General features: G+C 58.0%; 63 protein-coding genes (2 of these 63 only partly in view). 30 read left to right on the forward strand and 33 right to left on the reverse strand.

What is annotated here, in order from left to right:
- Positions 1-709: the final stretch of a helicase HerA-like domain-containing protein gene (locus tag PHT20_RS03225; protein ID WP_301019403.1), read on the forward strand. 809 nt of this gene lie to the left of the window's left edge; only the last 709 of its 1,518 coding nucleotides appear in the window; the start codon falls outside the window, past its left edge; its stop codon occupies positions 707-709.
- A gap of 352 nt (positions 710-1,061) precedes the next feature.
- Here the strand turns inward: PHT20_RS03225 and PHT20_RS03230 are convergent, their stop codons facing one another.
- Positions 1,062-1,640, reverse strand: a complete 579-nt coding sequence (locus PHT20_RS03230; protein WP_301019404.1) for an MOSC domain-containing protein — start codon at positions 1,638-1,640, stop codon at positions 1,062-1,064.
- Positions 1,641-1,807: 167 nt separating this feature from the next.
- Here PHT20_RS03230 and PHT20_RS03235 point away from each other — a divergent pair, with 167 nt between their 5' ends.
- The 5 genes from PHT20_RS03235 (at position 1,808) to PHT20_RS03255 (ending at position 8,466) form a co-directional block, all read left to right on the forward strand.
- Entirely contained in the window at positions 1,808-2,719 is a 912-nt protein-coding gene (locus tag PHT20_RS03235) for an alpha/beta fold hydrolase (protein ID WP_301019405.1), read from the forward strand.
- A 79-nt stretch (positions 2,720-2,798) separates the two neighbouring features.
- Positions 2,799-3,422: a chromate transporter gene (locus PHT20_RS03240; protein ID WP_301019406.1), complete on the forward strand. Its 624-nt coding sequence runs from the start codon at positions 2,799-2,801 to the stop codon at positions 3,420-3,422.
- On the forward strand, positions 3,419-4,027 hold the full coding sequence (locus PHT20_RS03245) for a chromate transporter (RefSeq protein WP_301019407.1): 609 nt from the start codon (positions 3,419-3,421) through the stop codon (positions 4,025-4,027). Before PHT20_RS03240 ends, PHT20_RS03245 begins: the two co-directional genes overlap by 4 nt.
- Positions 4,028-4,050: 23 nt before the next feature.
- Positions 4,051-4,845, forward strand: coding sequence for a substrate-binding domain-containing protein (locus PHT20_RS03250; RefSeq protein WP_301019408.1), 795 nt, complete (start codon positions 4,051-4,053; stop codon positions 4,843-4,845).
- Between the two features lie 24 nt (positions 4,846-4,869).
- On the forward strand, positions 4,870-8,466 hold the full coding sequence (locus PHT20_RS03255; protein WP_300088127.1) for a PAS domain S-box protein: 3,597 nt from the start codon (positions 4,870-4,872) through the stop codon (positions 8,464-8,466).
- Here PHT20_RS03255 and PHT20_RS03260 read toward each other — a convergent pair.
- The gene (locus tag PHT20_RS03260) at positions 8,418-8,870 is read right to left on the reverse strand and encodes a rhodanese-like domain-containing protein (protein ID WP_300088125.1); all 453 of its coding nucleotides are present in this window, start codon (positions 8,868-8,870) and stop codon (positions 8,418-8,420) included. The two genes, PHT20_RS03255 and PHT20_RS03260, sit on opposite strands and share 49 nt — an antisense overlap.
- A gap of 163 nt (positions 8,871-9,033) precedes the next feature.
- Here PHT20_RS03260 and PHT20_RS03265 point away from each other — a divergent pair, with 163 nt between their 5' ends.
- The 8 genes from PHT20_RS03265 to PHT20_RS03300 all read left to right on the forward strand — a co-directional run bounded on the left by PHT20_RS03265 (position 9,034) and on the right by PHT20_RS03300 (position 17,219).
- Positions 9,034-9,825, forward strand: coding sequence for a sulfite exporter TauE/SafE family protein (locus tag PHT20_RS03265; protein ID WP_300088123.1), 792 nt, complete (start codon positions 9,034-9,036; stop codon positions 9,823-9,825).
- 11 nt (positions 9,826-9,836) lie between these two features.
- Complete coding sequence (locus tag PHT20_RS03270) at positions 9,837-11,654, forward strand: nitrite/sulfite reductase (RefSeq protein WP_301019409.1); 1,818 nt, start codon at positions 9,837-9,839, stop codon at positions 11,652-11,654.
- A 12-nt stretch (positions 11,655-11,666) separates the two neighbouring features.
- Positions 11,667-12,068, forward strand: coding sequence for a DUF934 domain-containing protein (locus PHT20_RS03275; protein WP_301019410.1), 402 nt, complete (start codon positions 11,667-11,669; stop codon positions 12,066-12,068).
- The gene (locus PHT20_RS03280; RefSeq protein WP_301019411.1) at positions 12,065-12,844 is read left to right on the forward strand and encodes a phosphoadenylyl-sulfate reductase; all 780 of its coding nucleotides are present in this window, start codon (positions 12,065-12,067) and stop codon (positions 12,842-12,844) included. Before PHT20_RS03275 ends, PHT20_RS03280 begins: the two co-directional genes overlap by 4 nt.
- Positions 12,841-13,809 (forward strand): sulfate adenylyltransferase subunit CysD, encoded by a 969-nt coding sequence (cysD, locus tag PHT20_RS03285; RefSeq protein WP_301019412.1) that lies wholly within the window; start codon positions 12,841-12,843, stop codon positions 13,807-13,809. The genes PHT20_RS03280 and cysD overlap by 4 nt, the downstream gene beginning before the upstream one ends.
- A gap of 422 nt (positions 13,810-14,231) precedes the next feature.
- The gene (locus PHT20_RS03290) at positions 14,232-15,620 is read left to right on the forward strand and encodes a GTP-binding protein (RefSeq protein ID WP_301019413.1); all 1,389 of its coding nucleotides are present in this window, start codon (positions 14,232-14,234) and stop codon (positions 15,618-15,620) included.
- 111 nt (positions 15,621-15,731) lie between these two features.
- Entirely contained in the window at positions 15,732-16,061 is a 330-nt protein-coding gene (fdxA, locus tag PHT20_RS03295; RefSeq protein WP_301019414.1) for a ferredoxin FdxA, read from the forward strand.
- 93 nt (positions 16,062-16,154) lie between these two features.
- Complete coding sequence (locus PHT20_RS03300) at positions 16,155-17,219, forward strand: NAD(P)/FAD-dependent oxidoreductase (RefSeq protein ID WP_301019415.1); 1,065 nt, start codon at positions 16,155-16,157, stop codon at positions 17,217-17,219.
- Between the two features lie 2 nt (positions 17,220-17,221).
- On the opposite strand, the gene PHT20_RS03305 is transcribed toward PHT20_RS03300, so the two are convergent.
- A complete protein-coding gene (locus PHT20_RS03305) occupies positions 17,222-17,437 on the reverse strand; it encodes a DUF3820 family protein (RefSeq protein WP_300087861.1) in 216 nt (71 codons plus the stop codon).
- Positions 17,438-17,445: 8 nt separating this feature from the next.
- Positions 17,446-17,808: a translation initiation factor Sui1 gene (locus PHT20_RS03310; protein WP_300087860.1), complete on the reverse strand. Its 363-nt coding sequence runs from the start codon at positions 17,806-17,808 to the stop codon at positions 17,446-17,448.
- A 102-nt stretch (positions 17,809-17,910) separates the two neighbouring features.
- Here PHT20_RS03310 and PHT20_RS03315 point away from each other — a divergent pair, with 102 nt between their 5' ends.
- The gene (locus tag PHT20_RS03315) at positions 17,911-18,138 is read left to right on the forward strand and encodes a hypothetical protein (protein WP_300087858.1); all 228 of its coding nucleotides are present in this window, start codon (positions 17,911-17,913) and stop codon (positions 18,136-18,138) included.
- 14 nt (positions 18,139-18,152) lie between these two features.
- On the opposite strand, the gene nagZ is transcribed toward PHT20_RS03315, so the two are convergent.
- The 25 genes from nagZ to PHT20_RS03440 all read right to left on the reverse strand — a co-directional run bounded on the left by nagZ (position 18,153) and on the right by PHT20_RS03440 (position 39,600).
- Positions 18,153-19,271 (reverse strand): beta-N-acetylhexosaminidase, encoded by a 1,119-nt coding sequence (gene nagZ, locus PHT20_RS03320; RefSeq protein WP_301019416.1) that lies wholly within the window; start codon positions 19,269-19,271, stop codon positions 18,153-18,155.
- A 45-nt stretch (positions 19,272-19,316) separates the two neighbouring features.
- A complete protein-coding gene (gene acpS / locus PHT20_RS03325) occupies positions 19,317-19,724 on the reverse strand; it encodes a holo-ACP synthase (RefSeq protein WP_300087852.1) in 408 nt (135 codons plus the stop codon).
- A 14-nt stretch (positions 19,725-19,738) separates the two neighbouring features.
- Complete coding sequence (locus tag PHT20_RS03330; protein WP_300087851.1) at positions 19,739-20,533, reverse strand: pyridoxine 5'-phosphate synthase; 795 nt, start codon at positions 20,531-20,533, stop codon at positions 19,739-19,741.
- 60 nt (positions 20,534-20,593) lie between these two features.
- The gene (gene recO / locus PHT20_RS03335) at positions 20,594-21,343 is read right to left on the reverse strand and encodes a DNA repair protein RecO (protein ID WP_301019417.1); all 750 of its coding nucleotides are present in this window, start codon (positions 21,341-21,343) and stop codon (positions 20,594-20,596) included.
- Between the two features lie 121 nt (positions 21,344-21,464).
- Positions 21,465-21,797 (reverse strand): transcriptional regulator, encoded by a 333-nt coding sequence (locus PHT20_RS03340; RefSeq protein ID WP_300087847.1) that lies wholly within the window; start codon positions 21,795-21,797, stop codon positions 21,465-21,467.
- A 12-nt stretch (positions 21,798-21,809) separates the two neighbouring features.
- Positions 21,810-21,938: a type II toxin-antitoxin system RelE/ParE family toxin gene (locus PHT20_RS03345; RefSeq protein ID WP_301019418.1), complete on the reverse strand. Its 129-nt coding sequence runs from the start codon at positions 21,936-21,938 to the stop codon at positions 21,810-21,812.
- 738 nt (positions 21,939-22,676) lie between these two features.
- Complete coding sequence (gene era, locus PHT20_RS03350) at positions 22,677-23,624, reverse strand: GTPase Era (RefSeq protein WP_301019452.1); 948 nt, start codon at positions 23,622-23,624, stop codon at positions 22,677-22,679.
- 80 nt (positions 23,625-23,704) lie between these two features.
- Positions 23,705-24,391, reverse strand: a complete 687-nt coding sequence (rnc, locus tag PHT20_RS03355; protein ID WP_301019419.1) for a ribonuclease III — start codon at positions 24,389-24,391, stop codon at positions 23,705-23,707.
- Positions 24,392-24,403: 12 nt separating this feature from the next.
- A complete protein-coding gene (locus PHT20_RS03360) occupies positions 24,404-24,757 on the reverse strand; it encodes a DUF4845 domain-containing protein (RefSeq protein WP_301019420.1) in 354 nt (117 codons plus the stop codon).
- 18 nt (positions 24,758-24,775) lie between these two features.
- Positions 24,776-25,741, reverse strand: a complete 966-nt coding sequence (gene lepB / locus PHT20_RS03365; protein ID WP_301019453.1) for a signal peptidase I — start codon at positions 25,739-25,741, stop codon at positions 24,776-24,778.
- Positions 25,741-27,552 carry a translation elongation factor 4 gene (lepA, locus tag PHT20_RS03370; protein WP_301019421.1) on the reverse strand — a complete coding sequence of 604 codons (1,812 nt, stop codon included), beginning with the start codon at positions 27,550-27,552 and terminating at the stop codon, positions 25,741-25,743. Before lepA ends, lepB begins: the two co-directional genes overlap by 1 nt.
- Before the next feature lie 122 nt (positions 27,553-27,674).
- On the reverse strand, positions 27,675-29,165 hold the full coding sequence (locus PHT20_RS03375) for a DegQ family serine endoprotease (protein WP_301019422.1): 1,491 nt from the start codon (positions 29,163-29,165) through the stop codon (positions 27,675-27,677).
- 44 nt (positions 29,166-29,209) lie between these two features.
- Positions 29,210-30,244, reverse strand: a complete 1,035-nt coding sequence (locus PHT20_RS03380) for a MucB/RseB C-terminal domain-containing protein (protein WP_301019423.1) — start codon at positions 30,242-30,244, stop codon at positions 29,210-29,212.
- Positions 30,244-30,873 (reverse strand): sigma-E factor negative regulatory protein, encoded by a 630-nt coding sequence (locus tag PHT20_RS03385; protein WP_301019424.1) that lies wholly within the window; start codon positions 30,871-30,873, stop codon positions 30,244-30,246. The genes PHT20_RS03380 and PHT20_RS03385 overlap by 1 nt, the downstream gene beginning before the upstream one ends.
- 98 nt (positions 30,874-30,971) lie before the next feature.
- Positions 30,972-31,613, reverse strand: a complete 642-nt coding sequence (gene rpoE, locus PHT20_RS03390) for an RNA polymerase sigma factor RpoE (RefSeq protein ID WP_301019425.1) — start codon at positions 31,611-31,613, stop codon at positions 30,972-30,974.
- A complete protein-coding gene (locus tag PHT20_RS03395) occupies positions 31,610-32,086 on the reverse strand; it encodes a hypothetical protein (RefSeq protein ID WP_301019426.1) in 477 nt (158 codons plus the stop codon). Before PHT20_RS03395 ends, rpoE begins: the two co-directional genes overlap by 4 nt.
- A gap of 69 nt (positions 32,087-32,155) precedes the next feature.
- A complete protein-coding gene (gene fabF, locus PHT20_RS03400; protein WP_301019427.1) occupies positions 32,156-33,403 on the reverse strand; it encodes a beta-ketoacyl-ACP synthase II in 1,248 nt (415 codons plus the stop codon).
- 148 nt (positions 33,404-33,551) lie between these two features.
- Positions 33,552-33,791, reverse strand: coding sequence for an acyl carrier protein (acpP, locus tag PHT20_RS03405; protein ID WP_300087285.1), 240 nt, complete (start codon positions 33,789-33,791; stop codon positions 33,552-33,554).
- 109 nt (positions 33,792-33,900) lie between these two features.
- Positions 33,901-34,647 carry a 3-oxoacyl-ACP reductase FabG gene (gene fabG, locus PHT20_RS03410; protein ID WP_301019428.1) on the reverse strand — a complete coding sequence of 249 codons (747 nt, stop codon included), beginning with the start codon at positions 34,645-34,647 and terminating at the stop codon, positions 33,901-33,903.
- A gap of 4 nt (positions 34,648-34,651) precedes the next feature.
- On the reverse strand, positions 34,652-35,608 hold the full coding sequence (gene fabD / locus PHT20_RS03415; RefSeq protein ID WP_301019429.1) for an ACP S-malonyltransferase: 957 nt from the start codon (positions 35,606-35,608) through the stop codon (positions 34,652-34,654).
- Between the two features lie 55 nt (positions 35,609-35,663).
- On the reverse strand, positions 35,664-36,641 hold the full coding sequence (locus PHT20_RS03420; RefSeq protein ID WP_301019430.1) for a beta-ketoacyl-ACP synthase III: 978 nt from the start codon (positions 36,639-36,641) through the stop codon (positions 35,664-35,666).
- Positions 36,642-36,644: 3 nt separating this feature from the next.
- Positions 36,645-37,688, reverse strand: a complete 1,044-nt coding sequence (gene plsX / locus PHT20_RS03425; protein ID WP_301019431.1) for a phosphate acyltransferase PlsX — start codon at positions 37,686-37,688, stop codon at positions 36,645-36,647.
- Between the two features lie 126 nt (positions 37,689-37,814).
- Positions 37,815-37,997, reverse strand: coding sequence for a 50S ribosomal protein L32 (gene rpmF, locus PHT20_RS03430; protein WP_301019432.1), 183 nt, complete (start codon positions 37,995-37,997; stop codon positions 37,815-37,817).
- Positions 37,998-38,117: 120 nt separating this feature from the next.
- A complete protein-coding gene (locus PHT20_RS03435) occupies positions 38,118-38,663 on the reverse strand; it encodes a YceD family protein (RefSeq protein ID WP_301019433.1) in 546 nt (181 codons plus the stop codon).
- A gap of 340 nt (positions 38,664-39,003) precedes the next feature.
- Entirely contained in the window at positions 39,004-39,600 is a 597-nt protein-coding gene (locus PHT20_RS03440; RefSeq protein WP_301019434.1) for a helix-turn-helix transcriptional regulator, read from the reverse strand.
- An 88-nt stretch (positions 39,601-39,688) separates the two neighbouring features.
- On the opposite strand from PHT20_RS03440, the gene PHT20_RS03445 reads away from it, so the two are divergent.
- From PHT20_RS03445 to groL, 11 genes are all read left to right on the forward strand, one after another.
- Positions 39,689-39,895 (forward strand): DNA-binding protein, encoded by a 207-nt coding sequence (locus PHT20_RS03445; protein ID WP_301019435.1) that lies wholly within the window; start codon positions 39,689-39,691, stop codon positions 39,893-39,895.
- A 6-nt stretch (positions 39,896-39,901) separates the two neighbouring features.
- On the forward strand, positions 39,902-40,123 hold the full coding sequence (locus PHT20_RS03450; protein ID WP_301019436.1) for a hypothetical protein: 222 nt from the start codon (positions 39,902-39,904) through the stop codon (positions 40,121-40,123).
- On the forward strand, positions 40,120-41,355 hold the full coding sequence (locus tag PHT20_RS03455) for a DNA-binding domain-containing protein (RefSeq protein ID WP_301019437.1): 1,236 nt from the start codon (positions 40,120-40,122) through the stop codon (positions 41,353-41,355). Before PHT20_RS03450 ends, PHT20_RS03455 begins: the two co-directional genes overlap by 4 nt.
- A gap of 18 nt (positions 41,356-41,373) precedes the next feature.
- Positions 41,374-42,429: an AAA family ATPase gene (locus PHT20_RS03460; RefSeq protein ID WP_301019438.1), complete on the forward strand. Its 1,056-nt coding sequence runs from the start codon at positions 41,374-41,376 to the stop codon at positions 42,427-42,429.
- A gap of 2 nt (positions 42,430-42,431) precedes the next feature.
- A complete protein-coding gene (locus tag PHT20_RS03465; protein ID WP_301019439.1) occupies positions 42,432-42,863 on the forward strand; it encodes a phage protein GemA/Gp16 family protein in 432 nt (143 codons plus the stop codon).
- Positions 42,860-43,318, forward strand: a complete 459-nt coding sequence (locus PHT20_RS03470; protein ID WP_301019440.1) for a hypothetical protein — start codon at positions 42,860-42,862, stop codon at positions 43,316-43,318. The genes PHT20_RS03465 and PHT20_RS03470 overlap by 4 nt, the downstream gene beginning before the upstream one ends.
- A 398-nt stretch (positions 43,319-43,716) precedes the next feature.
- Complete coding sequence (locus tag PHT20_RS03475; RefSeq protein WP_301019441.1) at positions 43,717-44,160, forward strand: Mor transcription activator family protein; 444 nt, start codon at positions 43,717-43,719, stop codon at positions 44,158-44,160.
- A gap of 38 nt (positions 44,161-44,198) precedes the next feature.
- A complete protein-coding gene (locus tag PHT20_RS03480; RefSeq protein ID WP_301019442.1) occupies positions 44,199-44,915 on the forward strand; it encodes a hypothetical protein in 717 nt (238 codons plus the stop codon).
- Between the two features lie 90 nt (positions 44,916-45,005).
- Positions 45,006-45,314: a hypothetical protein gene (locus tag PHT20_RS03485; RefSeq protein WP_301019443.1), complete on the forward strand. Its 309-nt coding sequence runs from the start codon at positions 45,006-45,008 to the stop codon at positions 45,312-45,314.
- Positions 45,315-45,572: 258 nt separating this feature from the next.
- A complete protein-coding gene (groES, locus tag PHT20_RS03490) occupies positions 45,573-45,863 on the forward strand; it encodes a co-chaperone GroES (protein ID WP_296159662.1) in 291 nt (96 codons plus the stop codon).
- An 87-nt stretch (positions 45,864-45,950) separates the two neighbouring features.
- A complete protein-coding gene (gene groL, locus PHT20_RS03495) occupies positions 45,951-47,609 on the forward strand; it encodes a chaperonin GroEL (protein WP_301019444.1) in 1,659 nt (552 codons plus the stop codon).
- Between the two features lie 231 nt (positions 47,610-47,840).
- Here groL and PHT20_RS03500 read toward each other — a convergent pair whose 3' ends face one another.
- Positions 47,841-48,344 (reverse strand): hypothetical protein, encoded by a 504-nt coding sequence (locus PHT20_RS03500; protein WP_301019445.1) that lies wholly within the window; start codon positions 48,342-48,344, stop codon positions 47,841-47,843.
- Between the two features lie 49 nt (positions 48,345-48,393).
- Between PHT20_RS03500 and PHT20_RS03505 the strand changes: the two genes are divergently transcribed.
- Entirely contained in the window at positions 48,394-49,287 is an 894-nt protein-coding gene (locus tag PHT20_RS03505; protein WP_301019454.1) for an alpha/beta fold hydrolase, read from the forward strand.
- Here the strand turns inward: PHT20_RS03505 and PHT20_RS03510 are convergent.
- The 3 genes from PHT20_RS03510 to tal are packed head-to-tail and all read right to left on the reverse strand — an operon-like array spanning position 49,194 to position 52,462.
- Complete coding sequence (locus PHT20_RS03510; RefSeq protein ID WP_301019446.1) at positions 49,194-49,913, reverse strand: HAD family phosphatase; 720 nt, start codon at positions 49,911-49,913, stop codon at positions 49,194-49,196. The genes PHT20_RS03505 and PHT20_RS03510 overlap by 94 nt on opposite strands.
- Positions 49,876-51,477 carry a glucose-6-phosphate isomerase gene (pgi, locus tag PHT20_RS03515; RefSeq protein ID WP_301019447.1) on the reverse strand — a complete coding sequence of 534 codons (1,602 nt, stop codon included), beginning with the start codon at positions 51,475-51,477 and terminating at the stop codon, positions 49,876-49,878. The genes PHT20_RS03510 and pgi overlap by 38 nt, the downstream gene beginning before the upstream one ends.
- Before the next feature lie 37 nt (positions 51,478-51,514).
- Positions 51,515-52,462, reverse strand: a complete 948-nt coding sequence (gene tal, locus PHT20_RS03520; protein ID WP_301019455.1) for a transaldolase — start codon at positions 52,460-52,462, stop codon at positions 51,515-51,517.
- Positions 52,463-52,637: 175 nt separating this feature from the next.
- Between tal and zwf the strand changes: the two genes are divergently transcribed.
- The 3 genes from zwf to PHT20_RS03535 form a co-directional block, all read left to right on the forward strand.
- On the forward strand, positions 52,638-54,092 hold the full coding sequence (zwf, locus tag PHT20_RS03525) for a glucose-6-phosphate dehydrogenase (protein ID WP_301019448.1): 1,455 nt from the start codon (positions 52,638-52,640) through the stop codon (positions 54,090-54,092).
- A 48-nt stretch (positions 54,093-54,140) separates the two neighbouring features.
- Positions 54,141-54,989, forward strand: coding sequence for an SIS domain-containing protein (locus tag PHT20_RS03530; RefSeq protein ID WP_301019449.1), 849 nt, complete (start codon positions 54,141-54,143; stop codon positions 54,987-54,989).
- A 305-nt stretch (positions 54,990-55,294) separates the two neighbouring features.
- Positions 55,295-55,768 carry part of the coding region annotated (locus PHT20_RS03535; protein ID WP_301019456.1) for an NDP-sugar synthase on the forward strand (this coding region is incomplete at its 3' end). 452 nt of the annotated region lie beyond the right edge of the window, so 474 of the 926 annotated nt are shown.

Below are 55,768 nucleotides of genomic sequence, written 5' to 3' on the forward strand. Positions count from 1 at the left end.
GTTGTTTGCCGATGCCCCCAAAGTACTGGTTGAGCGCATTGAGCTGGTGGTGCGGCTGGTGCGCTCCAAAGGCGTGGGCGTGTATTTTGTGACGCAAAACCCGCTTGACATCCCCGACACGGTGCTGGCGCAGTTGGGCAACCGGGTGCAGCACGCCCTGCGCGCCTTCACGCCGCGTGACCAAAAAGCCGTGAAAAGCGCCGCCGATACCATGCGCCCCAACCCTGGGCTGGACGTGGGTGCAGCCATCACCGAACTGGCCGTGGGCGAAGCGTTGGTGAGTTTTCTGGACGAAAAAGGTCGTCCCAGCCCGACCGAGCGGGTTTACGTGCTGCCACCGGCAGGGCAAATTGGCCCGATCAGCGCGGCGCAGCGCCAAACCCTGCTGACCGAGTCGATCGTGGCTGGGGTTTATGAGAAAACGCTAGACCGTGAGTCGGCCTATGAAAAAATCAAAGGCCGCACAGCCACCGCCACGGCACCAGCCAACCAGCCCGGCGTGGCCAGCCGTGACGCAGCCCCGGCAGACTCGGGCGGCTTGCTCGACAGCCTGGGTGCCGGGCTGGGCAACTTGCTGGGCGGGGGCAGTGGCAGGCGCACCAGCGCCGGTGAGCAGTTGTTCAAAAGTGCCGCCAGCTCGATTGGCCGAGAAGTAGGTCGCCAGATCATTCGCGGCGTGTTGGGTGGTATTTTTGGCGGAAAACGCTAGTCCAGTCTGCGTCAGTTGCTCTCAAAAGTAAAGCTAACACCGCTCTAGGAAAAGCTGAGAAATCCGTCTTTTTTACCAAAATTCATAGCTGCTAACGCTTATTTAACCTGGGCTACAGGCTGTTTTCTTATAAATCATCGAGTCCAAACCATGTGAGGCAGGGTGATTGGGTCAGGGGACCGGGCTTTGGGGTGAAATGCGCGCGAAAGAGGTTTTCGCTAACTGAACCGCTAGCCCCGCGCGTGCTTTCACCCCAAAACCGCACGCCCCTGACCCAGTCGCCCTGCTGGGTTCCACCTCAAGCACCCCGACTGAACACACCATCCAAAGCGCTTTGTCTAAACCCAAGTGCTCAGCGCAAGTGTTTGAACATCTTGGCTTTGAAGCTCTCGGGCACACCCAAGCGCCGCTGGCCGGGGATCAGCTCAAACGTCTCACCAGCCTGCAGCGTGCCAGGCTCGTCTACCGCCAGGTAAAAACCACAACACCCCTGCAGCGCCATCAGCTTGGCAGCCAGGCCAAAGCCCATGGCCGCATTGAATTTGTAGCAGGGCTCGCGCGGCTGCGTGACGCGCAAGGCGCAATGGGCAAAACGCAGCACGTCGCCCACCCAGACATCGGTTTCCAACACGCCTGCCAGGCTCAGGTTTTCACCCATGCTGCCCCAAGGCAATGCGTCGTCGATGTCGCCAAGCCCCGCTTTTGCCCGCGCCTCACGCCAAAAAGGGTAGTGCTCGCTGGGGTAGGCATACACCGCCTTGTCCAGCCCGCCATGCACCGACAAATCGGCCTGCTCGTCGCCCATCAGCCCCAGCGGCAACACCGGCACGGGGTCGGCCACGGCCTGTTTGTGGATGGCGGTGAGCACGCTGCGGCCATGAATCATGGCGCGGCGTGCGGGAGCGGTTTGCAGGCTGAGCAGGTGTGGCATGGTGATCAACTCCCAAAGAAAAGGACAAGAAAAAAATGAGGCGACCCTCTTGTACTTAAAACGTCATCGGATCAATCCGTCAAAAAAACAACCCGTCCAGATTGTCCACGCACCACCGCCTCAAGGCCAAGGCATACTTGATTCCCTGACGCCGAAGGAAACCCGCCATGCTTGCCCGCTTTTTACGCTTTGCCTACCTGTTCCAGTTCTTGACCGGCACACTTCTGGGCACGTGGGGTGCCATGAATTTGGCTGCCGACTGGGGGGGCTGGGCTTTGGCCCTGGTGCTGTTGGGTGGCGTGGGTTGGATTTTGGTATGGCAAGCGCTGGGGATTGGCTGGACCATGTGGAGAGCGCGGGTGCATGGGGCTGGCTGGCTGAACGCGGTGTGGGGCGAATTTGTCGCGGCGGTGCAAGTTTTTGCCCTGCGCCAGCCCTGGGTCACGCGCAACCCTGGCCTTTTGCTGCCCACCAAGCCGCCTGCGCCGGGTCAAGCCGCGCTGCCCGTGCTGCTGGTGCACGGTTTCATTTGCAACCACCGGTTGTGGGACAAAGTGGCGCCCGCGCTGCGCCAGGCCGGACACCCGGTGTTGGCGGTGGATCTGGAGCCACTGTTCACCTCGATTGACGATTACGCCCCCTTGATTGAGCACGCGGGGCAACAGCTGCGCCAGCAAACCGGCGCCCACCAAGTGGTGCTGGTGGGGCACAGCATGGGTGGCTTGGTGCTGCGCGCCTGGCTGCGCACCTATGGCGCCAACCACGTGGCACGCTTGATCACCCTGGGCACCCCGCACCAGGGTACGCAAACGCCGCAATGGGTCAGCACCCCCAATGGCCAACAAATGGCCTGGCACAGCCCCTGGCTGGCACAGCTTGCCGCCAGCGAAACACCGGCCAAGCGCCAACTCATGCGCCTAGCCTACACGCAGCACGACAACGTAGTCTTTCCCCAGCAAGCCCAACTGCTCGATGGCGCGCCTGTCACCGTTTTTCAAGGCATGGGGCATGTGCAAATGTGTCTGGACGACAGCGTGATCCGCTGGCTGCTGCAACAAGCCCGTGACGCTAATCAGTAAGTTTCATGGACATGGCGCCCCCTCCGGCATGACGCTTACGCTGTGGGCACAACGTGTGGGCTGCCCTCCATAATGGCGCATGGCTTCAACCCCTGCTGAACTTACCCCAGTGACACCCCCACCCCAACCTCGCCCGCACAGCTTGCCCGAGCTGTTTTGGGCTTTCACAGCACTCGCCTTGCAGGGCTTTGGCGGCGTACTGGCCATCACCCAGCGCGAGTTGGTGGACAAGCGGCAATGGCTCACACCGGCGCAGTTCATTGAAGACTGGGCCGTTGCACAGGTACTGCCCGGCCCCAATGTGGTGAATTTGGCGCTGATGGTGGGCGACCGCTACTTTGGCGTGCGCGGCGGCATGGTGGCGCTGGCCGGCATGTTGGGCTTTCCGCTGCTGATGGTGCTGGCGCTGGCAGCGCTGTTTGCCAGCGTGGCGGACTCGCCTCAGGTGCAGGGTGCATTGCGCGGCATGGGTGCGGTAGCCGCCGGCATGATTGTGGCCACGGGTCTGAAACTGTTTGCAGCTTTAAAACAAAATGTGCTTGGAGTGCTTGTATGTAATGCGCTGGCAGCTATAACTTTCATATCAATTGCGGTCTTGCGCTGGCCGCTGCCCTGGGTCTTGCTGGGGCTGGGTAGCCTGGGCAGTGTGTGGGCTTACCGCCAGCTGGGGCAGCTTGACCGCCGGGCGAAAGGCGCGCCATGACTGCCGCATGGGGTGCGCTGTGGCAGGCGCTGGACTGGCTGGCGCTACTGGGGCAGTTTTTGCTGCTCTCGCTGTTGTCGGTGGGTGGTGCCATCACCACCGTGCCCGACATGCACCGCACGCTGGTCAACCAGCACCAGTGGCTGACCGATGCCCAGTTCAATGCCTCGATTGCCCTGGCGCAAGCCGCACCGGGTCCCAACGTGCTGTTTGTGGCGCTGCTGGGCTGGCACATTGGCTTGAACGCGGCCGCCGGGCTGGGCTCGGCTGGTTTGAGCGGGGTCAGCGCGCTGCTGGGGGTGGCGGTCACGATGTTGGGCATTTTGCTGCCCAGCACCACACTGACCTTTGTGGCTTCGCGCTGGTGTCATCAAAACCGGGAACGGCGCGGCGTGCGCGCCTTCAAACAAGGCCTGGCGCCGGTGGTGGTGGCGCTGATGCTGGCCACCGGCTGGATTTTGACCGCAGCCCAGGGCAGCCAGCTGCGCCACTGGCCGCTGTGGCTGCTGACCGGGGTAGCCGCGCTGCTGGTGTGGCAAACCCGTGTGCATTTGTTGTGGCTGCTCAGTGCCGGCGCGCTGCTGGGGTGGTTTAATTTGATCTGATTTTTCTTTCTGAGCACTTCACCATGAATTTCCCGCTTTTGAGCCGACTTTTCATCACTTTGGGGCTGCTGCTGGCCACGCCCCTGCTGACCTGGGCACAAGCCAGCCCGCCCGAGCTGCTGCTGCACTGCGGCATCACCATGGTGCGCCCCATGACCGAGATTGCCAAACAGTTTGAGGCGCAAGAAAACGTCGTCATTCGCATCGTCCAGGGGGGCTCTGAAGACCTGTACCAGGGTGCCAAACTCAGCGGCCAAGGCGACTGGTATTTGCCTGGCGAGCCTTCTTACCATGCCAAGCACCTCAAAGAGGGCCTGTTCGGCAACTTTGTCACCGTGGGTTACAACCAAATGGCATTGATCGTACAAAAAGGCAACCCTAAAAAACTCAAAGCCGACCCGCGTGAGCTGCTGCGCAAAGACTTGACCGTGATTTTGGGCAACGCCGAGTCCGGCAGCGTGGGCCAAGAAGCCAAAACCGTGCTGGACGGTTTGGGCATTTACCCCAAGGTGGTGAAATCCGCCGCCTTTTTGTCACCCGACTCGCGTGGCCTGATGAACGCCATGAAAAAAGGTGATGCCGATGCCACCTTGAGCTGGCGCGCCACCGGCTTGTTTGCCGACAACGCCGTCAAACTTGACGTGATTGACCTCAGCGCCCAGTTTGCCAAGCCGCAAGCGCTGCTGCTGATCCAGCTCAAAAGCAGCCAACACCCCGAACTGGCCACCAAATTCATGCAGTGGGCAGCGGGTGCGCAAGGGCAAGCCATTTTTGTCAAGCATGGCTTTTTGGACAACACCACTCCAGTCACCCGCTGAGATGCATGGCCTCATGAGCGCACCATGATTTCACCTTCTCTCCCCGACCCACCACGCAAGTCCGCCAGTCTGTCGCTGAGGCGGCTGGATCGGCCACTGGAGTGGCTTTTTGGCATTTTCTTGCTGTGCCTGGTGCTGGTGTTTGCGCTGCGCGGCTACTTCAACAGCCAAGAGGCCACCATCAACCAACTCGGCGCCAATGAGCGTGCGCGGCTGTTTGTGGGTGAAGAAGTGGTGCGCAGCATTGGGCTGCTGGAAAAAGACATTTACAGCATGGCGCTGACCCAAAACCCGCGCAGTTTTGAGCGGGTGAACCAATCCATTGCGAACCATCTGAGCAAGCTTCAAAATGACCTGGATGTGTTGCAAATGGGTGGGGTGTCGCGCCGTCAGTTGCAGCTCAATCTGGATGGCAAAGAGCAAATGGTGCGCGAAGCCAGCTACCTGCCGCCCCCAGACGAAACCGGCGTGGTGCTGGAGCTGGTTGAAATTGCCCCGCAGCTTGCAACCATCCGGCGCAAAGCAGATGACCTGAACCAACTGCTGCAACAGCGCTGGGCCAGCGTGGCGCAAGAGGATGCCAAGGCCTTCTACCTGTCTTCAGAAGCCTTGGCGCTGCAGCTTAAAACCATTCCGCCGCTGTTTGAGCGACTCAACGAAAACGCCAATCGGCTTTTTCTGGAAGGTGACCAGCGCCTCAAACTGAAAGAGGCCGAGCTGCAAGGCAAAAGCCAAGAACTCAAGCACATTGAAACCGGCCTGATCTCGCTGGTGGTGCTGTTGGGGGGCTTGTCTGGGGTGCTGTTCATGCGTCGCCTCACCGCCGCGCTGCGCGCTGCCGAGGTGGCACAAAAAGACACCGAGCAACAACGTGCCCAAAATGTCACCATGCTCAACACCTTGGGCGATGGCGTGTACGCCACCGACATGCAGGGCAAGGTGACCTTTCTCAACACCTCGGGCGAGCGCATCTTGGGCTGGTCGGCCGAGCAGCTGCTCGGGCAATCGGCACATGTGGCCGTGCACCACACCCGCCCAGATGGCAGTGCCTTCCCAATGGAACACTGCCCGTTGCTCAAAGTGTTCACCGAAAGCCTGTCCATTGAGGGCGAAGAGCATTTTGTCGCCCGCAATGGCCGTTTTGTGCCGGTGTCTTACCGCTCCAGCCCGCTGCTCGATGGCGGCGTGGCGGTGGGCTCGCTGGTGTCTTTCACTGACATCAGTGAACGCATCGAGAGTGAAGCCCGCATTCGCCTGCAACAGGCCGCGCTGGACGCAGCGGCCAACATGATCGTCATCACCAACCACGACGGCATCATTGAATATGTCAACCCGGCGTTTTGCAGCATCACCGGCTACGCCGCCCATGAAGTGGTGGGGCAGCACACCCGCAAACTCAGCTCAGGCCTGCACGACGAAGGCTTTTACCAAAAGATGTGGCAAGCCCTGCTGGCTGGTCAATCCTGGGAGGGCGAGCTCTCTAACCGGCGCAAAAATGGCGAGGTCTACACCGAGCAAATGACCATCACGCCCATCATCGAGGGCCGCGATATTGCCCACTTTGTGGCCATCAAACGCGACATTTCTGAAGAAATACGCACCCGCACCCAGCTCAAGCTGATCGAAGCCGCCATCCAGGACACCAACCAGGGCATTCACATCATGGAGGCCGCACCACACGCGCAAGGCCCCATCATCCAGTACATCAACGCCGGTTTTACCCGTATCACCGGTTACAGCGCGCCCGAGGTGCTGGGCCGGCGCGCCGGTTTCATGCGCGGGCCAGACACCGACCCCGCCAAACTGGCGCTGATTCAAGACACCATGCGTGACGGTGGCAGCCTGACGGTAGAAATGAGTTACCAGCGCAAAGACGGCACACCGTTTGTGGGCGAGTTGCACCTGTCGCCGGTACACACTGACAGTGGCCAGGTCAGCCACTATGTGGGGCTGTTGTCAGACATTGAACTGCGCAAACAAGCCGAGGCTGCACTGCGCGATGCGCGCGACCAGGCGCTGGAAAACTCGCGCCTGAAGTCTGAGTTTTTGTCCACCATGAGCCATGAAATTCGCACGCCCATGAACGGCATCATTGGCATGACCGACCTGCTGCTTGACACCCGGCTGGACGCGCAGCAGCAAGACTTTGCCAACATCGTGCGCGAGTCAGCCCATGCGCTGCTGGTGATCATCAACGACATTCTGGATTTCTCCAAAATTGAAGCTGGCAAGCTTGACATTGACATCACCGACTACGCCATCACGCAGCTGGTGCAAGGCAGCATGGAACTGCTGGGCGCGCGTGCCAAAGAAAAATCGCTTCAGTTCCAAAGCTGGGTAGACCCCAGCCTGCCAGCGCTGCTGCGCGGCGACCCCACCCGGGTGCGCCAGGTGCTGCTGAACCTGCTCACCAACGCCATCAAGTTCACAGCGCAAGGCCAAGTCGATTTGAAGGTTTCGCGCGTGCCTGGCAACCCAGAGATGATGCGGTTTGAGGTGCGCGACACCGGCATTGGCATCACCCCAGCCACACAAGCCCGGTTGTTTCAGTCTTTCACCCAGGCCGACAGCTCCACCACCCGCAAATTTGGCGGCACTGGGCTGGGGCTGGCCATTTGCAAGCGCTTGGTCGAGTTGATGGGAGGTGACATTGGCATCCTCAGCGCCGAGGGCGAAGGCTCTACCTTCTGGTTCACTCTGCCATTAGAAGCCAGCGAACACGCCGTGCCGTCCACCTTGCCCAACGCCCAAGCGTCTGGCACCAACAACATTCCTCACGAAGCACGCCCGGTCGAGCCTGTAGCCGCCCCGGCCAGCGCAGCCGCCAGCGCCACGCGGGGCTTGATCTTGCTGGCTGAGGACAACCTGATCAACCAAAAAGTAGCGCAACTCCAGGTGACCAAAATGGGCTATGCGCTGCACATTGTCAACAACGGCCATGAAGCCGTGCAAGCAGTTGAGGCTGCCCTGGCCGGACGTGCCCCAAGTTACGCCGCTGTGCTGATGGACTGCCAGATGCCGGTGCTCGACGGCTTTGAAGCCACCGCCCTGATTCGCGAAGCCGAGCACCAAGGCGCCCGCGCCCGCCTGCCCATCATTGCCATGACGGCCAACGCCATGCAAGGCGACCGTGAACGCTGCCTGGCGTCCGGCATGGACGACTATCTGAGCAAACCGATTCAACCTGATGAACTGCGACGCCTGCTCACGCAATGGGCACTCATGCCCACCGATGCGCCTGCCGCTGTTGTCAGCGTGGTGACCGAGCTGGTGCAGCCTGAAGCCTTCGCGCTGATCAACATGCCCCACCTCAACGACATTTTTGGCGATGACCCAGAATCACTCCAACGCCTGCTGACGCTGTTCAAACATTCCACCAAGGCAGCACTGAAAAAGCTTCAGTCTGCGGTGGCGCAAAACAATGCCACCGAGGTGGCCAGCCTGTCGCACGAGCTCAAAGGCTCTTGCGGCAACATGGGCATGGCACGCATGGCGCATCTGGCCAGCGCGCTAGAGCAAGCGGCCACGCAAAGCAACTGGGCAGAAGCCGCCAGCTTGAACCAGCTGCTGGTTCAGGCTTTTTCCGACACGCTGGCGGCCTGCAGCTTTTTCCAGGCCTGAAACCCCCCCGCCACTGAAAGCGCCTTGGGGTAACCCAGTGACCGCAACAGGGCGGCAGCGGTCAAGCTGCGTTTGCCGCTGTTGCACACGCACAGCAACAGGTGGTCGCGGTCGTTATGCAACTGATTGATGAGGGTGAAAAACGTTTTGGCGTCCATTTCTTTGGGCTGACCGGCGTCCAGAATGTCTTGCTCATCTTCGGTCAGGGCATGCCCCAGCATCACTTTGACCTCAAACAGCGGAATGTGCAGAGTGCCCGGAATGGCACCTTTCATCTCAAGCTCAAAGGTCTGCCGAATGTCAATCAAGGTGGCCAACCCCAAGCGGGCAAGCTCCAGCGCGGTGGGCAGCGTCATTTCAAGCAAGGCTGGGTCTTCTGGCAGGTTTTCGGGGGCAGTGGTCATGGGGCAATCTCAATCCAAAAGGTTTCAAAAAAGGTCTCATACGTGAGGTGTTGAGCAGGATTATCTGTGGAGACTGAGAGCGCCTTCATATGCATTTTTAAACATAAAGTAATCACAAAAAAGTAGTTTGATATCTAACGCATGGGCTTTACAGTCCCCATCCATGCATGACATCGCTTTCATTTTTGCTGGTTTTTTTGTAGGCACCGTGGTCGGTCTGACCGGCGTTGGCGGTGGTTCGCTGATGACGCCGATCCTGATCTTCGTGTTTGGCGTGAAGCCCTACATGGCAGTCGGCACCGACCTGCTGTTTGCCGCCTTCACCAAGCTTGGCGGCACGGTGAAGATGGCGCGCTCAGGCCTGGTGCCGTGGCGCGTGGTGTTGCAATTGAGCGCCGGCAGCATTCCGGCCGCACTCATCACCCTGTGGATTCTTAAAACCGTCGGCCCGGCCGATGCCGCCATCGGGCACCTGATGACCACCACCCTGGGTGTGGCCCTGCTGCTGACTGCGGCGGCCACCCTGTACAAGGCGCTGCGCGGCAAAGCCGCCCCCACACGCATTGCCGTCGGGCAAGAGGCGCAGGCGTTGACCCCGCGCCACTGGAGCCTGCCGCTGCTGTTTGGCGCGCTGATTGGCACGCTGGTGTCACTCACCTCGGTGGGTGCCGGGGCCATTGGTGTCACGGTGCTGATGGTGTTGTTTCCGCTGCTGCCGCTGCCGCGCATCATTGCCGCCGACATTGCTTACGCCGTGCCCTTGACCTTGGTCGCCGGGGCCGGGCACGCCACGCTGGGCTCGGTCAACTGGTCGATGTTGAGCTTGTTGCTTGCCGGGTCGCTCCCCGGCATCTGGCTGGGCTCCCACTTCATGACCCGCGTGCCTGAGCGCGTGATTCGCTCCCTGTTGTCGCTGCTGCTGGCTTATGCCGGTACCAAATTGATTGCCATTTGAAAAGAACCGCCATGTACCAATACACCGACTTTGACCGCCAATTCATCCAAAGCCGCGCCGCCCAATACCGCGACCAGCTGGAACGCAACTTGAGCGGTGAGCTCAAAGACGACGAATTCCGCCCGTTGCGCCTGCAAAACGGCTGGTACGTGCAGCGCTACGCCCCGATGCTGCGCGTGGCCGTGCCCTACGGTGAGTTGTCCAGCCGCCAACTGCGCGTGTTGTCCAAAATTGCCCGCGACTTCGACCAGCCCAGTGCAGCGGTGTACCACCACGCCAGCGCCACCCAGGCCGAGCTTGGCACACCCCACCTGCCAGTGGGCTACGGCCACTTCAGCACCCGGCAAAACGTGCAGTTCAACTGGATTCCCCTGGATAAAAGCGCCGACGTGATGGACTTGCTGGCCAAGGTGGACATGCACGGCATCCAGACCAGCGGCAACTGCATTCGCAACATCACCAGCGACGCGCTGGCCGGTATTGCGCCTGACGAGTCCATCGACCCGCGCCCCTATGCCGAAATCATGCGCCAGTGGAGCACGCTGCACCCCGAGTTTGCGCACCTGCCGCGCAAATTCAAGATTGCCATCACCGGCGCCGCTGAGGACCGCGCCGCCACCGCCTGGCACGACGTGGGCCTGCACCTGCGCCGCAATGCGCTCGGTCACATTGGCTTCAAGGTGCTGGTGGGCGGTGGCATGGGCCGCACCCCGGTGATTGCCAGCACCTTGCGCGAATTCTTGCCTTGGGATCAGATCCTGAACTATCTGGAGGCCGTGGTGCGCGTCTACAACCGCTTTGGCCGCCGCGACAACCTGTACAAGGCACGCATCAAGATTTTGGTCAAAGCCGAAGGCCAGCGCTTCGTCGATGAAGTCGAGGCCGAATACGCCGACATCCTCAGCCACGACGGCGCCGCGCACACCATCCCGCCAGCCGAGCTGCACCGGGTTTCCAAGCATTTTGAGCCTCCAGCCCTTATAGAACAATCGCAGGAAGCTACTCATAAAATAGCATCAGATTTCACCCCCAAAGAAGCCGCCGAGTACCAACGCTGGCTGGCGCAAAACGTACGTGCGCACAAAAACCCGGCCCTGCGCGCCGTCACCCTGTCGTTCAAGCGCCTGGGCCATGCACCAGGGGACGCCACCGCCGACCAGCTGTGCGCCGCCGCTGACCTGGCTGACGCTTTTAGCGCGGGCGAGGTGCGCGTGATGCACGAACAAAACCTGCTGCTGCCCTGGGTGCAAGCCGTTGACCTGCCCGCCTTGTGGCTGGCTGCCCGCAACCTGGGTGTGGCCAAAGCCAATATTGGCTTGCTCACCGACATGATCACCTGCCCCGGTGGTGACCTGTGCGCGCTGGCCAACGCCCGCTCCTTGCCGCTGGCGGCCGCCATTGCCGAGCGCTATCAGGACCTGGACGAGCTGTTTGACATTGGTCCGATTGACCTGCACATCAGCGGCTGCATGAACTCCTGCGGCCACCACCACACCGGCCACATCGGTGTGCTGGGCGTCGACAAAGACGGGCGCGAGTGGTACCAGGTGTCGCTCGGTGGCTCGGACGGCAGCCTGCTCAGTGGTGACGCCGTGCCGGGCAAAGTGATCGGCCCGTCGTTTGCGGCCAGTGAAGTCAGCGACGTGGTCGAAGCTTTGCTCGACACCTACCGCGCCCAGCGCCAGCCCGGCGAAACGTTCATTGCCAGCGTGCGCCGCCTGGGGCTGACGCCTTTCAAAGATGCTGCCAACGCGGTGCGCCACGAAACCCGTGACGGCGGCAAAACGCTGCATGTGCACCTGGCCAGCGCTGAAGCAGCCACCGATTGAGACCCTCCCACCATGACAAACACAATTAATTTAATAGCGGAAAGTGCTTATTCCATAAGCGCTACAGGTCAAAAAACCTTAAAAATTGCGAACGATGCCGATGTCAGCACCGTGGCTTGGCAAGGTGTGGATTGCATTGAATTGCAGTTTCCCAAATTCACCGATGGCCGCGCCTACAGCCAGGCCTACTTGCTGCGCCGCCGCCTGGGATTCAAGGGCGACATTCGCGCCACCGGCGATGTGCTGGTAGACCAGGTGCTGCAGATGCAGCGCAGTGGTTTCAGCTCTGCGGTACTGCGCGGTGACCAAAGCCTGGCCCATGCGCAACGCCAACTGACCCAATTTGACCATTTTTATCAAGGCGACGCCGCCCACCCGCAACCCCTGTTCACCCCTGAAGGAGCCGCCGCATGAGCGCCATTGACCTGAACGCCCGCGCCTCTGTTGATTTTGCGCAAAAACTGGCCCAAACCCAAGCCCTGCTGCAACAAGCCGCGCTGAACTACGCGCCGCTCAAGCCCAATGACGAACCCCGCATCACCCTGGCCTGCAGCCTGGGCGCTGAAGACATGGTGCTGGCCCACCTGATCAACAGCCTGCAACTCAACATCGGCATTTTTGTGCTGGAAACCGGGCAACTGCACGCCGAAACCCTGGCCTTACTAGACCGGCTCAAAGCCACCTCAAGCGCCAAAGTGGCGGTGTTCAAGCCGGTCGAGCAAGCCACGATCCAATTTGTGGCGCGCGAGGGTGCAGACGCCATGTACAAGAGCATTGAACTGCGCAAAGCCTGCTGCCAGATTCGCAAGATGGAGCCGCTGGGCCGCGCACTCAAGGGCAAGGATGCCTGGGTCACCGGCCTGCGCCGCGAGCAATCCGGCGCACGCGCCGAGGTGCCGTTGATCGACACCAGCGACGCCAGCCGCGTCAAGCTCAACCCCCTGGCCAACTGGACCTGGGGCGACGTGTGGCACTACATTGCCCAAAACCAGGTCGACTACAACCCGCTGCACGACCAGTTCTACCCCAGCATTGGCTGCGCCCCCTGCACCCGTGCCATCAGCCTGGGCGAAGACTTCCGCGCCGGACGCTGGTGGTGGGAAGACGAAGCCGCCAAGGAATGCGGCCTGCACGTCAAAGCCAGCGCCCTGCCCAGCGCACAACACAACCCTACCGAGGCTACCGCATGAACGCCCCTATTCACTCCAACCTGCTGCACCCCATGACACACCACCGCCCTGACCACTTAAGCAACGCCCACCTGGACGCGCTGGAAGAAGAAACCATCTTCATCCTGCGCGAAGTGGCCGCCGCCTTTGAGCGCCCGACCCTGCTGTTCTCGGGCGGCAAAGACTCGCTGGTGATGCTCAAATGCGCCGAAAAGGCCTTTGGCACGCCAGCCACTGGCGGCAAAATCCCCTACCCGCTGCTGATGATCGACACCGGCCACAACTTCCACGAGGTCACTGATTTCCGCGACTCGCGCGCCAAAGAACTGGGTGCCGAGCTGATCGTGCGCAGCGTCGAAGACTCCATGGCCCGCGGCACCGTGCGCCTGGCGCACCCCGGCGAGAGTCGCAACGTGCACCAGTCGGTGACGCTGCTGGAAGCGATTGAAGAATTCCGCTTTGACGCACTGATTGGCGGCGCCCGCCGCGACGAGGAAAAGGCCCGCGCCAAAGAGCGCATCTTCAGCCACCGCGACAGTTTTGGCCAGTGGCAACCCAAAGACCAGCGCCCTGAGCTGTGGAATTTGTTCAACACCAAGCTGCAACCGGGTGAACACTTTCGCGTGTTTCCCATCAGCAACTGGACCGAGCTGGACGTGTGGCAATACATTGCCCGCGAACACATCGCCCTGCCCTCGCTTTACTACAGCCACAAACGCGAAGTGGTGGAGCGCAAAGGCCTGCTGGTGCCGGTGACCCCACTGACCCCGTTGAAGTCGGGCGAAGTGGCTGAACTGCGCGACGTGCGTTTTCGTACTGTGGGCGACATCACCTGCACCTGCCCGGTGGAGAGCCTGGCCGCCACCGCCGATGCCATCGTGCTGGAGACCCTTGCCGCAGACGTGTCTGAGCGCGGGGCCACCCGCATGGACGACAAAACCTCTGAGGCTTCGATGGAGAAGCGCAAGAAAGACGGGTATTTTTGATGAAACCGGCGCAGCCTTGCTTTGAAGTTGGCGAAGTGATGGGTTTGACCCGGCGCGGCGACTGGGGCATGTGCATGCGGTTTTGGGGTGAAAGCACGCGCGAGACGGAGCGCACAGCACGCCACCAGCCATTTACGCGCGCCTTCCACCCCAAAGCCCGGTCACATGCCCCAATCACCACGCCTAGCGCTATCGGTGAAATGCACTCAACGCGAACGCCAAAAACGTCCAGCAGCGTGCGTTGGGTATCTGACGTAGCGGAATCAAGGAGGAGGATTGGGCAGTGCCCAATCCGGGGGACATCCGCGTAGTCAGATACCCAGCGCGCGCTGCGGGTCAAAACCACATCACCCCCAGTCCCAATAAGTCCACACCAAAAACACAAGACATTCAAAGTCAAACCAAACACCAGGCCAAACACCATGAGCACCACAGAAACCATAGCTAGTCACGCAACAACCACAAGCGCTACAAGCCAATTTGACACAAAATCTGCACTCAAATTCATCACCTGCGGTAGCGTGGACGACGGCAAGAGCACCCTCATCGGCCGCCTGCTCATCGACAGCCGCAGCGTGCTGCAAGACCAGCTGGCCAACGTCTCCAAAAGCGGCGAAGCTGATCTGGCCCAGTTCACTGACGGCCTCAGCGCCGAACGCGAACAAGGCATCACCATCGACGTGGCCTACCGCTACTTCAACACCGCCGAGCGCAAATTCATCATTGGCGACGCCCCCGGCCACGAGCAATACACCCGCAACATGGTCACCGCCGCCAGCAGCGCAGATGCCGCTGTGGTGCTGGTCGATGCCACCAAACTGCAATGGCAAGACCCGACTTTGAGCCTGCTGCCGCAAACCCGCCGCCACAGCCTGCTGTGCCACCTGCTGCGCGTGCCCAGCATCGTGTTTGCCGTCAACAAGCTCGACGCCCTGGGCGAGGATGCCAGCACCGCGTTTGCCCACATCGAAGGCGCACTCACACAGTTTGCCCAAGCCGCAGGCATTGAAGTGGCCGCCATCGTGCCCATTTCTGCGCTCAAAGGCCACAACGTGGTCGAGTCCGTGGCGAACTGGTGCGGCTATACGGGTCCGAGCCTGCTCGACATTTTGGAAAACTTGCCAGTGACTCCGGCAGACACCGCGCTACCACTGGGTTTTCCGGTGCAATGGGTGGAAAAATTTTCATCCAGCAGCGACACCACCCAAGGGCGGCGCATCTTCTGGGGGCGCGTGGCTGCTGGCGTGGCCCAGGTCGGGCAACGCATCAAAGTGCTGCCCAGTGGCCAAACCGCTACCGTGGCGCAAGTGCTCAACACCACGCGCCTGCCAGGCACGGTACCAGCCGGACACAGCGCGGGGATCATCCTTGACAGAGAAGTCGATGTATCTCGGGGCGATTGGCTGCTAGCCCTTGACCCACTTGCACCAAGCGCTCCTGTTTCTGATGATGACTTCAGCGACACACCCAGCCCCAGCAGCCTGGCCGCCAGCCGCGAAATCAGCGCCACGGTGGCCTGGATGGACGACGAACCGCTGGTGGCCGGACGGGTCTACTGGGCGCTACACGGCCACCGCTGGGTCAAAGCGCGGGTCAAACGCGTGGTGCACCGGCTCGACATCAACACCCTGGCCGAAGAAACCGCCGACACCCTGCCCGCCAACAGCATTGGCCACATTGAGCTGCTGCTGCAAGACGGCATTGCCGCGCTGCCGTTTGCCCAGTCACGGGTGCAAGGCGCGCTGGTGCTGGTAGACACCGCCAGCCACCGTACCGCCGGTGCGGTGATGATCCACGCAGGCGCACAGTGAACCACCGTTGACGCAAATCAAGGCCTTTTTAGAGGCATCTGGCTATGCTGTAGGGTTGTTGACCAGAGCCTTTAAAATCACCTTTTTGCACCTAACCTAAGAGACATCACCATGACCCATACCGTCACCGAAGCCTGTATCAAATGCAAGTACACCGACTGTGTCGATGTTTGCCCGGTGGACTGTTTCCGCGAAGGCCCCAACTTTTTGACCATCGACCCCGATGAATGCATTGACTGCGCAGTCTGCATCCCAGAGTGCCCGGTGAACGCCATTTATGCCGAAGAAGATGTACCAAAAAACCAGCGCCACATGACCAAGCTCAATGCCGAGTTGGCCAAGCTGCCTACCTGGAAAAGCATCACCAAGCGCAAAGCCCCGCTGCCCGAAGCTGAAGAGTGGAAAGACAAAACCGGCAAGCTCTCTGAGCTGATCCGCTGATTGACATACAACATCCAACCTGGCGCTTGCCGTACCTACCTTGTGCGGCAACCCAGGTTTTTTTGCGCCCCATGAGCGCCTGGAGTCTGCCCCATGAACACTGCCCCTATACAGACTGACGCCCTGGTCATTGGCGCAGGCCCAGTGGGCTTGTACACGGTGTTTCAGCTCGGGCTGCAAGGCGTGGCGGCGCAGGTGGTGGACGTGTTGCCACAAGCTGGTGGCCAGTGCATTGAGCTCTACCCCGACAAACCCATTTTTGACATCCCTGGCATCCCACGCTGCAGCGGGCGCGAACTGGCGCAGCGCTTGCTGGCGCAGGTGGCACCCTTCAAGCCCCACTTTCACTTCAACCGCCAAGTCAGCAGCCTGGCGCTGCAAGCCGATGGGCGCTGGCTGGTCAGCACGGCCAGCGGCATCGCCCCGGCAGCACATTTCATGGCGCGCACGGTCTTCATTGCGGCGGGGGTTGGTGCGTTTGTGCCCAAAGAACTCAAGCTTGAAGGGTTGGCCACGTGGTTGGGCAGCCAGCTGTTTTACCGCCAAGCACCAGCACCAGCCACGCAGGGGCAACGGGTGCTGGTGGTGGGCGGCGAAGACGAAGCTGTGGCCAGCGCCGTGGCGCTGGCGCAAGGCGGCGCGCAGAGTGTGACGCTGGTGCACCGCCGCGACGTGCTGCAAGCCCCGCCCGCGACACTGGCGCAGTTCAACACACTGCGTGCCGCCGGAAAAATCAAGTTCCTGACCGGCCAGCTCACAGGCTTGAGCGCGTCTGCTGAGCGCTTGCAACAGGTGCAGCTGACCACGCCCGAAGACCACACCGTGGCCGTGCCACTCGACACCTTGGTGGTGTGCCAGGGCGTCAGCCCCAAGCTGGGCCCGATGGCCGATTGGGGCTTGGACATGGCGCGCAAGCAACTGCGCGTGAGCACCGAAACCTTTGCCACCAGCGCGCCCGGCATTTACGCCGTGGGCGACGTCATCACCTACCCCGGCAAGAAAAAACTCATCGTGTGCGGTTTTCACGAAGCCACGCTGGCGGTGTTTGCCGCCGCCCAAACCCTGTGCCCTGACGCCTCGGGCGTGCTGCAATACACCACCAGCAGCGCGCTGCTGCAGCAACGGCTGGGCGTGGCTGGCACGCCAGCGCGCTGCTGAATTTATTTCGGCGCGCGCAAGGGCTTGAGCAGGTCGCTCAGGCCGTTGTGGTCAATCTCGTGCATCAGGGCAATCAAGCGCCCCAACTCGCCTTTGGGCACGCCTTCACGCACAAACCAACGCAAATAGTCGCCCGGCAAGTCGGCAATCAAACGGCCTTTGTGTTTGCCAAAGGGCATGGCCAGCGTGACCAGGCGTTGCAAGTCTTCAGGGTTCATGGTTATACCTAGCCGCCAGCGCGCTTGGCATGAATGCCTTGCGTGGCCAGCAGCGCCAGCACGCGCTCGCAGTGGTCGCCTTGCACTTCGATCGCGCCATCTTTCACCGTGCCGCCCGAGCCACAGGCGGTTTTGAGTTGCTTGCCCAACGTGGCAAGCGCAGCCGCATCCAGCGCCAGGCCTTTGACCAGCGTGACCCCTTTGCCGGCGCGGCCTTTGGTCTCGCGCCAGACCCGCACCACACCATCGCCCACCGCAGCGGGCTTGGCCTGGCGGCAGGTGCAGGCACTGCTGGGCTGGCGACAATCAGGGCAGATGCGGCCAAGGTCGGTGCTGTACACCAAGCCGCTGCTGAGAAGTTTAGATTTCATGCGCTAGGGTCTCTGAAATGCTCTATTTTTAATAGCTGTTTGCGCTTATTTGATGGGCGCTGTATGCCAAAATACCTGAAAATTTTTGAACAAAGGAAAAGCATGTCACGTCAAACCGTTTGGGCCAGCAAAGTGCTGGCTTTGATCCGAGGTGGCAACAGCACGGCAGCCATTGCGCAGATCAAGGTGGCTCCCACAGTGCGCGATTTGCAAGACCTGCGCAAACTGCTGACCGCCGCCAACCTGCTCAAAGCCCACCCGAATGTGGACGACGCCACCCGCGACATGGTGGCCGCCCTGTCGGCACCCCGGCTGCACCGCGCGCCCTGAGCCACAAGCCTGGCTCAAGGCATGTCATCTAATGCCTGCATGTAGGCGGGCTGCACCATCAGCGTGTCCCAATCGGTGGCTGGGGCGGCGGGCAGCAAGGCGCGGCGGCGGGCTTCGCTGGCCTCTGACGCCAGCCACTGGCCTTTGAGTTGCGCTTCGGTCAGGCCGTCAATCAGGGCATCAAGCTCGCTGCCGTCATCAAGCGACTGGTTGCACAGCAGCACCATGTCGCAGCCGGCGTTGAGAGCGGCCACCGCGGCCTCGGTGGGGCTGACCGGCTGGCCGTCCAGCATGCGCGCACCAGCCATGGACAAATCGTCGCTGAACACCGCCCCGGTAAAGCCCAGTTGCCCGCGCAACACCGCCCCCAGCCACTTGGCAGAAAAACCCGCCGGGCGCGCATCCACCTTGGGGTAGATCACGTGCGCGGGCATGACGCTGGTCAACGCCTGCCCGAGCCAGCTGTAAGGCTGGGCGTCGGCTGCCAAAATGGTTTTCAAGGGGCGTGGGTCAACCGGCACATCGGTATGCGAGTCTGCCGCCACAGCGCCATGTCCCGGAAAATGCTTGCCACAGTTGGCCATGCCGCTGAGTTGCAGGCCGTGCATCAGGCTTTTGGCCAGCAGCGTGACCACCCGTGGGTCTGCGGCAAAAGCGCGGTCGCCAATCACACTGCTTTTGGAGCTGGCCACCCCCCCTTTGGCGGGCAGTTCGGCCGGGTAATCAAGGTCCAGCACCGGGGTAAAGCTGAGATCAACCCCACACGCGCGCAGCTCGGCGCCCAGCACGTAGCCGCAGGCGGTGGCGGCACGGGTGGCGCGCATGGCGCCACTGCCTTCGCCCGCAGCGCCGTCTTGCAGCCAGAGCTGCCCCAAGGCGCGCATGGGCGGCAAGTGGGTGAAGCCATCGGTCTTGAAACGCTGCACGCGGCCGCCTTCGTGGTCTACGGCAATCAGCAGGTCAGAGCGCACTTTTTTGATCCGTCGGCAGAGCTTGGTGAGTTGGGCGCGGTCGGTGAAGTTGCGGGCAAACAAAATCAGCCCGCCCACCAGGGGGTGGCTGAGGCGCTTTTTGTCTACCTTGCGCAAGCGGGTGCCGGCAATGTCGATGATGAGGGGGGCATGAAAATGCATGATTTGCTCTCTTTTAAATAGCTGTTTACACTTATTTTATAAGCTCTATAGCCCATTTTTATCTAAAGTCTCGACCACGCAAAAGCTGCTGGCGTAGTCGCTCTCGTCACTCAGGCTCACGTGGGCGCGCAAGCCTTTGGCCTCAAACCAGGTTTTCAGCTCGCCGTGCAGCACGATGCTGGGCTGGCCGCTGGGCAGTTTGGCAATTTCGCAGGCGCGCCAGGTCATGGGCATGCGCATGCCCAGCCCAATGGCTTTGCTGAAGGCCTCTTTGGCACTGAAGCGCGTGGCAAGAAAACGCACGCCGCGCTCAGGCCAGCGCTGGCTGCGGGCGTGCCAGGTGGCCAGCTCGCCCGGGCTGAGAATTTTTTCAGCAAAGCGCTCACCATAGCGCGCCACGCTGTGCGCGATGCGCCGGATGTCGCAAATGTCGGTGCCAATGCCGTAGATCATGGGCGCTTACTTATTCAACCCACAGCCACCGAGCCTTGCGCCAGCTGCTGCCCCACGGTCAGACAACGCAGGTAGTTGTGCACGGTGGCGCTGTAGCCTTGCTCCAGCGCATCGGCGATCAAGGCGTGGCCAATGGAGACTTCGCTGACCTGGGGCATATGGGCAATGAAGGCGGTGAGGTTGTCCAGGTTCAGGTCGTGCCCGGCATTCACTTGCAAGCCCGCCGCCAGCGCGGCTTGGGCGGCAGCGGCAAAGCGCGCCAGTTGCTCGGTTTGCGCGGCAGTGCCCCAGGCCGCGGCATAGGGCTCGGTGTAGAGCTCCACCCGGTCTGCGCCGAGTGCTTTGGCGGCCGCCATGGGGTCGGTTTCAGCGTCCATGAACAGGCTCACGCGCAGCCCCCAGGCGTGGGCTTGGTCGATCAAGGGTTTGAGGGCGGCGGCATCTTCTGGCAAACGCCAGCCGTGGTCGCTGGTGAATTGGCCTTCCGCGTCGGGCACAAAGGTCACCTGGTGCACCGGTAGCTTGGCGGCCACCAGCTGGCCGACCACGTCCATCAAGTTGTGAAACGGGTTGCCTTCAATGTTGAATTCGCGCCCCGGCCAGGCCTGCAGCAGCGTGGCCAGCTCGGGCACGTCGCTGGCGCGAATGTGGCGCTCGTCCGGGCGCGGGTGCACCGTGATGCCGTGGGCACCCGCTTGCAAACACAGCGTGGCGGCCCGCGTGACGCTGGGAATGCCCAGGTGACGGGTGTTGCGCACCAGCGCCACTTTATTGAGGTTGACCGACAGGGCGGTGGTGATGAAGCTCATGGGACTGAATCCTTTCAACAGATAAGGCACAACCAGCGCACGGGCGACATGGCGCGAGTGCTATAAATTTTGCAAATCAACCATCATTTGCCGGGTGCGCAAGGTGGTGACGCCGCAATGGTAATTGAGCAGCGTGCGCAATTGTGGCTTGAGCGCGGTGGCCACTTCAGCGCAGGTGCGCAGCACGCTGGTAAAGGGCACGTGTTCGTCCAGCACTTGCTGCAATGCCGCCCACTGCGCACCACTGAGGCTGGCACGGTCTGCAGCGCTGGCCTGGCGCAGGCCGCCTTCAGGCACCAGGCTGTAACGCTCTTGCGGATGCAAGGCCATCAGGGTCAGGGTTTGGGCGTCGAGCAGCGGCAGCAGGCCAATTTCGCGCAGCAGCAGCAGCTCAAAAGCACGCAGGGCGGACTCCAGCACCTCACCGTGCTCGCTGGCAATGATTTGCACCACACTGGCATAGACCTCAAACAGCAGCGGGTGCGGGTCTTCGCGCGCCAGCAGGTGCAACAGCAGCTCGTTGAGGTACAGGCCCGACATCAGCGCGTCGCCCGTGGGCATGACGTGGCCGCCTTGCCATTCGGCCGCTTTGAGGGTTTTGATTTCCGCATCGCCGCCAAATGCCAGGTGCAAGGGCTGCAGCGGCAACAAGATGGGGCGAAAACTGGAGCTGGGTCGCTTCACGCCTTTGGCCACCAAGGCCATGCGACCATGGTTGCGGGTGAAGACCTCCAAAATCAGACTGGTCTCGCTCCAGTCGTGGCGGTGCAGCACAAAAGCGGGTTCATTTGAGATGCGAGAAGTGGCCATGCTTGGAGTTTAGTGGCGTGGTCATTCCTGCTCGGCCAGCCACCCCAGAAACCGGCACCTTGCGCGGGTTGGATAGCCCGTCGCAGATGGCCTTGGCTCAACGCATTGCGAGCGCGAGCAGCTAAACCAAAAGTGCCTCGACGCCTTTGGCCTCCACCATTTGCAATAACTTTGCCGAGGTGCCGCTGGGGCGCTTGTTGGCAGCGGGCGACTCCCACTTTTGCACGGTTGACACGCTCACATTGAGCATCGTTGCGAAAACCGCTTGGCTGGCTTTCACAATCGTTGTGCGGATGGCCATCACGCGCTCTGGTGTGTAGGTCGGCGGCACTTCGCAAAGCGCCCGAATGCGCGCCATGTCTGTTTTAGACATGACACCGTAGCTGCTCATGTCTGCCGCTGTATCCAGCAGTTCCTGAAGCATGCGCGCTTCTTCACTGGTTTTTTTGGGCATGGCATATCTCCTTTAAAAGTCTGCCTCAAACAAGCATTGCTCTATCTCACGTGCAGCCCGGCACAATACGTCGTCAGCCAGTAATTTCTTTGCCCAACGGTCAAAGGTCTTGGTCTTGAAAACGCGTTTCGGTACTGCCATAAGATCAAACTGTAGCACTTATTGCTATAGAAATGAGGCTATCGATCAAAATCACTTTCAGACACCTACACAGGGCGGTGAAAGAACTGATCTGGGGTAGGTTCGGGTGTTTGGGACATGCTGGCTTCTGCTGAAATTATTGTGAATTATCAACATTTATCAAAAATTATCAAAACGTTCATGTGGATTCAGGAATGGAGTGAACAATCAGCCTGTAGCGCTTTATATGCATGCGCTATTAGCTATAAATAAAATAGCAAATTGAATGCCAATTTGACTACTACACCATTGCGTTTGGTGGCGAAGTCAACGTGAAAGGCAAGTGATGAAAGAGTTGATGAACACAGTTTCAACACAGGGCAATGACCTGATTCAGTCTGCAAAGCCCAGTTGCTGACAGCCTACTTTCCAGACAGTGGCAAGCAGTTAAAGCCGAGCCACCCAATAGCCTGGCTGACGGCGATGATAGGCAATGGCTAGCATTTGAACCAACCCATCGACTTCGCGGTAAATGAGGTCAAAGTGAAAAACTTTGAACATGGCGCGCCGAATGTCTGGCGCAAGAACAATGCGTGGTCGGTCAGGCGCTGCACAAACAAAAGCCAAGACATTCAGAAATTCCGTGTGATACCGCCTACCCAATCCTGCTTGTATTTCTTCATAGTGAGCGACCTGCTTTTTGTGCTCTTCAGACTTGAATCCGCCAAATCAAGAATTGAAATTTCCTGGGCTTGCAACTCACTCGTAGCCAAACGACCGCACACGTGCCTCATCATCGGCCCAGCCGGAGCGCACCTTGACCCACATCTCAATGAACACCTTGCAGTCCAGCAATTTTTCTAGCTCTACCCGGGTTTCCATGCCAATGCGCTTGATACGCTCGCCTTTGTCACCAATCACCATGGCTTTGTGGCCGTCGCGCTCGACCACAATGGTGGCGGCAATGCGTAGCAGGCGTTTTTGGCCTTTTTTCTGGGGTGGTTCTTCGTCAAACTTGTCAATGATGACGGTCGAGGTGTAGGGCAACTCGTCACCAGTGAGGCGAAACAGTTTTTCACGCACCATCTCGGCGGCCATGAAGCGTTCGCTGCGGTCGGTCAGCTCATCTGCGGCGTACCACCAGGCTTGCTCGGGCAAATACTTGGCACAAATATCCAGCAGTCGCTCAATGTCTTTGGCGTTTTTGGCTGACATGGGCACAAATTCGGCAAAGGCGTGCTTGTCTTGCATGGTTTGCAGCCAGGGCGCAATGTCGCCACGGCGGTGCACGTTGTCAAGCTTGTTGGCAATCAACAAGGTAGGGATGGACTTGCCCAGCAAGGCCAGCACACGAGCGTCGGCCGGGGTGAAGCTGCCCGCCTCGACCACAAACAAGATCAGGTCAACGTCTGTGACCGCGCCTTGCACGGTTTTGTTGAGCGATTTGTTGAGCGCATTGCCGTGGATGGTTTGAAAACCGGGGGTGTCAACAAACACAAATTGGTTGGCGCCCACGGTGTGCATGCCGGTGATGCGGTGGCGCGTGGTTTGCGCTTTGCGCGAGGTGATGCTGATTTTTTGCCCCACCAGGGCGTTGAGCAACGTGGACTTGCCCACGTTGGGCTTGCCCACAATGGCAATCAAGCCGCAGTGTTGACCTGCCACAGGCGCCTCTGCGGCACCGGCTGGGCGCATGTTGCGGTGCATGCCGACCAACAATTCTTCCAGGTTATTTTGCACTGCAGCGCCCGTGGATTCTGCCTGAGTAGCTATTTTTTTTGATGAGTTCATGGTTTTTCCCGGGTTTGAAGTGTGTGCAGCATGGTGGTGGCTGCGGCCTGCTCGCCGGCGCGGCGCGTGCCGCCTGTGCCGCGCTCAGTCAGATGGAGTTCAGCCACAGTGCATTCCACGTCAAAGGTTTGTTGGTGGGCGGCACCCAGGGTGGCCACCACGCGGTAGCTGGGCACGTTCATGCGGCGCGCTTGCAGCCATTCTTGCAGGGCGGTTTTGGGGTCTTTGCCGATGGCTTGCATGTCGGGGTTGATTTCAACCTCTTTGTACAAGCGCTGCACCAGGGCTTGGGCGGCGGCAAAACCGGCATCCAGGTACACAGCGCCGATCACCGCCTCCAGCACATCGGCCAAGATGGACGGGCGCTTTTGCCCACCTGAGCGCATTTCACCTTCGCCCAAGCGCAGCACGGCGGGCAAGCCCAAAGAAACCGACAACCGGTGCAAGGTGTCTTGTTTGACCAGATTAGCCCGCACACGAGACAAATCGCCTTCAGGCAGGCTTTGCAGCTGGCGGTAAAGCATGTCGGCCACCACCATGCCCAGCACCGAGTCGCCCAAAAACTCCAGGCGCTCGTTGTGGTCGGCGCTGAAACTGCGATGCGTGAGCGCCTGCACCAGCAAGGCGGGGTTGGCAAAGGTGTGTTGCAAGCGCTTTTGCAGCGCCACTAAAGCTTGCTTCAATCAGACCTCGGGTTAGCGTGAACTGCCAACGTATTTCAACGTCAGGTAAGCCGGGCCAGCCAAATGGATTTCGCGCTGGTAGGCAAAGTTGACGACCACTTTGTCATTGACTTTGGTCACTTCCAGGTCTTTGCCGCTGATGGATGCGATGTTGTCGATGCTGGCAGCCTTGTCAAAGATGGATCGCACTTCTGGCACGGTGGTACCCGCACTGGCTTTGGTGGCCGCTTTGAGAACGGCCTGGTATTCAATCACCGTGGGCACGGCTTGCGCCACCACCACACCCGTGGCGGCCAGCACTGCGGCCACAAACAGCAAGCTGATGAAAGACATGCCGCGCTGACGAAGCGTTTGAACTTGAGTCATGTTGCTGCTCCTTGGGGGTCAGTTGAAAGAACCAATGCGTTTGAGGTTGCCGAAATTCATCCAGACAAAAAAGGCTTTGCCAACAATGTTTTTGTCAGGCACAAAACCCCAGTAGCGCGAATCCAGCGAATTGTCGCGGTTGTCGCCCATCATGAAGTAGTGGCCTTCTGGCACTTTGCAGACCACGCCCTCAATGCTGTAGGTGCAGTTGTCCTTGAACGCAAAGTCGTCCGCGCCTGGAATGTAGGCTGGGCGCGCTGGGTCGTTGAGCAGGCGGTGGGGTTGGTCGGCCAACTGCTCTTCAAACTGCGGAAAGTAGCGCATGGTGTCTTCGTCAAAAAACTCAGGCAATGCGTTGGTGGTGAGCGGTTTGCCATTGATGGTCAAGCGCTTGTTGAGGTAAGCCACTTCGTCACCCGGCACACCGACCACGCGTTTGATGTAGTCCAAGCTGGGTTTGGGTGGGTAGCGAAACACCATGACGTCGCCGCGCTGCGGTGGCGTGCCTTCAGTCACCTTGGTGTTGAGCACCGGCAGGCGCAGGCCATAGTGAAATTTGTTCACCAAAATCAGGTCGCCCACCCACAAGGTGGGAATCATCGAGCCTGAGGGGATTTTGAACGGCTCGAACAAAAACGAGCGCAAGATGAACACGCCAATGATCACCGGGAACAAGCCGGCCGTCCAATCCAGCCACCAGGGTTGGGCGAGGATTTTGCGCTGGGCTTCAGAGACATCGCTGTCGACCTTGGCAATGCCCAATTTGGCCAAATCTTCCTGGCGCTGTAGTGCATTTGCCTCTAGCTCGGCAGCAGCCTTTTGGCGCTGTGGCAAAAAGTAAAAACGCTCGGCCAGCCAATAGAGGCCGGTGACCAGCGTGGCCAAAAACAGCAGCAGAGCAAAGTTACCTTCCAGCGCGCCGAAATACCACGCCCCCACATAAGCGGCAAAGGCCGCCAAGATGACACCTGTGACAGCTTGCATCATGCGTCCACCTTCAAAATAGCCAGGAATGCCTCTTGGGGAACCTCGACCGAACCAATTTGCTTCATGCGTTTTTTACCTTCTTTTTGTTTCTCAAGGAGTTTGCGTTTGCGTGAGATGTCACCGCCATAGCATTTGGCAATGACGTTTTTGCGCAGTGCCTTGATGGATTCGCGCGCAATCACATTCGAGCCAATGGCGGCTTGAATGGCCACGTCGTACATCTGGCGTGAGATGACTTCGCGCATTTTGGAAACCACGGCGCGACCACGAAACACCGACTGCGAGCGGTGCACGATGATCGACAGGGCGTCGACTTTTTCACCATTGAGCAAAATGTCGACCTTGACCACGTCTGAGGTGCGGTACTCTTTGAATTCGTAGTCCATGGAGGCGTAACCGCGCGAGACACTTTTGAGCTTGTCAAAAAAGTCCATCACAATTTCGCCCAGCGGCAGGTCATAGGTCAGCACCACCTGGCGGCCTTTGTAGGCCATGTTCATTTGCACACCACGCTTGAGGTTGCACAGGGTCATGACCGGCCCCACGTACTCTTGCGGCATGTACAGGTGCACGGTGACGATGGGCTCGCGAATTTCTTCCAACCGACCCTGGTCTGGCATTTTGGATGGGTTCTCAACCATCTTGACGGTGCCGTCAGCCTGTACCACTTGGTAGACCACGCTGGGGGCGGTGGTGATGAGGTCTTGGTCAAACTCGCGCTCCAGACGTTCTTGCACAATTTCCATGTGCAGCAAGCCCAGAAAGCCGCATCTAAAACCAAAACCCAGCGCTTGCGACACTTCAGGCTCGTAGTGCAGCGAGGCATCGTTCAGTTTGAGTTTTTCCAGACTGTCGCGCAGGCCTTCGTATTGGTTGGCTTCGGTCGGGTAAAGCCCGGCAAACACCTGCGGTTGGATTTCCTTGAACCCTGGCAATGGCTCGGTGGCGGTCAACGCCGCACCACCGGTGCCAGGTTTGATGAGGGTGATGGTGTCACCCACTTTGGCGGCTTGGAGTTCGCGGATACCGGCAATGATGTAGCCCACCTCGCCCGCTTCCAACGACTGGCGGGGCGAATTGGCGGGGGTAAAGACCCCCAGGTTATCGGCGTTGTAGGTGGTGTCTGTGGCCATCATCTTGATGCGCTCACCTTTGGCCAGGCGGCCATCGACCACACGCACCAGCATCACCACACCGACATAACTGTCAAACCAGCTGTCAATGATCATGGCGCGCAGGGGGCCATTGGGGTTGCCCTTGGGGGCGGGGATGCGTGCCACCACAGCTTCCAGAATGTCGTCCACACCCATGCCACTTTTGGCCGAACAGGCAATGGCGTCAGAGGCATCAATGCCAATCACGTCTTCAATTTCGCTGCGGGCGTTGTCGGGATCGGCGTTGGGCAAATCCATTTTGTTGAGCACCGGCACCACCTCCACGCCCAAGTCAAGCGCGGTGTAACAGTTGGCCACAGTTTGTGCTTCCACGCCTTGGCTGGCATCCACCACCAACAACGCTCCCTCGCAGGCCGACAAAGAGCGGCTGACTTCATAAGAAAAGTCGACATGGCCCGGGGTGTCGATCAAATTCAGGTTGTAAACCTTGCCGTCTTTGGCTTTGTAGTGCAAAGCCGCAGTCTGGGCTTTGATGGTGATGCCACGCTCTTTTTCGATGTCCATCGAGTCCAGCACCTGGGCTTGCATTTCGCGCTCTTGCAGACCACCACAGCGCTGGATCAAGCGGTCAGCCAGGGTTGACTTGCCGTGGTCAATGTGGGCAATGATCGAAAAATTTCGGATGTGATTCATCAGGGAGCGTGCAAAAGGTGAGTGAGAAGACACAAATAGAAAAAAGGGCGCGGTCGGATGAGACGCGCCCTGTGCCTGCAGGTTTAACCCAGGCTAGACTGGGGGTTGTATTGTAGGCAAGTTCAACGGTTTGGCCGAATCACCGTGTACTGCGCCCATTCACCACGGCGGAACAACACATTGATGGCTTTGACACTTTTGAGCCGCGCCAAGATCGACTCCAGTTCGTTGACACTGCCCACTGTCACGTTGGCCACAGACAAAATCACATCGCCTTCACGCAAGCCAGCTCTGGCTGCCACATCTGCTGCGGCGTCTACCTGCACACCGCCCTTGATGCCAAGCTGCTTTTTAGCCGCATCCGACAAATCACTGACCATCAAGCCCAAGGCTTGCGCTTGCGCTTGGTTGGCTTCTTGCGATTTACTGGGTTTGTCTTCCGCTTTGGCCACGGGTTTCTCTGGTTCAATTTCGGCAATCACCACCGTCAGGTCTTTGTTGCTGCCACGTCGAAACACCGTCAGCGTGCTTTTGGTGCCCGGTTTGGTGGCGCCCACCATGCGCGGCAGGTCGCTTGATTTTTCAACCGGCTTGCCATCAAATTTGACGATGATGTCACCAGCCTCCACCCCCGCTTTGTCTGCAGGCGCACCCCTTTCAACGCCACGCACCAAGGCGCCATGGGGCTTGCCCAAGCCCAGCGATTCAGCCACGTCTTTGGAAACTTGGTCAATTTGCACACCAATGCGCCCGCGCGTTACCCGGCCTGTGGCACGCAGTTGCTCACTCACACGCACCGCCTCATCCATGGGAATGGAAAACGAAATACCCATTGACCCACCTGAGCGGGAATAGATTTGGCTGTTGATGCCCACCACTTCACCGCGCATGTTGATGAGCGGGCCGCCTGAGTTGCCGGGGTTGATGGCCACGTCCGTCTGAATGAACGGCAGGTAGTCACCGGTGTCGCGCTGTTTGGCGCTCACAATGCCGGCGGTCACGGTGTTTTCAAGGCCAAATGGGGAGCCAATGGCCATCACCCACTCGCCCACTTTGAGTCGGCTGACATCCCCCACCTTGACGGCGGGCAGACCGGTAGCTTCAATCTTGACCACCGCCACGTCACTGCGTTTGTCAGCACCAATGATTTTGGCTTTGAACTCACGCTTGTCTGGCAACGTGACTAGCACCTCATCAGCACCGTCAACCACATGGGCGTTGGTCATGATCATGCCGTCTGCGGTCAAGATGAAGCCTGAACCCACGCCACGCGGCTGCGCATCTTCAGGCTGCTGCTGGCCATGTCCGGGCGGGGCTTGACGCTGACCACCGGGGCCATTGGGCATGTTGGGAATAGGCAAGCCAAAGCGCCTGAAAAATTCCAACATATTGGGGTCTAGCCCGCCCCCTTGGGCAGGGTTGTTGGCGGCTTTTTCCATGGTGCGGATGTTCACCACCGAGGGGCCGACCTGGTCGACCAGGTCGGTAAAGTCAGGCAGCGCGCGCACCTGCGCCATTGCCGACGAGACCGGCAACACCGTGCTGGCCGCAGTGACCCAAAGCACACCACTCATGGCACACGAACACAAGTTTTTCAAATTCAACAGCGTCATTACAGACCTTTCAGAAACAAAAAAACAGACGAAGAGATAGGGACTTAATTTTTTCTTTCAAGGCCTTGAACCAGCAGTTCCAAAGTGGCAGGCGGCACCTCGCCCACCGCTGTCAGCCACCAATTTCCCACATGACGCGATTGCATGTGTGTGGCGCCCCAAGCCATGCGTTCATGGACATATTTGGTGTGACGCGTTGCATCAAATGGCTCCATGAACAAAGACACAGAGGCCAAACCGTCACTCACCACACATTGCAAAGGCGGGTTTTTGACACCTTTGACTTGCTCAAGCCGCTTGTGACAGCTGAGGGTTTGAAAGCCTGGCACTGAAAACTTCAATTGCCAGCCTTCTTTGTCCGCGGTGGTGCTGATTAGTTCCTTTTGTTTGACTAAAAAACCTTCGGTGTGGTTCATCATGGCATTGAGCTTGTCCCAATTCAGAGGCTGGGCACGTTCCCATTGCAAAAAAACCGATTGCTCCAACACCTGTTGTTGCGCATCCAGGGTTTGCAGCTTCAACACCAGGCCAGTCGCTTGCTCAGTCCATACCCGGTAGGCAAAACGCCAGGCATCGCGGGGCTCCAGTTGCACCACATCGGCTTTGACCCCCGCCACAGACTCATGCCCCCAGCGCGTCAGTTGGTAATGCTGGGCAATGGCTAAGTCCGCGCGACTGGGTAGATTGGGAAACAGCCCCAACGCCGCTCGCTTTTCTGCAATCACCACCCGGTCATTGGGCAAATAGGTCATGACATCGTCGTTGCGCCGAAAAATGGTACGCGGCACACCCGTCAAAACCTCGACCCGTTCAATGTGTTGCCCACCTTGAGCCACATGCCAAATGCGTGCTTGTGACGTGTCTGCGCCAGATGTCACCTCAAAAGTGCCCACATAGGCATGCTGCTGGGTGGCCCAATGCAGGTGCTGTAACCATTGGATGACTGGCTTGGTGTGATTCATTGGCGCTTGAGGGTGGGCCACACCGGGCAAACTGGAAGCCACCAAACCAAGCGGCTGCGCCAGTGCCTGCGCATGCAGCCACACCAGCAGCAGCCCACACAGATGTCGCCAGCGCATCAGCGCGCGCTTCCAACAAAGGTGGCTTGGTGCAAAAACCCGGCCGATGTTTGCAGCGCACTGGTGCCTGCGAGCTGCCGGTGCGCAGCCAGCAAGGCATCCAATTGCGGGTCTCGTAGCATGACTTGCGGCTCGGCATTGAGCGCCAAGGCTGAGGAGCCATCGCTGCGAATGAGTACCTGCTGGGCAGATGCAACCGGCAAGTCACTCTGACCACGTTGCGCCAGTTGCGGTGCAGCGCCGGTTGAGCTCTGCCAAGGCACCAGTTGCCAGGTCAACACGGCAGCCAAAGCCACCGAGGCGAACCCCACCACACGCCGCCACTGGGGCTCGTTGGCTGCCTGTTTTGAAGCATATTTTTGGACTGTAGCGCTTATGGGTGTTGCGTCAAAAGCTATGATTTTTATTTCTTCTTGAGCCAAGCGCTGACGCAGTTTCATGACAAAGGCTGGGTCATGGGCACGCACCGGTGTGTGCGCAGATCGCATCACGTCGCCCACCAGGTGGTAGGTATCCCAGCGCTCACGCGCCGATGCACTGGTGGCCAACTCGGCCAAGGTGAGCGCCAGCGCCTGGTCTGGGAGTTGACCGTCCACCAGGGCTGAAATGTGTTCTGCGTTTTGCGTCAATGCCTTCACCTTGCGTCACTTTCAGTTCAAATCAAACATGTTCACCACCCGACTCACTGCGCTTTGCAACCAATAACCAAACCCATTGCCCCGTGCAACTACCAGCGCTTACCAGTTTGTTTGTCCAGCAAAGGCTTGACTTGGGCTGAGACAGCTTCACGTGCCCTGAAAATACGGGACCGCACCGTGCCCATGGGACATGCCATCAGCTCGGCAATTTCTTCGTAACTCAAGCCATCAATCTCGCGCAATGTCAGCGCCTGCTTTAAATCTGCTGGCAATGATTCAAGCACCTGATTCACAACTTGGGCGATTTCTTTGGCGGCCAGCAGGGATTCAGGTGTCTCGCTGGTACTTTGTTCGATTCTGTTGAAAAAAGTTTCATCTTCTTCATCCACTGAATGCAACGCAGACTGCGATATGGTGGGCTCATGTTTGAGCTCAAGCAAAAATTTCTTAGCGGTGTTGACCGCAATGCGGTAGAGCCAGGTATAAAACTGCGCATCGCCACGAAATTGGTGAATGGCGCGGTAAGCACGAATGAACGTTTCTTGCGCAATGTCTTCGACCAAATCCACATCACGTACCATGCGCCCGATCAAGCGCTGCACGCGCTGCTGGTACTTGATGACCAACAACTCAAAGGCTGCTTGATCGCCCGCAACCGTGCGGGCTACCAGCAACGCGTCTGGATTGTCTGTGGGTGGAGGAAGCACCCCACCGGTTGGCTCGATGCTCATGGAGGGGTGCCAGGGTGTGGTTCATCAGGCGCAACCAACGCTTGCGTGACGGGCTGGCGCGGGTTGTGTAGGGCGCGGCGCAGCGCCAACCAAAAGTTAGGCGCAAAGGCACGCTCCAACCACAACCATCGCCCCCAGGCCGGACATGATCCATTCAATTGCACCAGCATGACAGTTTGCAGGTCAAAAATCAGTTGTGGCTGTACTGCCCAAGCGTTTTGTGCAGCTGTCAAATGCCATGCCGTGCCATCCCAAGCCAATTGGCTGACGGGTGTGCGCCACCAAGACTGCAGCAAAACCAAGGCAGTGATGACCAAACCAGCCCAGACCACGCCTTGCCACCACTGCAACGTGTCCACGGACGCGCCCCAAGCAACCAAAGTCAACACCTCAAGCCCCATCAGCAGCCCCAGACTCCAGGCCTGAAACGAAGAACGCCCCACCGGATAAGTCACCGTTGGGGCGTTATGCATGGCACATCAGACCCATGATGGGGTCTTTACAAAGGCGGGTGTGAAGCTGCAGGGTCGATGCGTGCAAGCTCAAGGCGCACGCTTGAAAACCAGTGACCCATTGGTCCCACCAAAGCCAAAATTGTTTTTGATGGCGACATCTATCTTCATGTCACGCGCGGTGTTGGCGCAGTAATCCAGATCGCACTCAGGGTCTTGGTTGAAGATGTTGATGGTGGGTGGGCTTTTTTGATGGTGCAGTGCCAACACGGTCACCACAGATTCCAAGCCACCCGCGCCGCCCAACAAATGGCCGGTCATGGACTTGGTGGAATTCACCACCACGTGTTTGGCATGGTCACCCAACGCGGCCTTGATGGCGCTGGATTCATTGATGTCGCCCAGTGGGGTGGAGGTGCCGTGAGCATTGACGTAATCCACTTGATCAGCATTCATGCCAGCGTTTTTCAAGGCGCTGACAATGGCACGGCGCGGGCCGTCCATGTTGGGGGCTGTCATGTGACCGGCATCGGCACTCATACCAAAACCTGCCAATTCAGCATAAATCTTGGCGCCACGGGCTTTAGCGTGCTCGTACTCTTCGAGCACCATGACGCCGGAGCCTTCACCCAGCACAAATCCATCACGGTCTTTGTCCCAGGGGCGAGAAGCTGTGGCGGGGTCATCGTTGCGGGTGCTCAAGGCGCGCATGGCGGCGAAGCCACCCACACCCAAGGGTGAAATCGCGGCTTCTGCACCGCCAGCCACCACCACATCTGCATCGCCGTACTCGATCATGCGACCGGCTTGGCCTATGCAGTGCAAACCCGTGGTGCACGCGGTGACGATGGCCAGGTTGGGGCCTTTGAAGCCAAACCGAATCGACACATGTCCGGCAATCATGTTGATGATGGTCGAGGGCACAAAGAAAGGCGATATGCGGCGGGCACCACGCGCAGCATACTCACCATGCACGTTTTCGATCATGGGCAAACCACCAATGCCAGAGCCAATGACGCATGCAATGCGGCAGGCCATTTCATCGCTGAGGTCGTTGCCCGTAGGCAAACCGGCATCTGCCACGGCTTGCGCAGCAGCCGCCACACCGTAGTGAATGAAGGTGTCCATGGCGCGCGCTTCTTTGGCGCTCATGTAGGCTTCAATGTCAAAGCCCTTGACCTCACCGGCCACTTTGCAATTGAAAGTGGAGGCATCAAATTTGGTGATCAGGCCCACGCCCGATTGACCAGCCAGCAAATTGGCCCAGGTGGTATCGACCGTGTGACCCACGGGACTGACACAACCCAAACCGGTGACAACAACACGACGACGGGACATAAGGATCAACAGTCAGTGGTTTGTGTGAAACAAGCCTAGTCTTGGATAAGGCCAGGCAGAAATTGGGAAGAAGTCAGTCAAAAATTCAAGCGCAACGCACCTTTTTGGACTGACTTGGGCAGCACACCAAGCGCTGCCGAGAGCCGATTTATGCTTTTTTGTGGGTGTTGGCGTAATCCACGGCGTTTTGCACGGTGGTGATTTTTTCAGCATCTTCGTCAGGGATTTCAATGCCAAATTCGTCTTCGAGTGCCATCACCAATTCAACCGTGTCCAACGAGTCGGCACCCAAATCAGCCACAAAGGCTTTTTCGTTGGTGACTTGAGATTCTTCAACACCGAGTTGTTCGGCAATGATTTTTTTAACGCGTGCTTCGATATCGCTCATGGATTCCCTCTGAGGGTTGTAAAAAGATTAATGATTTTAGCCGGGCTTGAAAATCAGTTTTCAAACCGACCACCAACTTGAAAAAACACTTGTTTATAAGCGATGCCGCTTACATGTACATACCGCCATTCACATGCAACTCTTGCCCCGTCACGTACGCCGCTTGGGGTGAGGCCAAATACGCCACGGCATGGGCTATGTCGGCGGGCTTGCCCAAATGCCCCAGCGGAATTTGAGCCAACAAGGCTTTTTGTTGAGCCTCGGGCAACTCGGCCGTCATGTCGGTTTCAATGAAGCCAGGAGCCACGCAGTTGACCGTGATGTTGCGCGAACCCAGCTCACGCGCCAGAGCGCGGGTCATGCCAGCCACACCCGCCTTGGCCGCAGCGTAATTGGCTTGCCCAGGGTTACCTGAGGCACCCACCACCGAGGTGATGCTGATGATGCGGCCATAACGCTGTTTCATCATGGTGCGCATGACCGCGCGACTCATGCGAAAAACGGCTTTGAGGTTGGTGTCAAGCACCGCGTCCCACTCATCATCCTTCATGCGCATGGCCAGGTTGTCACGCGTGATGCCGGCGTTGTTGACCAAAATGTGCAGGCCGCCCTGCGCTTTGACAATGGTATCCACCAGTGCTTCCACACCCGCCGGATCGGTGACGTTGAGCACTTGCCCGCTGCAGCCCGGGTAGGCAGACAGGGTCTGCGACACCTTGGCCGCACCCTCTGCGGTGGTTGCTGTGCCAATCACTTTCACGCCCCGCTTGGCCAACTCAAGGGCGATGGCTGCACCAATGCCACGGGTGGCACCGGTGACCAGAGCCACTTGGCCTTCAAATTTGATCTCACTCATAGGTTCATGCGTTTTCTAAAACAGTTTTCACTTCAGCCAAACTGGCCACGTCAAACATTGGCATGCCCTGCAATTCAGGGTTGATGCGCCGCGTCATACCCGCCAGCACTTTGCCAGGGCCACACTCCACCACTTGGTTGAGCCCACGTGCGGCGATGGCTTGCACGCACTCGACCCAGCGCACCGGGCCAAAAGCTTGTCGGTACAAGGCGTCTTTAAGCTTGTCGGCGTCGTGCTCGACGGCAACATCAATGTTGTTGATCAAGTCAATGTGTGGGCTTGAAAACTGCGTTTCTTCCAGCTTGGCTTTAAGCTTGAGGGCGGCGGGCTTCATCAAACTTGAATGAAACGGTGCCGACACAGGCAATGGCAAAGCACGTTTGGCGCCCATAGACTTCAAAACCACACACGCTTGCTCCACCGCTGCCTTGGAACCCGCAATCACAGTTTGACCAGGGTCGTTGAAGTTCACCGCCTCAACCACTTCCAAAGCACCTTGGCTCATGGCGGACGTAACCTCGGCACAACCGGCCACCACTTTGGCCGCCTCCAGCCCCAAGATAGCGGCCATGGCACCTTGCCCGACCGGTACCGCGTCTTGCATGGCTTGCGCTCTGAACCGCACCAGGGGTGCGGCTTGCGTCAAGCTCAGGGAACCCGCTGCCACCAAAGCCGAATACTCGCCCAAGGAATGCCCAGCCACGCAACGCGGCGCCACACCCACTTCAGCCATCCAGACCCGGTAGGCTGCCACGCCTGCAACAAGCATCACCGGCTGCGTGTTGGTGGTCAGCGCCAAAGCCTCTTTAGGCCCCTCTTGGATCAGCGCACCCAGGTCTTCACCCAAGGCGTCAGAGGCTTCAGCCAGCGCCTGACGAACCTGCGCATGGTCAGCCCAACCGTCGAGCATGCCCACCGACTGTGAGCCCTGCCCAGGAAATACAAAAGCAAATGGTTTCATGACAGAAATAAATGAAGAAATAAGCCTCTAGCCCTTTATTTAAAAGCGCTAGTAGCTACAATTTTAATAACACTGCACCCCAGGTAAAACCACCACCTACCGCTTCAAGCAACAGGGTTTGACCGGGTTTGACTTGGCCTGCTCGCACCGCGGTGTCCAATGCCAAGGGAATGGACGCGGCAGATGTGTTGCCATGCTGATCGACCGTGACCACCACCTTGTCCATAGAAAGCTTGAGTTTGCGCGCCGTGCTTTGCATGATGCGGATGTTGGCCTGGTGCGGCACCAGCCAGTCAACCTCAGCAGCCTGCATACCGGCCTTGGCCAACACGGCACGGGCGGCCTCGTCCAGCACACCCACTGCCAGTTTGAACACCGCTTGCCCATCCATGCGCAGCAAGGGTTCACCCAAAATTTGCCCTCCACTGACATGCCCTGGCACACACAAAATGTCAGTGTATTGACCATCGGCATGGATGTCAGTGGCCAAGATGCCGGGCTCAGACGAGGCTTCTAGCACCACAGCGCCGGCACCGTCACCAAACAACACGCAGGTGGTGCGGTCTTTGAAATCCAGCAAGCGTGAAAACACCTCAGCCCCCACCACCAAGGCTTTTTTGGCGGTGCCGGTGCGAATCAACGCATCGGCCAAGGTCAAGGCGTAAATAAAGCCACCGCAGACGGCTTGCACGTCAAACGCCGGGCCGCCTTTGGCGCCAAGTTTGCCTTGCAAAATGCACGCTGTGGACGGAAACACCATGTCTGGCGTAGAGGTGCCCACAATGATCAAATCAATGTCAGCCGCTTGCACGCCCGCCGCTTCCAGGGCAAGACGCGAGGCATTCAATGCCAAATCGCTGCTGTTGACACCCGCGTCGACAAAATGCCGCGCCCGGATGCCGGTGCGCTCCACAATCCAGTCGTCGCTGGACTCCAAGCCTTGCTCCGCCAGCATGGCCACCAGATCGGCGTTGGTCAAGCGGCGTGGTGGCAGGTCGCTGCCGGTGCCCGTGATTTTTGAATACAGTTTCATAACTCAGCCCGTGATGACCGGTTCAGTCAGCGGTGGCGCTTCACATAAAAGCTGTGAAGCGTGCGTGATCCTGACGCGAACCTGATCCAACAAATGATTTCGCGCCGCATCATACGCCCGCCCCAATGCGTAGCCAAAAGCCAACTCGTCTGCCGAGCCATGACTTTTAAAGACCAAACCACGCAAACCCAGCAATGCTCCGCCGTTGTAACGACGATGATCCATGCGTTTTTTAAGTGCAGATATCACCGGATAAGCAGTTAACGCTGCCATTTTGGTGAAGATGTTGCGTGAAAACTCTTTCTTCAAGAAATCGACAATCATTTTGGCCAAGCCCTCGCTGGCCTTGAGCGCGACATTGCCCACAAAGCCGTCACACACCACAATGTCCGCCGTGCCTTTGAATATGTCATTGCCTTCCACGTTGCCGACAAAGTTCAAATCGCCAGCCTGCCCCGCACTTCGCAACAATTCACCTGCTTTTTTGATGACTTCATTGCCTTTGATGGCCTCTTCGCCAATGTTGAGCAAACCCACTGACGGGTTTTCTTGACCGCTGAGCACCGACACCAAGGCCGAGCCCATCACCGCAAACTGCAACAAATGCGCGGCGGAACAATCCACATTGGCACCCATGTCAAGCACTGTGGTAGCACCCCCTTTGGCATTGGGAATTTGACCCGCAATGGCCGGGCGATCGATGCCTTCAAGTGTTTTTAAGATGTAGCGCGAAATCGCCATCAATGCGCCCGTGTTGCCAGCCGACACCACAGCTTGAGCGGCACCGTCTTTGACTTGCGTGATGGCCACGCGCATGGATGAGTCTTTTTTGCGGCGCAAGGCGACTTCCAGTGGGTCATCCATGGTGACCACCTCGGTGCAATGCACCAACACGGCACGCGCATGGTTGTAGCCCGCCAGGCTCTCGGGCAAGCCCACCAAAATCAGCTGGACATCGGGGTGTTGGTCCAGGAAACGTGTGCACGCGGGCAAGGTGACACTGGGACCGTGGTCGCCGCCCATGCAGTCAACAGCAATAGTGATCATGAGTTACAAATCATCCAACAAACTTCCAACACCGGCCTGGCCAACGCCAGACCCCCATGCGCCAAAAACACAAAAGCCCGGGGCTACACAGTGGGTAGCCCCGGGCTTTTGAAATTTGACTTGAACTTAGGCTTCAGACTTGGTTTTCAGCACCTTGCGACCACGGTAAAAACCGGTGGGGCTGATGTGATGACGCAAATGCGTTTCGCCGGTGGTGGGTTCTACAGCAATGCCTGGCACAACCAACGCATTGTGTGAGCGGTGCATACCGCGTTTAGAAGGTGACTTTTTGTTTTGTTGGACGGCCATGTTCCGCTCCTAAAAGCTGTGAGCTGCACCAAGAGCAGCAACTGGGGTTTGTGAAATATCGCACATCTCAGATGCGCAAAGACTTGAGAGTATAACCCAAGCCGTTGTTCTGGCAGAAACTCAATTTGGAAGCGTTTTTTTCAGCTGTGCCAACGCAGCAAAAGGGTTGGGCTTTTCATTGGCCTGGTTGAAATCAGCATCAGCCACAGCCAACTTGAGGCTCACCGGGCACACCTCATGGCGCGGCACCAGCGGCCACGCCAGCAAAATTTCATCTTCAATCAGTGCGGTCAACTCAAAGTCAACGCTGGCCACCAGCAAGTCTTCTTCAGACGCATCGTCTTCCAACTCGGCCTGCGCCTCGGTCGCCACAAAACGAAAATCACGGTTGATCTCAACTTGCACGTCAACCGGCCGCAGACAACGCTGACAGGTGAGCGGCAAGCTCAACGCCAGCGCCAGATGCAACCACACTTGAGGCTGCCCTGCTGCGTCTGGTCTGGACTCGGTGCGAGCCGACCAATTCAAGACATTTTGAGCACCTAGCCCATTTGTTTCAAGCATGACACGCTCATAATTAGAGAGCACATCTTGACCAGCAAGCTGCTGCAAAGGCAAGCCAGCGTGTTTGACATCGAGTTTAGGGGGCGACACATGTTTATCCATGGTGGCAGTTTAAGGGATACAAAAATCACTGAGGGGGCTCTTATCATTTGAGACAGGGGGGAGGTCTAGAGGGAAAGCCTGAAAGCCTTTGTAAATCAAGGCATTGCAGCATTTTTCAGATCAAATCCAGGTTTGAGACTTTTGGCCTAAAACGAGGCTTCATGATAATTTCTTGATACAAGACCAAGGGGTCATGATCTTGTTTCAATCATTCATGGTTTCAAAGTGAGCGCGGCGCAGGTTTTGCGGGTGATTTGCCGCCTACGGGCTGGAAATTTGGAGCTGTATAAGCACAGGTGCAAGTGGCAAATGTTAATTATGAATTTATGAGGCTGGGAACTTAACGCACGGTGTCGGTAAATCTGTTCAACACAGTTTCTATCGTGGCTTGGTGAACCGGCCCGCCGGGTTTGAATAAACCATAAAGAACAACAATTGCCGCAGCTTGCTTAATTGGCGTAAGTTCCAGTCCGAGTGTGTCGATGGTGGCTTTTACCTTGACAAAAATATCCTTGAACAAGGTGGCATCTAGCCCGTATCGGTGATCTGCGGCCATATCAAATACGGGGCTAAGCCGAGCCATTTCATCAAACAACAGTCTTCCGTTGCCAGGCGAAAGGTTCGCGAAAGGGTGAATTAGATCATCACGATGGATGCCAAAGGCCTTTTCTATTAGTCTCATAGGCATATCTGCCGAAGCCTGCGGGTCTTCCACACCCAAACATTTTGCGCCTCTATGTTCTTCGCCGTGTAAAAGGTACTGCAAATCAACACCGAGCTTCTCTGCTGCCAATAGGTAAGAGACGGCGGGGTCTCTGTCCCCCTTCTCGTAGTTGTATTGGGCCGTGCTACCAACGCCGCACGCCTCAGCAAATTTTGCCTGAGTGTGTCCCAGTCGTTCGCGTTCTGATTTGAGACGATCACCAAAATTTTCCATAAGACTTCTTTTTTTCACTCGAATGAGGTGTATTATCCCGTTTGAGTTGATTTAAAACTCTCAAACGAGGCAATCTTAAAGGATCATTATGGAACAAAAACCACTCAAAACCCGCGAAGAAATTTTGGCTGACTTCGCACGCAAGGGAATCAGTGTAAGCAGTTGGGCAAGGGCAAACAATGTGCCTCCCCAAGTCGTACACGGTCTCTTGAAAGGTGACCGCACAGGCCGTATCGGAAAATCCCACAAAGCCGCCGTTCTGCTGGGCCTGAAACATGGCGAGATCGTGGAGTAAACGGCCATGGGCGAACTCTACAAAGTGCGCTGCACCCATGCCCCCAGTCGAGGGATGGCGGGCATGTATGCCGCTGGCCACACGACAAGCGGCATGGTTGCCACCTGGAACAGTCAACGCGCCGCCGTGCATACCGTCCGCACCGATGCTGACGATATGGCCGCACGCCTGGCACGTAGCTTTTCTGGCACGGTTTGGGCGATTGAGGCCGTAGGGGTAGGCCAATGACTGCCCAAAATTACAAAAAAATGGCCGACCCCAGTGGGGCAACCCCGGCCACAACAGTCGGCCAACTTCAAAATGTGGCCTACCCCCCTGAAACCCGCATGGATAAAGGGATTCAAGGGAATGTATCAAACAATAAACAAATAAATTTGGCCGACCCCACCCGGCCAAATATTCCCCTTTTTGTTACCCCTGGGAAGGCCGCAGAATTGACGGGCTGGGGGGTCACCACCGTCAAACGCCATTGTCGGGAAGGCAAATTCAAAGGCGTTCAAAAGATGCTGATCGACGGCAATGAGAGCTGGCAAATCCCCATAGCCAGTCTTCCCCAGCACGCCCAAGCCAAATATGTCGCAGAGGTCAAAGCCGCTGCCGTGGCGCGCGCCGCCGAAATTGCGCCGCTACCCCAAGCGCCCGCGCCTGTTGCCGATAGCGTTAGAACCCGCATGATGTTTGATGCGTACCAACGCAGCGGCAAGGTCAACAAGGAACGCGCCGAAGCGGCCCATGCCGTGCTGACAATGTTTGAGGCGCTTAAAAGGCAGGGCTACAGCATAGGCGAGGCCGAAAAAGCCACCCTGGCAAAACACAACGTATCACGCGCCACGCTGTACCGCCATATCAGAGCCACAAAGGGTTACCCGGTATGTGAATGGCTGCCTCGCTTGTCACCCAAGTTCAAAGGCGGACGCCCCCTGGATGAATGCAGCGAAGAAGCCTATGCCTACATCCTGGGCGAATACCTCAACACCTCAAAAACCCCGTTTACCGTGGTGATGGTTCACGCCCGCGCCCTGGCACCGTCGAAAGGCTGGGTGTTGCCCAACAACTCTTCTATATGGAACCGCATCAAAAAAGAGCCCCAATGGATGCTCATTGCCGGGCGCGAGGGGCCAAAAGCCTTGGAGCAAAGCCAGCCACCCGTCAAACGCGACCATACGACCATTGGCGTGAATGAGGTTTGGTTCTCAGACGGCCATAAGGTTGACCTGTTTTGTCTATGGCCGGACGGCACGATAGCGCGCCCCTTTGTGATCGCCTGGACGGATGCGCGAAGCCGGGCAGTGTTGGGGTTCACCCGCCCGCGCCTGACTGCACCGCAAACGCCCCCAGAGGACGAATGGGTCACTGCTGAAGATGGCGAAGTACGCAACCAGACCACCGGGCAAAAGTACATCAAATCACGCTTGGAAAAAGCGGCTGAAAACCCTGACTACGACCCCTACACAGATTAAACCCACGAAAGCCCAAACATGCCAACAACAGAAACCCCCATTGATACGCCGCAAAAAATTGCAGACGGCACCATCAACCAGACCCAAAAATTGAGCTTTGAACGCTGGGAAACCATCAAAAATGGCGTGGTTGATCTATTGGCGAAAAACTTCCAACTGGCCAATATTGCAAAAGCCGCAAAAACAGAAAAACAGACGCTCGATAGATGGCTCAATACGTATGAAGCAGACGCCATTTTCATGATGGATAGCCCTGAGAGTATTGCGGCGCGCCTGGAACACTATTTGTCAGAGGTTCAAGCCCGCGCGCAACTGCGCAAAAAACCAGACACGCCCCACGTTGAAACCGGCGTCACTCGCTACATTATTGCAAGCATCAATGGTGCCCGCGCTATGTGCATACCGCGCCTCATTGATGCGCCGCCTGGTGTTGGCAAAACCGAGGGTATGGAGCAATACCTGGCTGCCGCCCGCAAGATCGAGGGCTTCAATTGCCCCGTCTGGAAAATCCGCCTTGATGGCTTGATGCTCACAAACAAGGCCATTTTGTCGCAAATTGCCCGCGAAATTTTGGGCGTTGGCGGTTATGGCGAACGCAACGAGAACGACCTGGTGCGCATGATTGACGATGCTGTCCAAGGCCGCAGCGGCGTGCTGTTGGTTGACGAAGCGCAGTACCTGGGGGAGGCCGCAACCCGCAACGGCATTGCCATCCTGAACACCTTACGCCGCTTCACAGACAAAAAACTGTTTGCTGTTGTGTTGTTTGGCAATGGCGAAATTTACCGCACTCTCAGAAAAGGCCATACCCAGCTACTCAGCCGAATGGATACCTTCAGGGTGCAAATTTTTGGAATCAATGAAGCCAAACAAGGCCGCACAGCCCTAACCCCGCAAGACGTCAAAAAAGTAGTAAACGCCTGGGGAATCAGCGGCCCCGAAGTTGAAGACTGGTTTGTCCGTGTGGCGCGCCAGCCCGGCGCATTGCGCAATGTGGACAACGATTTGAACCGCGCCTTTGAAGAACATGAAGAACGAACCTTGGAAGTTTTCAAATACATCAGGAGCCTGTAACCATGATCACCAAAAACCAACTTTACGGCCTCATTCACATGGGCGCCGCCCGCCTGGGCTACAAAGACGAGTCATACCGAAACTGGCTGTTTGAGATGACAGGCAAGCGCAGCGCCACCGAATGCACATGGGCGCAACTTGATAGCCTGGTGAACATGCTTCGCGCCTGCAACGCCCTGGATAACCCACGCCTGAAAACCGTTAAAGGCGGCACCGGGCAGGGCAACCGCCCCACAGCTGCCCAATGGAACCTGGCAAATCTGTTGTGCAAACAAATCGGCATGACCGGCTGTGATGACGAACGTTTTGCCGCCTTCGCGCTTCGCAATGCCAAGGTAGACCACCCCCGGTTTTTGACGCGGGACAGCATGCGGTCATTGCTGGCTGGCTTGAACGCCTGGGCTACCAACGAAAAACGCAAGGCCGCGCAATGAACGCCATGCCAGCCACCCGCCCAACTGAACAAGCGCCACACCACCCGCGCCGCCCACATATCACCCTGATTCACAGCAACACCCAACCCAACCCAGAAAGCCTTGACACCATGAATACAGTGAACACCAGTATGAATAACGGTAAGGAATACGCAGCCAAATTGCCTATGGGGTGCGCTTGTAACTCCAAGGCCAAATCCCAAGATGACACCAGCGGCCCGGTTGCCCACAGCCTTGCGCAGTTGCACCTGGTAGACCATGCCCACATGGTGCGCAACTCATTAGAGGCTGTACGCTGCCTGACCATGCAAAGCGCCCACGTCAGCACATTAGCCAATGGGGCACACGACACCCTGGATATCGTCTCACGGCATCACCTGTGCGACCTGATGGAAATCATCACCGACCGACTGGGCTTCGCGCTGGAAGTGGAGGCCGCCCGCGCAAGTCAATAGCCGCATGGAAAACACCACCCAAGAAAAAGCCGCCGTAAAGCCCCTACAGCGGCTTTTTTGCATTCAATGCGGAACGGTATGCCTTTTCAAATTGAAGCGCTGATAACGCTTTTCTAACGGCCTTCCTGAGCCGCTCCCAAACGTAGCCAAGCTATGCAACCGCAACGAATACAAAAACCAGCAAATTTTGTGACAGTTGCGAAACCCTTCGAAGCTTTGCCACCCGAAGGCGTTCGTAATGGCGTGCTGAACAACTTCGGGGGAACATTGCCCCAACTTCACCACCACCACCCGAAAAAATGCCAATTTTTGACCTGGAACAGTTAGACACCCAAAGCATTGAATTGATTCGGGCCGCGTTGCCCTTGTCGCTTTCCCCGGTCATTGCGGCCATTGGCTTGACCTACACCCTGGCACTGGTTAACGCATTCGGCGGCACGTTGTTTGTGCCACCAAGGAGCCGGGATAAGGGCGGCGAGGAAACGTTTTCGGCGATTGAATCAGTCATTGGCTTTGATGCGGCGATTGAGCTGGGCCGGCTTTTCAAAAGTGAAGAATTCTCTGTGCCCAAGTGTCAAAAAGCCCAAAAGGTGATGCGTGATATTGAATTGGTGCGTGATTTTGATTTACTGACCAAACACACCAGCGCAAGGAAAACAGTAAATCTATTGGCAGAAAAATATGGTCTTTCCTGGCGTCAAGTGGAAATTATTGTGCAAAGGCAAACCATGAAGGAAGCCAATCCGCAGGCCATACCAGCGGTGCAACACGCTGACACCGTGAGTGCACGCAATGCCCACGACGCGTTAACCCAGCTTGCAGGCGCAGGAATGTGCCGCTAAATCAAACCAACATCAAACCAACCAACAGAGAACCAATCATGAAAAACGAAACCACCCAAACCCCCGAAGTCACCGCCGTACTGGAAAATCAGCAAGGTATTGTTGGCACTAAAGCTGTCATTACAACGCTCGAGAACGCCATCAGCAAGTGTCAGTCTCAAATCATGCAGCAAGAGGCGGCGCTGCCAGATGTCGGGCCGCTGTTGAGCCGGCGTGCCGACTTGTTGGCAGACATGGTCATTGGTGAAGACACGCGCGCGGACATAAAGAAGCTTGATATTAAGTTGGAAAAATTGAACGCACAGCGCAAGGACGCAGCGCCCGCACTGGATGTATTACAGCAAACCGTTGAAGGTCTGAGCCGTAGGCTGTTGGAGGCACGGGAAAAGCTTCAGAGTTTGCAGATGCAAAGGTCTGGTCTGATGGGTCAATTACTGCACAGCAGGGCCGAAGCCATTGGCGCGGAGTATTTTGAATCAGCTGAAAAAATGGTTGCGAAGTACAAGCAACTGCGGGCGCTGGACAACTTGATGCAAGGGTCATTACTTGAAATTTATAGCAAAGGACTGAATGTGCCCCGTTTTTCTCTTAAGTCAGTTCCGCCATTGATGATAGATGTTTGGTCAGAACTAGAAGTCTTCACAAGCGATTTTCTGACCCCAAAGAAAATTGAGGAATTTAAAGATCAAGAAATAGCTGCCTTGCTTGGAATGGGCATCATGGTAGATATTGATGCTATAAATTTTCCAATTTAACCCGGCGCTGTTGATCGTGCCACGGGGAAACAGGCCACCACCGGTAACACCGGCACGGCGTGTGTTTCAGCAGCTCACACCAGCAAGTCAGTGGCTGCCATTGGAGACACGCCACGCCCGGCGCTGCCTGGCACGCCTGGCACGCCCGGCACGGCCTGGTGCTGCCTGGTGAACTCTCAGGCCACTGTAAAGACACGCGCGCCCGGCGCTGTTGATCGTGCCACGGGGAAACAGGCCACCACCGGTAACACCGGCACGGCGTGTGTTTCAGCAGCTCACACCAGCAAGTCAGTGGCTGCCATTGGAGACACGCCACGCCCGGCACGGCCTGGTGAACTCTCAGACCACAGTTACAGCGGCTTTCATAGCCGCTTTTTTCTGCCCAATTGCGCGCCTTGATTTGTTTCAGGCATTGCTTTAATGTTTCATGTATTGACTATGAATGTCTCAAGCGATTTTGCAACCGTCAGTCAATCACAAAGATCAAATTCAACCCCATGCTCTTGAAACCTGTTCAAACGCCCTTATCATTAGCACTCGTTAAAGTTGAGTGCTAACAGACCACCTGTCTCAAGCATCATCTTTGAAAGTTACAAAGCTGCAAATTTTCTTTGCAGCTTGTTTTTAACCCTTGTTTCAAACTTTATAGGAGTCACTATGAAACTTCGTCCCCTGCACGACCGCGTGATTGTCAAACGCGTTGAAAACGAAACCCGTACCGCCTCTGGCATCGTCATTCCTGACAGCGCTGCTGAAAAGCCTGATCAAGGCGAAGTGTTGGCTGTGGGCCCTGGCAAAAAGAACGACAAGGGTGAAGTCAGCCCGATGGCCGTCAAAGTGGGTGACCGCGTATTGTTTGGCAAATACAGCGGCCAGACCGTCAAGGTCGATGGCGACGAGCTGTTGGTCATGAAGGAAGACGACCTCTTCGCTGTTGTCGAGAAGTAATTCAAAACGCTATTTATTTAACAGCTAGTGACGCAATATCTATGCGGGCTAGATGTCAATTTCACTTAAATATTCTGGAGTCATAACATGGCAGCAAAAGACGTAGTATTCGGCGGCGAAGCCCGCGCACGCATGGTTGAAGGCGTGAACATTTTGGCCAACGCGGTCAAAGTGACCCTGGGCCCCAAAGGCCGCAACGTGGTGTTGGAACGCAGTTTTGGCGCCCCCACCGTGACCAAAGACGGTGTGTCTGTGGCCAAAGAAATTGAGCTCAAAGACAAGTTGCAAAACATGGGTGCGCAGATGGTCAAGGAAGTGGCTTCCAAGACCTCTGACAACGCTGGCGACGGCACCACCACTGCCACCGTGCTGGCACAAGCCATCGTGCACGAAGGCATGAAATACGTGACTGCCGGCATGAACCCGATGGACATCAAGCGCGGCATCGACAAGGCTGTTGAAGCCCTGATCGCCGAGCTGAAAAAAGCCTCCAAGCCCACCACCACCTCCAAAGAAATCGCCCAAGTGGGTTCCATTTCTGCCAACTCTGACAGCAGCATCGGCGACATCATCGCCAGCGCGATGGACAAAGTGGGCAAAGAAGGCGTGATCACCGTGGAAGACGGCAAGAGCCTGCAAAACGAACTCGACGTGGTTGAAGGCATGCAGTTTGACCGTGGCTACCTGTCACCCTACTTCATCAACAACCCTGAAAAACAAGCCGCCCTGCTGGACAACCCGTTTGTGCTGCTGTTTGACAAAAAGATCAGCAACATCCGTGACCTGTTGCCCACGCTGGAACAAGTCGCCAAGGCTGGCCGTCCGCTGTTGATCATTGCCGAAGATGTCGAAGGCGAAGCCCTGGCTACGTTGGTGGTCAACACCATCCGTGGCATCCTGAAGGTGGTGGCGGTCAAGGCTCCTGGTTTTGGCGACCGTCGCAAAGCCATGCTCGAAGACATCGCCATCCTGACTGGCGGCAAGGTCATCGCTGAAGAAGTGGGCCTGACACTTGAAAAAGTGACATTGGCTGACCTGGGTTCTGCCAAACGCATCGAAGTAGGCAAAGAAAACACCATCATCATCGACGGTGCAGGTCCTGCTGCTGACATCGAAGCCCGCGTGAAACAAGTGCGCGTGCAAATCGAAGAAGCCACCAGCGACTACGACCGCGAAAAACTGCAAGAGCGCGTGGCCAAGTTGGCTGGCGGCGTGGCCGTGATCAAGGTTGGCGCTGCCACCGAAGTCGAAATGAAAGAAAAGAAAGCCCGTGTGGAAGACGCCCTGCACGCTACCCGCGCTGCGGTGGAAGAAGGCATTGTGGCTGGCGGCGGCGTGGCACTGTTGCGCGCCAAGCAAGCAGTGGGCGACATCAAGGGTCTGAACGCTGACCAAGACGCTGGCATCAAGCTGGTGATGAAAGCCATTGAAGCCCCCCTGCGCGAAATCGTTTACAACGCTGGTGGCGAAGCCTCGGTGGTGGTGAACGCTGTCATGGCTGGCAAGGGCAACTACGGCTTCAACGCCGCCAATGACACCTATGGCGACATGATCGACATGGGCATCTTGGACCCAACCAAAGTGACCCGCACCGCACTGCAAAACGCAGCCTCTGTAGCCTCTTTGATGTTGACCACCGAATGCATGGTGTCTGAGTCTCCCAAGGCTGAGTCTGCTGGCGGCATGGGCGGCGGCGACATGGGTGGCATGGGCGGTATGGGTGGCATGGGCGGCATGGGCATGTAAAACGATGCGAAATCACGCGACACCGTCGTTGCGTCGCCTTGTCGTGCAGTTTGCACTGCCTGCGGCGACGCGTCTAGGTGTCGCGCGATTGCGCAACGTTTAAGGCTGCCAACCAACGCTTTAATCAAAAACCCCCTGCAGGGCAAGCGCCTTGCAGGGGGTTTTTACATTCAAATGTATAGCTGCTTGCGCTTATTCCATGAGCACAAGAGGCCAATTTGGCTTATAAATTCAATTGAACCGGGTGCTGACTGAAAACATCAACCCGGCGGTCCCCAAGATATTCACCTGGGCTTGCCAGTCGGGCTTGAATTCATAAGCCACAGCGGGAATCAATGCCAGCGACAACCCCCTGAAGTTCAGCGGCACCTTGTTCTCATACGGATCGCGGTAGCCATACAGTAGCCCAGCCGTCCATTTGATTGACAAATGGTCAATGCCGGCCACTGCCTTGTACACCCGCCCCCACGGGTAAAAGTACACCGTGGGTTGACCAAACGAATTGGTAAAAAACGCCGCACCGTCCAGGCTGCGGTCAGCGTTCTCGCGCTCCAGCCCCAGCATCACCACGCGTTTGTGCTCGGGGTCTTCTGAGTAGTGGTACGTCATGGGGCTGATTTGCCAGCGCACCTGCTTGCCCGCAATCCAGTCGGCCATGAAACCAGGCGCAGCCAAGGCGGGCGAAGCCAACTGGGCCACAATCAGCGCGGTGAAGAATCGAATCTTAGGTGTCATGAATCAAGTGTGGTGTAAGTGGGTTTTGAGAGGGTTGGGGCTGTGCTTGGTGCTGGCATTGGCGGGCTGCGCCTGGGTCAGTGAGCAGCAGCGGCAGCTCATTTACCGCCCCACCCGCTCGGTGTCACCCGACAGTGCCCCTCTGCCCACCGCATGGCAGCATTATCAACTGGCACTGCCTGACACCCGACCGCCAGAACACGTTGCGCTCTGGTGGCGGCCGTCTGACAACGCCACCGCCCCCACGCTCTTGTACCTGCACGGCACCTTTCGCAACCTGGACGGCAACCTGCGCAAAATCAACGCCCTGCACGCAGCAGGCTTCAATGTGCTGGCGGTGGACTACCGGGGCTGGGGGCAAAGCAGTGCCATCACGCCGTCCGAGCAAACCATCATGGCCGATGCGCGCCTGGCCTGGGCCGAGCTGGTGCGCCGCGAGCCGCGCCCCGAGAGGCGCGTCATTTACGGCCACTCCATGGGCAGCGGCGTGGCGGTGGCACTGGCCAGCACGCTGGCTTACCCACAAGACTACGGTGGCCTGGTGCTGGAGTCTGCCTTCACCAGCTTTACCGATGTAGCGCGCAGTGCCGGTTTTTGGGCCAGCGTGTTGAACCTGTTCAACACCGAGCGCTTTGCCTCGATTGACAAAATCAGCCAAGTGCATGCCCCGCTGCTGATGCTGCACGGCACCCAAGACCACACGATTCCTATCGCCTTGGGCGCCCAGCTGTTCGCCGCAGCCAATGCGCCCAAACGCTGGCTGGCCATCGAAAGCGCCAGCCACAGCGATCTGGATGTGATCGCGCCCCAGGCCTACCAGCAAGCACTGCACGACTTGATGAATTCAACTCAATGCGCTGTGGCGTTCAGGTCAGGCCGCTCAAAACCATCCAAGCCCACGCTTGAAAGTGCTGCTGCCAGCTGCGGCGCAGACACAAAATGAATGCCTTGCCAGCCCAAGGCTTGAGCCACCTGCACATTGCCCAGCAAATCATCAATGAAAACGGTTTGCCCAGGCTCAAGCCCGTAACGCGCTTGCAAACGCTGGTAAATGACTGGCTCGGGCTTGATCAGCTTCACGTCACCCGAAAAAATACCCCCGTCAAACCACTGCAAAAACTCGAATTTGCGCTCCAGCGTGCGCGCATAGGGAACCGACATGTTGGATAAGAAATACAGCCTGATCGCCCGTCCAGCAAGCTCAAGTTGCTTTAATTGTGATAGCACATCAAACACTCCGGTGGCTGGCTCCAGGTGCTCGCCAATGCCTTGCACCAAAGTGCTCAAGGCCGCATGATCAAGCCCCAAGCGTGCTGCAGCGCGGTCAATCACCGCGTCAATCGGCAGCGTGCCGCGGTCAAAACTGTGCCAGTCGGCGTGGCCAAACAGCGCCTTGGCCAAACCCTGCGCCTGCCCTGGCACACGCGTCTGATCAGGAAACGCTTGGGCCACCAGCTGCTGGGGTTGCCAGCCAAACAGCACGCCACCAAAGTCAAACACCACATTCATCATGCTGGACTCGCGGACAGCGTCAATGTGACACCGCTGTACCCGTGCAGGGCGAGTCATTGCGCAGCCGCGTCAACAAGCCAGCGGTGGAGCCATCAAGTGCGCTGAAGTCGCCGCTGCCCAAGCGCACGTCAACCTCTTTGGCCAGCACCTTGCCCAGCTCCACGCCCCACTGGTCAAAACTGTTGATGCCCCACACCGAGCCACTGACAAACACCCGGTGCTCTTGCAAAGCAATCAGTGCACCCAGACTGGCCGGGCTCAAGTCGTCCAACAGCAGAAACGTGCTGGGGCGGTTGCCGGTAAAGTGCTTGTGACCACCTTGGTCAGCCTTGCCTTGCATCAACGCCTGCGCTTGCGCCACGGCATTCGCCAGCAGCAGCGTGTGGTGTCCGGGCAAGCTGTGTTTGGGCGTTTTGACCGCCACAAACTCCACCGGCACCACATCTGTGCCCTGGTGCAGCATCTGAAAATAGGCGTGCTGGCCGTTGGTGCCGGGCTCGCCCCAAACCACCGGTGACGTGGCATATGGCAAGGCCTGCCCTTGGGCATCGACGCGCTTGCCGTTGCTCTCCATCTCCAGCTGCTGCAAATAGGCTGGGTAGCGCTTGAGCGCGGCGTGGTAGGGCGCCACGCTGCGGCTGGTGAAGCCATGAAAGTTGCGGTACCACACGTCCAGCAGCCCCAGGCGAATTGGCAAGTTGCGTTCAAGTGGTGCTGTGCGAAAGTGCTCATCCATGGCGTGTGCACCGGCCAAAAATTCCCTGAAACCCTGCGCGCCAATGGCCATGGCCAGCGGCAGCCCAATGGCCGACCAGACCGAATAGCGCCCGCCCACCCAGTCCCAAAAGCCAAAGCACGTGCTGATGCCAAAGGCGTTGGCCGCAGCCACATTGGTGGTGAGCGCAGCAAAGTGGCGGGCAATGTCAGTGCCGCCTTGTGCTTCAAACCAGGCCTTGGCACTGTGCGCGTTGGTCATGGTCTCGATGGTTGTGAAGGTTTTGCTGGCCACCAGAAACAGTGTGTGTTCAGGTTGAACCTTGCGCAGCACGGCCGCCAGTTCATGCCCGTCCACGTTCGATACAAAGTGAAAACGTTTACCCGGCAACACAAATTCATCCAGCGCCAACACCGCCATTTGCGGCCCCAGATCAGAGCCGCCAATGCCGATGTTGACCACGTCGGTGATGCCGTCATCGGCTCGCACCGCTTCTGCGTAGGCCAACATGGCATCCAGCGTGGCATGCACCGCCGACAGTTCTGATGCTACATTTTGTAGAGCTTGTCGTGCTTTATTCATAAGCGCCAGAGGCGGATTTCTTAACAACCAATGCATCACCTGACGGCCTTCGGTGGTGTTGATTTTGTCGCCCGCAAACATGGCGTCGCGGTGCGCTGCCAACCCGGTTTGCTGTGCCAGCGCCAGCAGCAAGGCTTCGGTGGCGGCATCGATGCGGTTTTTGGACAGATCAGCAAACACAAGCGGCGCACTTTGGCTGAACGTCTCAAACCGCTGGGGGTCCGTGGCAAAAGCGGTGCGCACATCAAACGCACGCCCAGTGGCGTCAAACGCGCTTTGCAAAGCGCCCCACGCAGGGGTCTGGTCACAACGGGTACGGCTCATGGTGTCTCTCTTTGGGATGTGAATTGAAAACCTGCGCTCAGGCCGCCAGCAGCAACTGGTCGAGTTTTGCCGCATCGGTGCAAAACGCCCGGATGCCCTCGGCCAGCTTTTCGGTGGCCATGGCATCTTGGTTCAGCGCAAAGCGGAACGCCGCTTCGTCCAGCTGCAGCGGCTCCAGCGGCAAGGCACGTGCCGCCTGCGCGTCCAGGGCGCGCGTCAAAGGCATTTTGCTGGCCGCCAGTTGCGCCAGCAGCTCGGGGCTGATGGTGAGCAGGTCGCAACCGGCCAGCGCGGTGATCTGGCCCACGTTGCGAAAGCTCGCACCCATCACCTCCGTGGCGATGCCAAACTTTTTGTAGTAGTTGAAGATTTGCGTGACCGACTGCACGCCGGGGTCTTGCGCGCCAGCGTGGTCGGCCTCCACCCACGCCGCGCCAACTGATTTTTTAAACCAGTCGTAAATGCGCCCGACAAACGGCGAGATCAGCTGCACCTTGGCCTGGCCACACGCCACTGCCTGACAAAAAGAAAACAGCAGCGTCAGGTTGGTGTGAATGCCTTTGCGCTCCAACTCAGCCGCCGCAGCAATGCCCTCCCAAGTGGCTGCCACTTTGATCAACACGCGGTCAATGTGAATGCCCTCGGCCTGGTACAGCTCAATCAGCCGCTCAGCCCGGGTCACGCTGGCACTGGCATCAAAGCTCAAGCGGGCATCCACTTCAGTCGACACCCGCCCAGGAATGATGGACAAAATCTCACAACCAAAGCGCACCAACAAGCGGTCGGTGAGCTCATCGAGGGCGCGGCCACGATACTGAGCCACAGTGTCATCCAGCAGCGAGCGGTACTCGGGCTTTTGCACCGCTTTCAAAATCAGCGACGGATTGGTGGTGGCATCGGTGGGCGTGAAAGCTTCTATTTGCCTGAAGTCACCGGTGTCAGCCACCACGGTGGTGAATTGTTTGAGGGCATCGAGTTGGTTCATGTTGGCATTATGAAGTGCTGACATGGCATGAAATACGACATGGTTACAGCTCAGCTGCATCGCCACGCCGGGAACACCCCGCTGTGAAGCATCCCCATCAGTTACCAACCTTTCACATATTGATGAAACTAAGTTACATTAACACCCTGTTTTTTCAACTCAAACCCACTTCCTTATGAGTTTTGACCTTGTTCTCTTTGGCGGCACCGGCGACCTGTCTTGGCGCAAACTGATGCCCGCGTTGTTTCAGGCTTTCAAACACGGCACCCTGCCCGAGGGCGCGCGCATCATTGGCGTGGGGCGCGACGACCTCAGTGACGAGCGCTACCGCGCCATGATCCAGGCGCGCTTTGACCAGGTGGACTTGGCCAAACGCCCCAGCGCAGATGAGTTTGAGCGCTTCGCCAAGCTGCTTGAATTTGTCAGCATGGACTTGTCACGCCCCGAGCACTATGCCTATTTGCGCGACAAACTGGCGCAGCGCCAGGCCGACACCGTGGTGATGTACCTGGCCACAGCGCCCACCCTGTTTGCCACCATTGCCGAGCAGCTGGGCGCTGCCGGGCTGAACACCGCGCACACCCGTGTGGTGCTGGAAAAACCACTTGGGCACGACCTGGCCAGCAACCGCAGCATCAACCACTGCGTCGGCCAAGTGTTCAGCGAGCGGCAGATTTACCGCATTGACCACTATTTGGGCAAACCTGCGGTGCAAAACCTGTTTGCCCTGCGCTTTGGCAACGCCTTGTTCGAGCCGCTGTGGCGGCGCGAGCACATTGCCAACATCCAGATCACCATTGCCGAAGAGCTGGGTGTGGAAAAGCGCGGCGCGTTTTACGAGACCACCGGCGCGCTGCGCGACATGGTGCAAAACCACGCGCTGCAACTGCTGTGCGCCATTGGCATGGAGCCGCCCATCAACTCGCATGCCGACGCCATTCGTGACGAAAAGCTCAAGGTGCTGCGCTCGCTCAAACCCTGGACCGCTGAAACACTGAAACAAGACGTGATTCGCGGGCAATACAGCGCGGGTGCCATTGGCGGCATGGCCGTGGCCGCTTACCGCGACGAGCTGGGCGTCAACCCGGCCAGCCAGACCGAGACCTTTGTCGCGCTGCGCACTGAAATCTCGAATTGGCGCTGGGCTGGCGTGCCATTTTTTATTCGCACTGGCAAGCGCCTGGCTGGGCGCGACGCGCGCATTGTGGTGAACTTTCGCCCCACACCGCACGCCATTTTCAACTCGCAAATTGGCATGGCCAACCGGCTGGTGATCAACCTGCAGCCCAAAGACGGGCTGGAGCTGCACCTGCTGGCACAAGGCCAGGACAACCGCAAAAACTCGCACACCCTGGCGCCGGTTCAGTTGGACCTGGACTTTGACAAACGCTTTGGCCACGAACGTGTGGGTGCTTACGAGCGGCTGTTGCTGGACGTGATTGAGGGTCGCCTGAACCTGTTTGTGCGCAGCGACGAGCAAGAGGAAGCCTGGCGCTGGGTCGAACCCATCCTGACCCATTGGCACGCCGACGCCCAGGGGCCGCGCCCCTACGCCTCTGGCACCTGGGGCCCCAGCGCCACCAGCGCCATGATTGCGCGCGATGGTTTTTGCTGGAGCGAAGAGTGCTGAATGCCGTGAGCAGCCGCCCGATTTTTTAACCTTTTTGAATGCCGCACCATGCTTGACCGTATCAAAGCCTCTTTGCCCTCGTTGGCACCTGCCGAGCAGCGCGTGGCCAAACTGGTGCTCTCAGACCCGCGCAGTTTTGCCCTGATGCCGGTCAGCGAGCTGGCTGACCGCGCCCACGTGAGCAAGCCCACTGTGGTGCGCTTTTGCCGCAGCGTGGGCTATGACGGCTTGAGCGACTTCAAGCTCAAACTGGCCGGCAGCGTGAGCGAGGGCGTGCCGTTCATCCACCGCAGTGTGGATGTGGACGACAAAACCAGCGACATCATGGTCAAGGTCATCGACAACACCGTGGCCGCGTTTCTGAAATACCGCAATGATGCCTCTGCCACCGCCATAGAAAAAGCCGTAGACGCCCTCGTCAACGCCTACAAAACCGGCCGCCGTATCGAGTTTTTTGGCGTTGGCAACTCAGGCGTGGTGGCGCAAGATGCGCAGCACAAGTTTTTCCGCCTGGGCATCAACGGCGTAGCCTACAGCGACGGCCACATGCAGGTGATGAGCGCATCGCTGTTGCAACCGGGCGACTGCGTGGTGGTGATCTCCAACTCAGGGCGCACCCGCGACCTGATGGACTCCACCGACATTGCCCGCAAAAACGGCGCCACCACCATCGTCATCACCGCCAGTGGCTCGCCCTTGGCCAGCGCCGGGCACATCCATGTGGCAGCCGACCACCCGGAAGGCTTTGACCGCTACAGCCCAATGGTGTCGCGCCTGCTGCACCTGATGATCATCGACATCTTGGCCACCTGCGTGGCCCTGCGCATAGGCGGCGACAAACTGCAGCCGCTGCTGCGCGAGATGAAAAACAACCTGCGCAGCAAGCGTTACGCTTGATTTTTACATGCCTTTTATGACTCTAGCCCATATAAATTAAGCGCAGACAGCTATTCAAAGAATAGCTGTCAAATGATCCGCAGAGCAACATCGGCGGGGTCAAAAAGATGGCGTTCACCGCTGGCCATGCCGTCACAGTTGCTTGGCAACTTCAGCAACAGCTTGAGCATCCTACCCACCCTCTGCCACGCCACCTGACGTTGGCAAAATGCAAACTTGAGCGGCTATAGTGTGGGTTGATTTTTTGACCTACAAGCGGGAGCGAGATGCAATGAAAAACAAGGTGACACACCATGGCTAAGGGCATGATTTTGGCCGCGGGGCAAGGCACCCGGGTTCGGCCCCTCACCAAAGACCTGCCCAAACCGATGATCCCCATTTTGGGCAAGCCGGTGATGGAATACCTGATTGAGCACCTGGCGCATTACGGCGTCAATGAAATCATGGTTAACGTGGCCTACAACCACCACAAAATTGAGCAGTATTTTGGCGACGGCCACCGCTGGGGCGTTGAAATTGGCTATGCCTACGAGGGGGTGCGCGAACAAGGTGAGGTGGTGCCCAAGCCGTTTGGCTCTGCGGGTGGCATGCGCCGCATTCAAGATTTCAGTGGCTTTTTTGATGAGACCACGCTGGTCATTTGTGGCGACGCCATCATTGACCTGGACATTGGCGCAGCCTTGCACGAACACAAAACCGACGGCGCCATGGCCAGTGTGGTGACGCTGGATGTGCCGCTGAGTGAGGTCTCCAACTACGGCATTGTGGTGGCCGGTGAA

The organism is Rhodoferax sp. (assembly GCF_028715765.1).
Lineage (GTDB): Bacteria > Pseudomonadota > Gammaproteobacteria > Burkholderiales > Burkholderiaceae_C > Rhodoferax.

Coding starts and splice junctions, on each gene's coding strand:
- PHT20_RS03230 (WP_301019404.1), bottom strand. CDS start 1,640: ATGCCACACCTGCTCAGCCTGCAAACCGCTCCCGCACGCCGCGCCATG.
- PHT20_RS03235 (WP_301019405.1), top strand. CDS start 1,808: ATGCTTGCCCGCTTTTTACGCTTTGCCTACCTGTTCCAGTTCTTGACC.
- PHT20_RS03240 (WP_301019406.1), top strand. CDS start 2,799: ATGGCTTCAACCCCTGCTGAACTTACCCCAGTGACACCCCCACCCCAA.
- PHT20_RS03245 (WP_301019407.1), top strand. CDS start 3,419: ATGACTGCCGCATGGGGTGCGCTGTGGCAGGCGCTGGACTGGCTGGCG.
- PHT20_RS03250 (WP_301019408.1), top strand. CDS start 4,051: ATGAATTTCCCGCTTTTGAGCCGACTTTTCATCACTTTGGGGCTGCTG.
- PHT20_RS03255 (WP_300088127.1), top strand. CDS start 4,870: ATGATTTCACCTTCTCTCCCCGACCCACCACGCAAGTCCGCCAGTCTG.
- PHT20_RS03260 (WP_300088125.1), bottom strand. CDS start 8,870: ATGACCACTGCCCCCGAAAACCTGCCAGAAGACCCAGCCTTGCTTGAA.
- PHT20_RS03265 (WP_300088123.1), top strand. CDS start 9,034: ATGCATGACATCGCTTTCATTTTTGCTGGTTTTTTTGTAGGCACCGTG.
- PHT20_RS03270 (WP_301019409.1), top strand. CDS start 9,837: ATGTACCAATACACCGACTTTGACCGCCAATTCATCCAAAGCCGCGCC.
- PHT20_RS03275 (WP_301019410.1), top strand. CDS start 11,667: ATGACAAACACAATTAATTTAATAGCGGAAAGTGCTTATTCCATAAGC.
- PHT20_RS03280 (WP_301019411.1), top strand. CDS start 12,065: ATGAGCGCCATTGACCTGAACGCCCGCGCCTCTGTTGATTTTGCGCAA.
- cysD (WP_301019412.1), top strand. CDS start 12,841: ATGAACGCCCCTATTCACTCCAACCTGCTGCACCCCATGACACACCAC.
- PHT20_RS03290 (WP_301019413.1), top strand. CDS start 14,232: ATGAGCACCACAGAAACCATAGCTAGTCACGCAACAACCACAAGCGCT.
- fdxA (WP_301019414.1), top strand. CDS start 15,732: ATGACCCATACCGTCACCGAAGCCTGTATCAAATGCAAGTACACCGAC.
- PHT20_RS03300 (WP_301019415.1), top strand. CDS start 16,155: ATGAACACTGCCCCTATACAGACTGACGCCCTGGTCATTGGCGCAGGC.
- PHT20_RS03305 (WP_300087861.1), bottom strand. CDS start 17,437: ATGAACCCTGAAGACTTGCAACGCCTGGTCACGCTGGCCATGCCCTTT.
- PHT20_RS03310 (WP_300087860.1), bottom strand. CDS start 17,808: ATGAAATCTAAACTTCTCAGCAGCGGCTTGGTGTACAGCACCGACCTT.
- PHT20_RS03315 (WP_300087858.1), top strand. CDS start 17,911: ATGTCACGTCAAACCGTTTGGGCCAGCAAAGTGCTGGCTTTGATCCGA.
- nagZ (WP_301019416.1), bottom strand. CDS start 19,271: ATGCATTTTCATGCCCCCCTCATCATCGACATTGCCGGCACCCGCTTG.
- acpS (WP_300087852.1), bottom strand. CDS start 19,724: ATGATCTACGGCATTGGCACCGACATTTGCGACATCCGGCGCATCGCG.
- PHT20_RS03330 (WP_300087851.1), bottom strand. CDS start 20,533: ATGAGCTTCATCACCACCGCCCTGTCGGTCAACCTCAATAAAGTGGCG.
- recO (WP_301019417.1), bottom strand. CDS start 21,343: ATGGCCACTTCTCGCATCTCAAATGAACCCGCTTTTGTGCTGCACCGC.
- PHT20_RS03340 (WP_300087847.1), bottom strand. CDS start 21,797: ATGCCCAAAAAAACCAGTGAAGAAGCGCGCATGCTTCAGGAACTGCTG.
- PHT20_RS03345 (WP_301019418.1), bottom strand. CDS start 21,938: ATGGCAGTACCGAAACGCGTTTTCAAGACCAAGACCTTTGACCGTTGG.
- era (WP_301019452.1), bottom strand. CDS start 23,624: ATGCACCGCAACATGCGCCCAGCCGGTGCCGCAGAGGCGCCTGTGGCA.
- PHT20_RS03360 (WP_301019420.1), bottom strand. CDS start 24,757: ATGACTCAAGTTCAAACGCTTCGTCAGCGCGGCATGTCTTTCATCAGC.
- lepB (WP_301019453.1), bottom strand. CDS start 25,741: ATGCAAGCTGTCACAGGTGTCATCTTGGCGGCCTTTGCCGCTTATGTG.
- lepA (WP_301019421.1), bottom strand. CDS start 27,552: ATGAATCACATCCGAAATTTTTCGATCATTGCCCACATTGACCACGGC.
- PHT20_RS03375 (WP_301019422.1), bottom strand. CDS start 29,165: ATGACGCTGTTGAATTTGAAAAACTTGTGTTCGTGTGCCATGAGTGGT.
- PHT20_RS03380 (WP_301019423.1), bottom strand. CDS start 30,244: ATGCGCTGGCGACATCTGTGTGGGCTGCTGCTGGTGTGGCTGCATGCG.
- rpoE (WP_301019425.1), bottom strand. CDS start 31,613: ATGAGCATCGAGCCAACCGGTGGGGTGCTTCCTCCACCCACAGACAAT.
- PHT20_RS03395 (WP_301019426.1), bottom strand. CDS start 32,086: ATGCATAACGCCCCAACGGTGACTTATCCGGTGGGGCGTTCTTCGTTT.
- fabF (WP_301019427.1), bottom strand. CDS start 33,403: ATGTCCCGTCGTCGTGTTGTTGTCACCGGTTTGGGTTGTGTCAGTCCC.
- acpP (WP_300087285.1), bottom strand. CDS start 33,791: ATGAGCGATATCGAAGCACGCGTTAAAAAAATCATTGCCGAACAACTC.
- fabG (WP_301019428.1), bottom strand. CDS start 34,647: ATGAGTGAGATCAAATTTGAAGGCCAAGTGGCTCTGGTCACCGGTGCC.
- fabD (WP_301019429.1), bottom strand. CDS start 35,608: ATGAAACCATTTGCTTTTGTATTTCCTGGGCAGGGCTCACAGTCGGTG.
- PHT20_RS03420 (WP_301019430.1), bottom strand. CDS start 36,641: ATGAAACTGTATTCAAAAATCACGGGCACCGGCAGCGACCTGCCACCA.
- plsX (WP_301019431.1), bottom strand. CDS start 37,688: ATGATCACTATTGCTGTTGACTGCATGGGCGGCGACCACGGTCCCAGT.
- rpmF (WP_301019432.1), bottom strand. CDS start 37,997: ATGGCCGTCCAACAAAACAAAAAGTCACCTTCTAAACGCGGTATGCAC.
- PHT20_RS03435 (WP_301019433.1), bottom strand. CDS start 38,663: ATGGATAAACATGTGTCGCCCCCTAAACTCGATGTCAAACACGCTGGC.
- PHT20_RS03440 (WP_301019434.1), bottom strand. CDS start 39,600: ATGGAAAATTTTGGTGATCGTCTCAAATCAGAACGCGAACGACTGGGA.
- PHT20_RS03445 (WP_301019435.1), top strand. CDS start 39,689: ATGGAACAAAAACCACTCAAAACCCGCGAAGAAATTTTGGCTGACTTC.
- PHT20_RS03450 (WP_301019436.1), top strand. CDS start 39,902: ATGGGCGAACTCTACAAAGTGCGCTGCACCCATGCCCCCAGTCGAGGG.
- PHT20_RS03455 (WP_301019437.1), top strand. CDS start 40,120: ATGACTGCCCAAAATTACAAAAAAATGGCCGACCCCAGTGGGGCAACC.
- PHT20_RS03460 (WP_301019438.1), top strand. CDS start 41,374: ATGCCAACAACAGAAACCCCCATTGATACGCCGCAAAAAATTGCAGAC.
- PHT20_RS03465 (WP_301019439.1), top strand. CDS start 42,432: ATGATCACCAAAAACCAACTTTACGGCCTCATTCACATGGGCGCCGCC.
- PHT20_RS03470 (WP_301019440.1), top strand. CDS start 42,860: ATGAACGCCATGCCAGCCACCCGCCCAACTGAACAAGCGCCACACCAC.
- PHT20_RS03480 (WP_301019442.1), top strand. CDS start 44,199: ATGAAAAACGAAACCACCCAAACCCCCGAAGTCACCGCCGTACTGGAA.
- groES (WP_296159662.1), top strand. CDS start 45,573: ATGAAACTTCGTCCCCTGCACGACCGCGTGATTGTCAAACGCGTTGAA.
- groL (WP_301019444.1), top strand. CDS start 45,951: ATGGCAGCAAAAGACGTAGTATTCGGCGGCGAAGCCCGCGCACGCATG.
- PHT20_RS03500 (WP_301019445.1), bottom strand. CDS start 48,344: ATGACACCTAAGATTCGATTCTTCACCGCGCTGATTGTGGCCCAGTTG.
- PHT20_RS03510 (WP_301019446.1), bottom strand. CDS start 49,913: ATGACTCGCCCTGCACGGGTACAGCGGTGTCACATTGACGCTGTCCGC.
- pgi (WP_301019447.1), bottom strand. CDS start 51,477: ATGAGCCGTACCCGTTGTGACCAGACCCCTGCGTGGGGCGCTTTGCAA.
- tal (WP_301019455.1), bottom strand. CDS start 52,462: ATGAACCAACTCGATGCCCTCAAACAATTCACCACCGTGGTGGCTGAC.
- zwf (WP_301019448.1), top strand. CDS start 52,638: ATGAGTTTTGACCTTGTTCTCTTTGGCGGCACCGGCGACCTGTCTTGG.
- PHT20_RS03530 (WP_301019449.1), top strand. CDS start 54,141: ATGCTTGACCGTATCAAAGCCTCTTTGCCCTCGTTGGCACCTGCCGAG.